This is a genomic window from Candidatus Eisenbacteria bacterium (assembly GCA_016867715.1).
Classification (GTDB): Bacteria; Orphanbacterota; Orphanbacteria; order Orphanbacterales; family Orphanbacteraceae; genus VGIW01.
Genome location: VGIW01000008.1, coordinates 1 through 57,671 on the forward strand (window position 1 = coordinate 1; position 57,671 = coordinate 57,671).

Annotated in this window: 47 protein-coding genes and 1 pseudogene (1 of these 48 running past the window's edge); 23 read left to right on the top strand and 25 right to left on the bottom strand. The window is 64.8% G+C overall.

Going from position 1 to position 57,671, the window contains the following annotated elements; all coding sequences use genetic code 11:
* Positions 1-179 precede the first annotated feature (179 nt).
* Positions 180-1,289, bottom strand: a complete 1,110-nt coding sequence (locus FJY73_02865; GenBank protein MBM3319599.1) for an aminopeptidase — start codon at positions 1,287-1,289, stop codon at positions 180-182.
* Positions 1,290-1,498: 209 nt separating this feature from the next.
* The gene (locus FJY73_02870) at positions 1,499-3,142 is read right to left on the bottom strand and encodes a phosphoenolpyruvate carboxykinase (ATP) (protein MBM3319600.1); all 1,644 of its coding nucleotides are present in this window, start codon (positions 3,140-3,142) and stop codon (positions 1,499-1,501) included.
* Positions 3,143-3,574: 432 nt separating this feature from the next.
* Here FJY73_02870 and FJY73_02875 point away from each other — a divergent pair, with 432 nt between their 5' ends.
* From FJY73_02875 to FJY73_02895, 5 genes are all read left to right on the top strand, one after another.
* Positions 3,575-3,745 carry a 4Fe-4S binding protein gene (locus FJY73_02875; protein MBM3319601.1) on the top strand — a complete coding sequence of 57 codons (171 nt, stop codon included), beginning with the start codon at positions 3,575-3,577 and terminating at the stop codon, positions 3,743-3,745.
* A gap of 8 nt (positions 3,746-3,753) precedes the next feature.
* A complete protein-coding gene (locus FJY73_02880; GenBank protein ID MBM3319602.1) occupies positions 3,754-4,923 on the top strand; it encodes a 2-oxoacid:acceptor oxidoreductase subunit alpha in 1,170 nt (389 codons plus the stop codon).
* 83 nt (positions 4,924-5,006) lie between these two features.
* Positions 5,007-5,804, top strand: coding sequence for a 2-oxoacid:ferredoxin oxidoreductase subunit beta (locus tag FJY73_02885; protein ID MBM3319603.1), 798 nt, complete (start codon positions 5,007-5,009; stop codon positions 5,802-5,804).
* A complete protein-coding gene (locus FJY73_02890; protein ID MBM3319604.1) occupies positions 5,801-6,376 on the top strand; it encodes a 2-oxoacid:acceptor oxidoreductase family protein in 576 nt (191 codons plus the stop codon). The genes FJY73_02885 and FJY73_02890 overlap by 4 nt, the downstream gene beginning before the upstream one ends.
* A 103-nt stretch (positions 6,377-6,479) precedes the next feature.
* Positions 6,480-9,497, top strand: a complete 3,018-nt coding sequence (locus tag FJY73_02895) for a hypothetical protein (protein MBM3319605.1) — start codon at positions 6,480-6,482, stop codon at positions 9,495-9,497.
* Here the strand turns inward: FJY73_02895 and FJY73_02900 are convergent.
* From FJY73_02900 to amrS, 4 genes are all read right to left on the bottom strand, one after another.
* Positions 9,439-10,374, bottom strand: a complete 936-nt coding sequence (locus tag FJY73_02900; GenBank protein MBM3319606.1) for a Ppx/GppA family phosphatase — start codon at positions 10,372-10,374, stop codon at positions 9,439-9,441. The genes FJY73_02895 and FJY73_02900 overlap by 59 nt on opposite strands.
* Positions 10,375-10,407: 33 nt before the next feature.
* A complete protein-coding gene (locus FJY73_02905) occupies positions 10,408-12,513 on the bottom strand; it encodes a hypothetical protein (GenBank protein MBM3319607.1) in 2,106 nt (701 codons plus the stop codon).
* 69 nt (positions 12,514-12,582) lie between these two features.
* Positions 12,583-14,076 carry an AmmeMemoRadiSam system protein B gene (gene amrB, locus FJY73_02910; GenBank protein MBM3319608.1) on the bottom strand — a complete coding sequence of 498 codons (1,494 nt, stop codon included), beginning with the start codon at positions 14,074-14,076 and terminating at the stop codon, positions 12,583-12,585.
* Positions 14,077-14,359: 283 nt separating this feature from the next.
* Positions 14,360-15,595: an AmmeMemoRadiSam system radical SAM enzyme gene (amrS, locus tag FJY73_02915; protein MBM3319609.1), complete on the bottom strand. Its 1,236-nt coding sequence runs from the start codon at positions 15,593-15,595 to the stop codon at positions 14,360-14,362.
* Between the two features lie 175 nt (positions 15,596-15,770).
* On the opposite strand from amrS, the gene FJY73_02920 reads away from it, so the two are divergent.
* From FJY73_02920 to FJY73_02930, 3 genes are all read left to right on the top strand, one after another.
* Positions 15,771-16,175: a PaaI family thioesterase gene (locus tag FJY73_02920; protein ID MBM3319610.1), complete on the top strand. Its 405-nt coding sequence runs from the start codon at positions 15,771-15,773 to the stop codon at positions 16,173-16,175.
* A gap of 238 nt (positions 16,176-16,413) precedes the next feature.
* Positions 16,414-16,827, top strand: coding sequence for a hypothetical protein (locus tag FJY73_02925; protein ID MBM3319611.1), 414 nt, complete (start codon positions 16,414-16,416; stop codon positions 16,825-16,827).
* Between the two features lie 189 nt (positions 16,828-17,016).
* On the top strand, positions 17,017-19,272 hold the full coding sequence (locus FJY73_02930) for a homoserine O-acetyltransferase (protein MBM3319612.1): 2,256 nt from the start codon (positions 17,017-17,019) through the stop codon (positions 19,270-19,272).
* A gap of 97 nt (positions 19,273-19,369) precedes the next feature.
* On the opposite strand, the gene FJY73_02935 is transcribed toward FJY73_02930, so the two are convergent.
* From FJY73_02935 to FJY73_02955, 5 genes are all read right to left on the bottom strand, one after another.
* Entirely contained in the window at positions 19,370-22,453 is a 3,084-nt protein-coding gene (locus FJY73_02935) for an efflux RND transporter permease subunit (protein ID MBM3319613.1), read from the bottom strand.
* Positions 22,450-23,541 (bottom strand): efflux RND transporter periplasmic adaptor subunit, encoded by a 1,092-nt coding sequence (locus tag FJY73_02940; protein MBM3319614.1) that lies wholly within the window; start codon positions 23,539-23,541, stop codon positions 22,450-22,452. The genes FJY73_02935 and FJY73_02940 overlap by 4 nt, the downstream gene beginning before the upstream one ends.
* A 113-nt stretch (positions 23,542-23,654) precedes the next feature.
* The gene (locus FJY73_02945) at positions 23,655-25,148 is read right to left on the bottom strand and encodes a TolC family protein (GenBank protein ID MBM3319615.1); all 1,494 of its coding nucleotides are present in this window, start codon (positions 25,146-25,148) and stop codon (positions 23,655-23,657) included.
* A 130-nt stretch (positions 25,149-25,278) separates the two neighbouring features.
* Entirely contained in the window at positions 25,279-26,280 is a 1,002-nt protein-coding gene (locus tag FJY73_02950; GenBank protein ID MBM3319616.1) for a DUF1722 domain-containing protein, read from the bottom strand.
* Between the two features lie 39 nt (positions 26,281-26,319).
* A complete protein-coding gene (locus FJY73_02955) occupies positions 26,320-27,843 on the bottom strand; it encodes a deoxyribodipyrimidine photo-lyase (GenBank protein MBM3319617.1) in 1,524 nt (507 codons plus the stop codon).
* A gap of 54 nt (positions 27,844-27,897) precedes the next feature.
* Between FJY73_02955 and FJY73_02960 the strand changes: the two genes are divergently transcribed.
* The 13 genes from FJY73_02960 (at position 27,898) to FJY73_03020 (ending at position 38,902) form a co-directional block, all read left to right on the top strand.
* A complete protein-coding gene (locus FJY73_02960; GenBank protein MBM3319618.1) occupies positions 27,898-28,089 on the top strand; it encodes a DUF1049 domain-containing protein in 192 nt (63 codons plus the stop codon).
* Positions 28,089-29,159, top strand: a complete 1,071-nt coding sequence (gene corA, locus FJY73_02965; protein ID MBM3319619.1) for a magnesium/cobalt transporter CorA — start codon at positions 28,089-28,091, stop codon at positions 29,157-29,159. The genes FJY73_02960 and corA overlap by 1 nt, the downstream gene beginning before the upstream one ends.
* Positions 29,160-29,301: 142 nt before the next feature.
* A complete protein-coding gene (locus tag FJY73_02970; GenBank protein MBM3319620.1) occupies positions 29,302-30,018 on the top strand; it encodes a DUF4198 domain-containing protein in 717 nt (238 codons plus the stop codon).
* The gene (locus tag FJY73_02975; GenBank protein MBM3319621.1) at positions 30,015-30,446 is read left to right on the top strand and encodes an ABC transporter permease; all 432 of its coding nucleotides are present in this window, start codon (positions 30,015-30,017) and stop codon (positions 30,444-30,446) included. Before FJY73_02970 ends, FJY73_02975 begins: the two co-directional genes overlap by 4 nt.
* Positions 30,443-31,426: a transporter gene (locus FJY73_02980; GenBank protein MBM3319622.1), complete on the top strand. Its 984-nt coding sequence runs from the start codon at positions 30,443-30,445 to the stop codon at positions 31,424-31,426. The genes FJY73_02975 and FJY73_02980 overlap by 4 nt, the downstream gene beginning before the upstream one ends.
* An 8-nt stretch (positions 31,427-31,434) precedes the next feature.
* Positions 31,435-32,082, top strand: a complete 648-nt coding sequence (locus tag FJY73_02985) for an energy-coupling factor ABC transporter permease (protein ID MBM3319623.1) — start codon at positions 31,435-31,437, stop codon at positions 32,080-32,082.
* Positions 32,079-32,636, top strand: a complete 558-nt coding sequence (locus FJY73_02990; GenBank protein MBM3319624.1) for an ABC transporter permease — start codon at positions 32,079-32,081, stop codon at positions 32,634-32,636. The genes FJY73_02985 and FJY73_02990 overlap by 4 nt, the downstream gene beginning before the upstream one ends.
* The gene (locus FJY73_02995; GenBank protein MBM3319625.1) at positions 32,623-33,399 is read left to right on the top strand and encodes an ABC transporter ATP-binding protein; all 777 of its coding nucleotides are present in this window, start codon (positions 32,623-32,625) and stop codon (positions 33,397-33,399) included. Before FJY73_02990 ends, FJY73_02995 begins: the two co-directional genes overlap by 14 nt.
* Positions 33,400-33,404: 5 nt before the next feature.
* Positions 33,405-33,827 carry a nickel-responsive transcriptional regulator NikR gene (gene nikR, locus FJY73_03000; protein ID MBM3319626.1) on the top strand — a complete coding sequence of 141 codons (423 nt, stop codon included), beginning with the start codon at positions 33,405-33,407 and terminating at the stop codon, positions 33,825-33,827.
* Between the two features lie 14 nt (positions 33,828-33,841).
* Positions 33,842-34,516, top strand: a complete 675-nt coding sequence (locus tag FJY73_03005) for a chromophore lyase CpcT/CpeT (protein ID MBM3319627.1) — start codon at positions 33,842-33,844, stop codon at positions 34,514-34,516.
* Positions 34,517-34,648: 132 nt separating this feature from the next.
* A complete protein-coding gene (locus tag FJY73_03010; GenBank protein ID MBM3319628.1) occupies positions 34,649-35,995 on the top strand; it encodes a hypothetical protein in 1,347 nt (448 codons plus the stop codon).
* A 21-nt stretch (positions 35,996-36,016) separates the two neighbouring features.
* Complete coding sequence (locus tag FJY73_03015) at positions 36,017-37,225, top strand: hypothetical protein (GenBank protein MBM3319629.1); 1,209 nt, start codon at positions 36,017-36,019, stop codon at positions 37,223-37,225.
* Between the two features lie 366 nt (positions 37,226-37,591).
* Positions 37,592-38,902 (top strand): DUF4397 domain-containing protein, encoded by a 1,311-nt coding sequence (locus FJY73_03020; protein ID MBM3319630.1) that lies wholly within the window; start codon positions 37,592-37,594, stop codon positions 38,900-38,902.
* 89 nt (positions 38,903-38,991) lie between these two features.
* Here FJY73_03020 and FJY73_03025 read toward each other — a convergent pair whose 3' ends face one another.
* Both FJY73_03025 and FJY73_03030 read right to left on the bottom strand, forming a co-directional pair.
* Entirely contained in the window at positions 38,992-39,651 is a 660-nt protein-coding gene (locus FJY73_03025; GenBank protein MBM3319631.1) for a redoxin family protein, read from the bottom strand.
* Positions 39,652-39,670: 19 nt separating this feature from the next.
* On the bottom strand, positions 39,671-40,522 hold the full coding sequence (locus FJY73_03030; GenBank protein MBM3319632.1) for a hypothetical protein: 852 nt from the start codon (positions 40,520-40,522) through the stop codon (positions 39,671-39,673).
* Positions 40,523-40,892: 370 nt separating this feature from the next.
* On the opposite strand from FJY73_03030, the gene FJY73_03035 reads away from it, so the two are divergent.
* Both FJY73_03035 and pulA read left to right on the top strand, forming a co-directional pair.
* Positions 40,893-41,561: an OmpA family protein gene (locus FJY73_03035; GenBank protein MBM3319633.1), complete on the top strand. Its 669-nt coding sequence runs from the start codon at positions 40,893-40,895 to the stop codon at positions 41,559-41,561.
* A gap of 104 nt (positions 41,562-41,665) precedes the next feature.
* On the top strand, positions 41,666-44,995 hold the full coding sequence (gene pulA / locus FJY73_03040) for a pullulanase-type alpha-1,6-glucosidase (protein ID MBM3319634.1): 3,330 nt from the start codon (positions 41,666-41,668) through the stop codon (positions 44,993-44,995).
* 60 nt (positions 44,996-45,055) lie between these two features.
* On the opposite strand, the gene FJY73_03045 is transcribed toward pulA, so the two are convergent.
* The 12 genes and pseudogenes from FJY73_03045 to FJY73_03100 form a co-directional block, all read right to left on the bottom strand.
* A complete protein-coding gene (locus tag FJY73_03045) occupies positions 45,056-46,099 on the bottom strand; it encodes a substrate-binding domain-containing protein (protein ID MBM3319635.1) in 1,044 nt (347 codons plus the stop codon).
* A 139-nt stretch (positions 46,100-46,238) separates the two neighbouring features.
* Entirely contained in the window at positions 46,239-48,200 is a 1,962-nt protein-coding gene (locus tag FJY73_03050) for a M48 family metallopeptidase (GenBank protein ID MBM3319636.1), read from the bottom strand.
* A gap of 48 nt (positions 48,201-48,248) precedes the next feature.
* A complete protein-coding gene (locus FJY73_03055; protein ID MBM3319637.1) occupies positions 48,249-48,839 on the bottom strand; it encodes a LemA family protein in 591 nt (196 codons plus the stop codon).
* A 195-nt stretch (positions 48,840-49,034) separates the two neighbouring features.
* The gene (locus FJY73_03060) at positions 49,035-49,262 is read right to left on the bottom strand and encodes an amidohydrolase family protein (protein ID MBM3319638.1); all 228 of its coding nucleotides are present in this window, start codon (positions 49,260-49,262) and stop codon (positions 49,035-49,037) included.
* 306 nt (positions 49,263-49,568) lie between these two features.
* On the bottom strand, positions 49,569-50,975 hold the full coding sequence (locus tag FJY73_03065; protein ID MBM3319639.1) for an MFS transporter: 1,407 nt from the start codon (positions 50,973-50,975) through the stop codon (positions 49,569-49,571).
* Between the two features lie 141 nt (positions 50,976-51,116).
* Positions 51,117-51,730, bottom strand: a pseudogene (locus tag FJY73_03070) (nitroreductase family protein).
* A gap of 291 nt (positions 51,731-52,021) precedes the next feature.
* Entirely contained in the window at positions 52,022-52,171 is a 150-nt protein-coding gene (locus tag FJY73_03075; GenBank protein MBM3319640.1) for an SUMF1/EgtB/PvdO family nonheme iron enzyme, read from the bottom strand.
* A 33-nt stretch (positions 52,172-52,204) separates the two neighbouring features.
* Entirely contained in the window at positions 52,205-53,296 is a 1,092-nt protein-coding gene (locus FJY73_03080) for a group II intron reverse transcriptase domain-containing protein (protein ID MBM3319641.1), read from the bottom strand.
* A 38-nt stretch (positions 53,297-53,334) separates the two neighbouring features.
* Entirely contained in the window at positions 53,335-53,655 is a 321-nt protein-coding gene (locus FJY73_03085; protein ID MBM3319642.1) for a four helix bundle protein, read from the bottom strand.
* Positions 53,648-54,190 (bottom strand): HRDC domain-containing protein, encoded by a 543-nt coding sequence (locus tag FJY73_03090; protein ID MBM3319643.1) that lies wholly within the window; start codon positions 54,188-54,190, stop codon positions 53,648-53,650. The genes FJY73_03085 and FJY73_03090 overlap by 8 nt, the downstream gene beginning before the upstream one ends.
* A 133-nt stretch (positions 54,191-54,323) precedes the next feature.
* Entirely contained in the window at positions 54,324-56,711 is a 2,388-nt protein-coding gene (locus tag FJY73_03095; protein ID MBM3319644.1) for an SUMF1/EgtB/PvdO family nonheme iron enzyme, read from the bottom strand.
* Positions 56,712-56,724: 13 nt separating this feature from the next.
* Positions 56,725-57,671, bottom strand: the 3' portion of a protein-coding gene (locus FJY73_03100; protein MBM3319645.1) for a protein phosphatase 2C domain-containing protein. The gene runs 649 nt beyond the window's last position; only the last 947 of its 1,596 coding nucleotides appear in the window; the start codon falls outside the window, past its right edge — the gene reads right to left on this strand; it ends in the stop codon at positions 56,725-56,727.

Below are 57,671 nucleotides of genomic sequence, written 5' to 3' on the forward strand. Positions count from 1 at the left end.
CCGTACGGCGCACCTCGGCGAGGTGACGGTCACCGTCTGGCCGAAGCAGCTCAAGAAGATCTGCGCGAAGCGGAACATCCACGTTCTCGAATAGCGAAAGACTCCCGTAGCGTACCAAAGAAACGCGCGCGCCTCCCGGCACGCGCGTTTCGCTTTTGGAAGCCGCCCGGAGCTTCGGATCAAACCTCAGCTAAGAACTTCCCGTTCCTGAAGACGACCTTGCCGTCCGCATGGATCTCTCCGCCCTTCCGCATGTCCTTGATCATGTCCCAATGAAGGGTCGATTGGTTCATGCCTCCGGATTCGGGGATCGAGCGCCCGACCGCCATGTGGATCGAGCCTCCGATCTTCTCGTCGAAGAGAATGCTCCGAGTGAAGCGCGTGATTCCGTAGTTCGTGCCGACGGCCACTTCTCCGACGCGGCGCGCTCCTTCGTCCATGTCGAGGAGGCTCTTCAAGAGATCCTCCCCTTTCGCCGCCTCCGCTTTCACGACCTTCCCCTTCCTGAAGGCGAGCCGGACATCGGTCACCTCGCGCCCCTGATAGATGGCGGGGTACGTGTAGCGGATCGTTCCTTCGACGGAGTCCTCGACCGGACCGGTGAAGATCTCGCCGTCGGGAAGGTTGTGGTGGCCGTCACAATTGATCCACTTGCGTCCTTTCACGGACATGCGGATGTCCGTGTCCTCGCCGACGATCCGAAGATCGCGGATATGGTTGAATCTGCGGACCAGCGCCGCTTGCCGCGCGGAGATCTTCTTCCACTCGGCGATCGGGTCCTTGCGGTCGACGAAGAGCGCGCGATAGACGAAGTCCTCGTACTCCGAGAGCGCCATGTCCGCTTCCTGAGCCTCGGCTTCGACCGGGAACGGCGCGATCATGAAGGTCCATTCCTTCTTCGCCATTCGGGAGAAATAGGTCTCCACGATTCGGCGACGCGCTCTTTGCGCGCGAGCGACCTTCTTCGGGTCAACGCCGCTGTTCCTTCTCGTGTTGCTCTTCGCCCACACGAGAATCCTCGCGCGCGTCATTTCCGCCTCGTGAAGCTCGGAAGGAGAGGTTTGATCGAGCTGGTGCGGGGCCGCCTCCCGAAAAAAGATCTCCTCGGCCCAACCGGGTTGGATTCGCAGGATCGGATGACCGCCCGCCGAGAGAGTCTCCCGATAGAGCTCCTCCGCGAGAGGTTCCCCGACCGGCTCGTACGCGATCACGATCGCGTCTCCCTTCTTCACGCCGATCGAGTAGCGGCAGATGAGGCGGGCGAGGCGCTCCACGCGCGGGTCTTTCATTTCCTTCGTCTCCTTTCGTCGTACGCCCCCGGCTCCGGTCGCTCGGGGGCCGGCGGTTCCTCATCGGAGGGGAACAAGGCCGAGGTTGCGCGAGCCGGGACGGCTCCCGCGAAGAGAAAGCGCGCGCGGCCGGCCGCGAAGAGCGAATGCGAGAGAGCCCCGGAAAGAACTCCGGGGCTCCCATCGCTCTCTCCTCTCGAATCGACCCTCTACTTCCCCGGGCACTGGGAAACGACGCGAGGGTCGATCCCCTTGTTGCCGTACGCCTTGTCGAAGGCCGCGCTGAACTCCTGGGCGAGCTTCCGCGCGCGCGCGTCGTAGGCGTCCTTGTCCTTCCATGTGTTCTTCGCGATGAGCAGCTCCTTCGGAACGCCGGGGACCTCCACCGGTACTTCGATGTGGAAAAGCGGATCGCGTTCGCAGGAAACCTTCGCGAGCTTCCCGGAAAGGGCCGCGTCGACCAGCGCTCGGGTCAGCTTGATGTCCATGCGGGAGCCGACGCCGTACGGACCGCCGCTCCACCCGGTATTGACCAAGTAGACCTGCGTGCCGTGGCGCGCGAGCCTCTCTCCCAGAAGGCGCGCGTAGACATCCGGGTTGCGCGGCATGAAGGGAGCCCCGAAGAAGCGGGAGAAGGTCGAGACCGGATCCTTCACCCCCGTCTCCGTCCCCGCGAGCTTGCTCGTGTATCCCATGAGGAACCAGAGCATCGCTTGGTCCTGGTCGAGTTTCGCGACCGGCGGCAGCACGCCGTTCGCGTCGGCCGCGAGAAAGAGAATCGTCTTCGGATGTCCGCTCACCGGGTTCTTCTTGTAGTTCGTGAGGAAGGTCCGCGGGTAGGAGACCCGGGAATTCGGCGTCAGCCGCTCATCGTCGACGTCGAAGACCCCGCCCGGGTACATCATGCAATTCTCGATCAGCGCTCCGTGCTTGAGCGGGTTCGCCTTGTGGAAAGTAGCCTTCCAGATCTCGGGCTCCTTCTCCTCGCGGAGGTTGATCAGCTTCGCGTAGCAGCCGTTCTCGAAGTTCGCGATTCCGCTGTCGCACCAACCGTGCTCGTCGTCGCCGAGAAGCGCGCGCCTCGGGTCCGCCGAGAGGGTCGTCTTCCCCGTGCCGGACAGACCGAGAAGGAGCGCCGAGTTCCCCTTCTTGTCTTCGTTCGCCGAACAATGCAAGGGAAGAACTTCGATACCCGGAAGCAGATAGTTCATCACGGTGAAGATGAGCTTCTTGCAGCTTCCGCCGTACGCCGATCCGTAGACGAGCCCCACCCTCTTCTCGAAATCCATCGCGACGATCAGGTCCGAGGTCTTGCCGTCCGGGAGCTTGCGGAGCCGGCCCTCGTACTTCTTCGTCTGGATCTTGTCGTACGGAAGCACGAAGAGGAGGAACGGCGTCTTGGCGAACGGGCTCGAGCTCATCTCTTTGTGGAGGGGAAGGAACATGTTGTCCGTGAAGAGCACCGTGGATGCGAAATACGAAACGGTGCGGATGGGAAGCGCGTAGGAAGGATCCGCGCCGACCACGCGGTCGGTGATGTAGATCTGTTTCTTCGCCGCCAGGACCTTGAGACCGTCCTTCCAGAGCATGTCGAAGGTTTCCGGATCGAGGGGAATGCAGTTCGGAGAATCCCAGTCGATATCCGCCTCGATGCCCGGCCGCCTCACGATCACCGTGTCCTTCGGCGCGCGCCCCGTCGACTCGGGCGGAGTCCACGTCGCTAGGGCGCCGTTGGCGGAGACGAGAGCCTCTTTGTTGTCGATGACATGCTGGATGATCTCGCTTCGCTTGAGGTTGCGGCGCACCTTCCTGTGCTTCGCGATTACCTGATTGAGCGTCTTCGCATGATCCATAATCCGAGTCTCCTCTCCCGTCGTCGATGCCTCACGCCCGTGCGGATGAGCCGGTGAACGGTTTGTGCCCGCCTCGATCGAATCGGAGACATTATTCTAGAAGAGCGGGGCCCCGATGGCAACGAAACCGAAAGGAGGTCCGCCCGGCCCCGAGGCCCTGAGACTCCCGCCCGCCGCGGGGGCGCTAACCGGTTGTGCTATCATTCATTAGGAGGTACGATCCGCACGGATTCGAAGGGGGCGGGGTAGGACGCGGCGGTGCCTCTCGGCTCCTCTTGCGTTCCGCCGCGTTCTGTGACATTGCTTTCACGTTCCGCGCGATTCTCCCCGCCGCTTCGTGTATGATTGAGCGACGGCGAGGTTGGGCGCAGCAAGGAGTGATGATGGAAGAAGTCCGCCGAGCCCGATGCCCCCAAGAAAACTCCCGCAACGATCGCGATCCGGGAAGAGTGGTGCAAAGGGTGCGAGTTCTGCGTGAAGTACTGCCCTCGGGATGTGCTCGAGATGAACGGCGTTCTCGCCGTCGCGATTCATCCCGAGCAGTGCACGCGCTGCCAGATCTGCGTATGGGTGTGTCCGGATTTCGCGATCAAGGTGACCTAGGGGAGAACATGACAATCGTGTCGAAAGCGAATGCTGGACCCGCCAAGAGCGCGGTCCGAGTGATGACCGGTAACGAGGCGTGCGCCGAGGCGGCGATCGCGGCCGGCTGTCTGTTCTTCGGCGGCTACCCGATCACGCCTTCCTCAGAGATCGCCGAAGTCCTCTCGAAACTGCTCCCGCGCGTCGGCGGGAAGTTCATCCAGATGGAAGACGAAATCGGCGCGATGGGCGCCGTGATTGGAGCGTCGCTCGCGGGCGCCAAGGCGCTGACGGCGACCAGCGGACCCGGGTTCTCGCTCAAGCAGGAGAACATCGGCTACGCCTGCATGGCCGAGGTCCCATGCGTGATCGTGAACGTCATGCGCGGAGGACCGAGCACGGGACTCCCCACGCTTCCGGCGCAATCGGACGTGATGCAGGCCCGCTGGGGAACGCATGGAGATCACCCGATCATCGCGCTCTGTCCCCGGGGCGTACGCGAGACGTACGATTTCACCGTTCGCTCGTTCAACCTCGCGGAGACGTACCGCACGCCGGTGATCCTCCTCCTCGACGAAATCATCGGCCACGTCAACGAGAAGGTGACTCTCCCCGATCGAATCCGCGTGGTGGAGCGCGTGAAGCCCGGGGCCGACGTGACGGAGTACTTGCCGTATCCGGACACCGATACGGACGTACCGCCGATGGCGAGCTTCGGAGAGGGGCATCGTTTCCACGTGACGGGTCTCGTGCACGACGAAACCGGTTTTCCGACGAACAACCCGGAGAAGATCGAGCACATGCTCCGGCGCCTGAACCGGAAGATCGACCGTCATGCGGACCGGATCATCCAAGTGGAAGAAGATGCGAACGAGAACGCGCGGATCGGCGTCGTCGCTTACGGCTCGACGGCTCGCTCCGCTTCCTACGCGGTCCGCCTCGCTCGCGAGGAGGGCATTCCCGTCTCCATCCTCTCGCTCCTCACGATCTGGCCGTTCCCGGAGAAGCCGATCCGCGAGATGGCGAACCGCGTTTCGGACATCGTGGTTCCCGAGATGAACCTCGGCCAGCTCGCCCATGAAGTGGAATGGGCGGCCTGCGGGAAAGCCCGTGTTCACAGAGTCAACCGCATCGACGGAGAACCGATCCATCCGCAGCACGTTCTTGACGCGATCCGCGCGGCAGCGAGGGGAAAGTGATCGACTTCGAAAAATACCTGCGCATCAAGAAGTTCCCGCTGATCTGGTGCACCGGGTGCGGGAACGGAATCGTTCTCAAGGGAATGCTCGGCGCGATCGACCGGATCGGCCTCGACAAGAACAAGATCACGGTCGTCTCGGGCATCGGCTGCTCGAGCCGAGCGACCGGGTATGTCGACTTCAACACGCTGCACACCACGCACGGCCGCGCGATCGCGTTCGCCACCGGGGTCAAGTTCGCGAACCCGGAGCTCACGGTGCTCGTCGTCACAGGCGACGGCGACGCGACCGCAATCGGCGGGAATCACTTCATCCACGCTGCGCGGCGCAACATCGACATCACGGTGATTCTCTACAACAACTGGATCTACGGAATGACCGGAGGACAGGTCTCGCCCACGACCCCGCACGGCATGCGGGCGACGACTGCCCCGTTCGGCAACCCGGAGGGCTCGTTCGACATCTCCCGCCTGGCGATCGCCGCCGGCGCCTCGTTCGTCGCACGCGGCTCGGTGACGAGTCCCGTCAAGCTGAGCCAGTACATCGAAAAGGGGATCCGGAAGAAGGGATTCGCGCTGATCGAGGCGTTCACTCCGTGCCCCACAGCGTTCGGCCGGCAGAACAAGATGGGGAAGGCGATCGACAATCTTGAATGGATCGAGGAAAGAACGGTCGACGTGAAGAAGGCGGCTGCGCTCAGCCCGGAAGAACTCGAGGACAAGCTGGTAACAGGCATTCTCGTCGACGTGGAAAAAGCGGAATACACGGAGCTCTACGACAAGTTGGTCGAAAACGTGCGGGACAAACCAGTCGACCTGCACGTTCCCGAGCGTGAAGTCGTGCTCGCGAGCATCGCCGTCGCGGGAGGAGAGGAACTATGAGCTTTCGCTGCGAGATGCGTCTGAGCGGCGAGGGGGGCCAAGGTCTCGTGCTCGCTGGGAAGATCCTCGCGGAGGCTGCCGCGATCTACCAGGGTATCAACGCCACCCAGAGCCAGTCGTACGGTCCCGAGGCGCGCGGCGGGGCCAGCCGCTCCGAGATCATCCTGTCCGACGAGGACATCGACTACCCGAAAGCGGTACGGCTCGATCTTCTGCTCGCTCTCACGCAAGAGGCGTGCGACCGATACGTCGTGGACCTCAAACCGTCCGGCGTCCTTCTCGTCGATTCGGACGCGGTGAAGAAGGTGCCCGAAGGTCCGTTCAGGACGTACCGCGCGCCCGTCATCCGGGGGGCGCGGGAGACGATCGGGCGCGAAATAGTCGCGAACATCGTCGCGCTCGGCATCATCACGCGCATCGCCGACGTGATCGATGAAGAATCGGTTCGAGAGGCGATCCTCACGCGAGTGCCGAAGGGGACGGAGGAGATCAACCTGAAGGCGTTCGAGCTGGGGCTTTCCATGGCCGACCGGCTCATCGCCGAGGAAGCCGGAAAGCCCGGCGCGAACTAGCCGCCCGGAACGCGCGCTCTCCCTCCCAGACGACGCGGAGAGTGCGGCACACGCGCGGCTCACCCCAACACGCGGGCGTATCCCGCAGCCCGGACAAGCGGATATGCTGCGCTACTTCCGGCGGCTCGAGGAACGGTCCCAAGAGCTTGGGAACCACCGTCGCAAGCACGTCCACGCCGTCGACAAGCACGGCAGGCTTCTCATCGACCGTTTGGAGGAATCGGGCCTCTTCGATCGCGTTCACCTTCGCCAGCTCGCGCAGGATCCCATCGCCGAAATGGACGCGGTTCTCGAGGCGGGCCGCGACGCCGAGGAGAAGCTCGTCCTCCTCGGAACCTACTACTCGATTCAGTTTCTCCAGATGAACATCCGCTCGATCGACCTCCTGCGATTGGACGCGAGCGGGTCCGATGACCGCACAGGCGTTTGCCGCGACTTCATCCGCGGGGTCGGAGACGACTTCCTCAAGCTGATCAGCGGATACATGACGCGCGTTCTCGACCTCTCGTTCGGAGACGAGCCCCGCCCCGAGTTCATCGTTTGTTCGGTAGGAACGCGCATGCACCAGGACGATGTCGATCTGGGCATCATCGATGACGGAAGCAGGGCGCGCGTCAACCTGAACCGCGCGATCGCGAGGACGGCCCGGGAGATGATGCGCTACGCGAGCGTGCCCGATTTCTATCTCTCCGAGCACGTCGGGGTAGAGAACTACACGGCCTCGATCGACGAGTACCGCCGGCGCCTCGATAAGAAGATACTCGACTTCGTGAGCGTGACGGAGATCCTCTCCGTCTACCCGCTCGTCGGCAGCCAGGAGCTGTTCAACCGCTTCCGGAGACGGATCATCGGCCGGTACTACTACCGGCCTCGCGGCGAGAACCGAGAGCACGAGGGGTATCTCCGCGGGCTGCTGGGGGAGATCGAATCGCTCTTACTCTGGCCGCACGAGCCCGAGCGGATTCACCCCAAGGAAGACCTCCTCCGCTTGGTCGGGGCGATCGTGAGCGCCTACCGATGCGTCTATCGGATCGAGGAGTCGGATCGATGGGAGGCGATGCGGCTTCTCGGGAAGAAGGTGCGCCGCCATCGGGAGGATCTTGCCGAGCTCGAAAAGAACTACACCCACGTCGAGACCTTTCGCCATCTCTACCAGCTGTTCTCCGCGCAGGAGGAGGAGATCGATCTTACCAATCCGGTCGAGCAGAACACCCTCCAGCAGGTCGCTCTCACGATGGGATACGAAGACGTTGGGGTCATCCGCGCGCGCGAGCAGCTTCTCGTTCGGTATTTCCAGCATGTTCGGCGCGGCCGCCAGACCGTTCGATCGCTCGTGCCGCTCTTGTCCGAGCACATCCGGAAGACCTCCGTCTTTTCCACATGGATGCGACCGGACGCCCAGGATGAGGGGGCGGTTCCCAAGAGGAATCTTCCCGTCGGCTTTCTTCGCCACGTGCGCTACTTCCAGGGCATCAAGTATTGGAACGATCTCCTCGAGGCGCTTGAGAATGAACGAGGCGACCTGCTCGATCGGTTCCTTACCGACATGTTCGCTCTCGATGAGTCCCATCGCACGCAAGTCCTGAAGTACTACGCCTCCTGGGGATACGAGACGTTCTATACGCTCGAGCGCCTGCTGGTCGTGTTCGGACGAAATACGCGAAAGCGAGGCGCTCGCGAGGTGTTCGAGGGCTTGAACCGGGCCTTTCTGGACACAATCCAGGGAACGCCGGACGATATTCGGCGCCTCGCGACCGTCTTCGTTCATTACCCCTTCATGACCTACCGCTATCTGACCCTCATGGACGACCGTTCCCTGGCGGAGTTTCACTCCAAGCTCGGAGGGGAAGTCTGGGACGCGCAGGCGGGGCGTTGGCGAGATTGGCTCGTGCGTCTCTGCGAGATCCTCCGCCGATCGAGCCGGTTCTTCCGGAGATCGATCGACCGCGTGTGCGAGAATCATCCTGAGTATCTTCTCTACTTCGGCGACCTCAAGAAGCTCGACCGGATCACGAAGGGGATTCTCGCGGATCTTCTCCGCCTGCCTTCCCACGACCAGCAGAAGAAGGAACTCGGCGCCTACTACGACCTGCAGTTCCTTCGGATCGGTCTCGCCACGCTTCAAGGAATGCCTCTCTCCCAGCTTGACGCGGAATTCACCGAGTTCGCCGACTACTTCCTCGAAATCCTCTTCGATATTTGCAAGGCGGAAGTGGACGCCGAACAGGGGCGGCGTCTTCACACACACGATTTGCTCGCTCTCTTCGTCGCCGGGGGTCATGCGCGCGAGCGGGCACACCAAGACGACTACGATCTCATTGTCCTCCTTAACTCCGATTCGGAAGACGTCCATGAGTACACGAACCAGATCATCACGCGTCTCAACCGGGAGATCAGCCGGAGAGGCATCATGCCGCAATACCACCTGGCCGATCGATTCGGGAGTTTCGTGACGCGTTTCTCTGAACTCGAGAGCTTCCTGCGCGGCGAGGGGAAGACGTCTTACGTCGACATGTCCCAGCTTCTCGGCGCCCGCCAAATCGTCGGGAGCAGCCGCCTGGAAGCGGAATTCAACCGCCGGATCGTCGAAGGCTGCATCTACGAGAACAAAGACATCTACACGATCTCGGTGATCGGTGAGATCGAGTCCCGGAGAAGCTTCATGGGCGAACAATGCGAGGGAACGGAGTTCGACATCAAGGAGTGCCGGGGCGGTCTCAGGGACCTGGAAATGGGAATGCTCCTCTGGAAGGTGATGTACCGGATCCGGGAACCGATCGGAGGGCGCTTCTGGGACGTGCTCGCCGAGAAGTGCCCCGGACAGCGCTGGGAGTTCAAGGAGTTGAAGGAATCGTATCAGTTCCTGAATCGCCTTCGGGACGTCTACCGACTCTCGGTCGCCCCGGTCAACGTGCTGAACCCCGCCTTCATGGGGCGCCCGGCCGAGCTGCTCGGCTATCGTTCCTCCGACGGCCTCACCGCCGGCGAGAAGCTCCTCCGCGACCATGCGAAGCACTCCTCCCGGGTCGCCGAGAGCCTCGATCGGCTCATCCGGGACGCCGTCAAGTTCGAGGGAGGAACCTCTCCTCCAGAAGGCCGTGCCGAAGCCCTCGATCGCTGACGACGAACTTCGGCGCCCCCAGCTTCAGGAGCGCCGCGCGCGCCACCGCCGCTCCCGCGAGAATCACGTCGGCGCGTTCGGGCGGAAGACCCTTGATCTTCTTGCGTTCCTCGACCGAAAGGGGCCGCAAGAGATCGATCTGGCGTTCGAGCTCGACGAGAGCGACCTCGGCCCCTCTCGTACCCGCCGGATCGAAGGGCTCCGTCCGTCTCATGACCGCCGCGATCGTCGCAGCGGTTCCCCCGACGCCGATCGGCGCTTCCGCACAGAGAGGAAGACCAGAAAGAGCGCTTGTCACATGAAGCAAAAGCTCCTCGAGTTCCCGCGCGGCGACCGGATCCGAGCGGAGAAACCGATCGGTCAGAAACCGGACGCCGATCGGAAGGCTGACCGTTCTCTCGATCCGATCGCCGCTGCCGCTCGCGAACTCGACGCTCCCGCCTCCTATGTCGAACACACATGTCTCCCCTTCGGCGCGGCCCAGGATCGAACGGGCTCCGCGGTAGGAGAGCCTCGCCTCTTCTTCGCCGGAGAGGATCTCGATCGAGACGCCGAGAGCGCGCGACCGAGCGAGAAACTCGTCCGCGTTCCCGGCCGTCCTCAGCCCCATCGTTCCGACGACCACGACGCCTCGCGCGCCCCGCTCTCGAGCGGCCTCGAGGAACTCCGCAAGGACACCGAGGGTTCTCTCCGCAGCTTCCTCCCCGATCCGGCCTCGCGCGTGAAGGTCCTTCCCGAGACGCGTGACGGCGACCCGTTCCTCGACGACCTCGATGCCGGCAAGAGAGACACTCGCGATGAGCAGCTTCACCGAGTTCGTCCCGATGTCGATCGCCGCCCGTGTTTCCGATCCGCGTCTCTTGCGGGATTCCTGCATCCCTTCGTTCCCTCCGTTCCGCCCAAAGCGCGGTCAATCCGCAATCAACAAACCGATCAAGGCGGCCGCCGCCACCCAGAGAACTGCATAGTCCATCCCGAGCACCGGAAGGAAGAGAACGCTTCCGGCGAGCGCGCCGGCGCTCCCCCCGATGAGGTCCGCCGCGTAGAGCGTCTCGCCGGACGCACCTCTCCTTTCCGCTGCGCGGCAGAAGATCGCCCCCACGAGAAGAGCCCCGAGAAGAAGCCACGCAAAGAAGACCGGAACCGAACCCGCGACGCCCCATCGGAAGAAGGCGATCGTGAGGAGCGAGTGCGCGGCCAGCAAGAGAAGCAAGATTCGGCCGCCGCCCGGCGCGCGCGCGGCGAGCCTCCCCGCCCAAGGCGAGAGCGCCAGACCTCCCATGAACCCGGCGAGAAGAAGACCGACATCGCGATACAAGACCCCGCTCGCAGTCTGAAACCGAAGAAGGACCGCGAACTCGATCACAACCCCCGCGAAACCGGCAAGCGCGACGAGAAGCGCATCGGCTCGGGGAGACCCGCCGCGCATCCGAAAGAAGACGGCGAAGAGCAAGACGAGAAACGCCCAGATCCAGGCTCCCCCGGGAAGATCGAGATCGGCGAAGGGCCTATGAAAGCGAGAGAGCCAGAGGAGAATCGTGAAGGAGTAGCAGATCGGCCGTCTGTCCGAGTTGACCGGCACGAGAAGCCCGCGCATCTTCTCGTCGATCGAAGCGAAGCGGTCATTCGTATAGAGATAGCGAACGTATGTATCGTTCACGAGTCGAGTTTCGATCGCTCGTTCTCGGAGACGGCGGCCGAGCGCGCCGTGGTCCCGATCGAGGGGCTCGTCGGAGGCGAGAAAGATGTTCGAGGCGCCGGGCAGAACGACGACATCCGAGAACGTCTCTCGCAGGGCTCGGTGGATGCTGGCGTTTCTTCGCGCGAGAAGCGGCGTCCAGAGTTGCTCCGCGGAGGCGAGCCGAAAGGCGAGCACACCCCCGGGCCGAAGGGCGCGCGCGGAATCGCGGAAGAACTCGCGTGTGAAGAACCGGTTCGAAGCGCCTGCACCCGGATCAGGCCCGTCGATAAGAACGGCGTCGTAGCGGCTCGCGGCCCGCCGCACTTCCCGCCTCGGATCGCCGACAAGAAGCCGAACGTCCGGCGCTCCTTCCGAAACTCGCCGATCCTCCGGCAGATGCTTCCGGCCGAGCTCCAATAGGGCGCGGTCCGTTTCCACTACGTCGATCCGATCGGGGCGATGCTTCCGAGCCTCGACCGCCGCGCCGGTCATCGAGCCCCCAACGAGAAGAACTTCTCTCGGAGATTCCCTCTGGATCAGCGCGAGATGGACGAGCTCCTCAGGATTCGTGCTCTCCGTGTCGAACGAGAGCGCGCCGTTTTCGAAGACCGCGATCTGTCCCCCCCTCTCCGTCAGCGTGATCCGGCCGTAGGGGGAGTCGCGGCTCGCGAGAAGCGATGGGAGTTGCCACCGCTGGGTCTTTCGGTCGACGTCGTCGCCCGCGAGAAGAAGCACTCCGAGGAGCGCGCTCCCGCCAACGCGGAAGAGAAGACGAGACGACGCGCCGAGGCGCGGGAAGAACGACGCGACGAAGAGAGCCGAAGACCCGAGGAGAAGCGCGACCGCCGAGGCGGGAGCTCCTGCGGCGAGAAGAAGAACGGACGCGATGCCCCCCGCCACCCCGCCGAGCGACTCGAGCCCATACGCGACCCCGAAGCCTCCGCCGAGAGCGCGCGAGCGCCGCGCGGCTTGAACGAACGATAGCCCGAGGATGAATCCGGCGGGCGCGAGCACGATCGCCAGCACGACGACCTGCTGTTCCAGGGGGAGATAGGCTCCCGGCGTCGCGCGAAGGAGAAGACGCGCGCCCCTGGCGAGCGCGACGGTTGCGGGCAACGCGAGGCCGGCCAGCGCGAGGCACGGCGCCGGCTCCGCGCCGGTCCCGCCCCATCCCCTCCGTCCGGCGAAAGCCCCCGCGCCGGTGCCGATCATCCAGAAAGCGATGGATAGAAGAACGACGAGCTCGCTCCCGAAGAACGCGACCGCCGATTCCCGAATGAGAACGACCTGGGCGAGAATCGAGAAGAACCCGATGAAGATCAGGACGAACTGCATCTCTAGTTATGATCCGGCAGAAACTCGACCGGTGTTTCTCGGCCGGTCGGTCCGGGCGCGGCGGATCGTTTATCGCACGACTTCTTCTTCGTGAAAGACATCCGCTTGAAACACGAAGAGTCGCGCTTCCTTCTTCCAACAGCCGCCCGGAAGACCCGCTTTCGCGCAGAGATGATCGAGCATCTCCTCGCGGCTCCATCCTTGTTCGGGCGCCACCTGCGGGAGAAAGATGGCGGACCTTCCGTCCTTTTCGATCACGACGCCGTCCCGGCCGACCACGATGTCTCCCGGCTTTGCGACTCTCCGCCTCGGCGTGAGAACCGAGATCTCGATTGCGATCTCGCCCCACTCCTCGAGCGTCAGGGGAGCGAAGCGGCGATCGCTGAAGGCCGACTTGAGAGCCGTCTCCGACACGACACGATAGAGAGGCCGATCCTCTCCCATGTGTCCGATGCACCCCCTCAGCTCTCCGTTCTTCTTCAGCGTGACGAAGGCGCCCCTCGCGACGAGGAGCTCCGGATCGTCGGCGCGCGGAAGAGGCGCGGTGCGCGTCCGAAGGTACTGATCGATTGTGCACCGCGCGTGGCGAAGAAGAGCACGCTTCTGATCCGCGCGGAGCGGCGAGCCGTCCCCCTTCGCGCTCGGCCGGTCGAGGCCGGAGAAGTCGGGGGAGGTCACGCCGGTCCCAAACACGACCGCGCCGTACCCGACGACTCGCCCCGGATCTCCGATTGCGGCATCTCCGGAGTTCGCGTAGCTCACGGCGACCCCGTACGGCGCGCCTAGTCTTCTTGCCGCGCGCATGACCACGAGTATCGGCGCTTCGCCGCACGCGGCCGTGGAGAGCCCCGGGATGCCCCGGTTCATCTCGCGGCGGATCGTCGCCCGCACCGAGTCCGGATCGCCCGCGGCGATCGCCCGAAGAACCCTCCCGTCGGTCGTCGCCGCGTCGTCTTGCGCCGGATAGTGGGAGAGATCCGTGCTCGCGACGATCAGCGCTCCCCGATCCGCGGCCGCGTCGGCGAGCGCGTCGCCGAGAGCATCGCAGAGATCCGGATCGGCGCTCCCGACGACGACAGGCACGATCTTCGCCCTCGGGAAGAGCACCTGGATGAACGGAACCTGAACCTCGACCGAGTGCTCCCTCTCGTGCGCGTCCTTTCGCGAGACGAAGCGCCCGTCCGACCTCAGCAGCTTCTTCGCGAACTCCGCGTCGACGGGGACTTCTCCGAGCGGCGTGCGGAAGGAGCCTTCCGCCCAAACAGCGGCGCCCCGAAAGGCCGGGACCGTATGGTTCGTTCCAATAATGATCACGGTCGAAGGATTGAGGTCCGCGGCTTGTTTGTAGGCGTCTGCCGCGATCTGCGCGGAATAGATGTAGCCGGCGTGCGGCGCGATGAGAGCCATCGGACCGGGGACCGGCCGGTCGACCGCGTCCTCGAGGTAGCAGTCGATCGCCCGGCGAAGCTCGGATGGATCCGCAGGATAGAAACTCCCCGCAACCGCCTCGGGACGGGTTTCTCCGAGCGCCTCGCCCGGACCGGCGATGATGAGGGCAGTCAATATGAGAAAGACGAGCCCACCAAGCGGGACGGGTGAGCCGCTGTTGCCAGCCCGAGATCCCCGCCCGCAGTAGAAAACGCGGAGGGGAGGAAGGGAGATCCGTGTAGCCTGGGCTCCGCGCGCGTTTTCGTCGCGAGGGCGGGAAGCGCGCGGCGAGAGGCCGACCTGGACGAGCCGCTTCCGGAAGCGTAGCCCCGGCGCTACACTGAGGAAGCGGCGACGGAAGGGAGGCCTCGCAGCCCGAGATCCCCGCCCGCAGTAGAAAACGCGCGCGGAGCCCAGGCTACCAGAGGCCCGCGATCGCGGTGCCGCAAGCCTCACACGCCCCTCCCTTCAGGCGCGCCGCGCGGACGGAGAAGCCCCTCCGTTCCACGACGATCTCCCCGCACCCAGGGCAGAAGGTATGGTTCCCCGGATGCCCGGGAACGTTGCCGACGTATGGATAGCGAAGACCCGCGGCGAGAGCGATCTCCCGCGCGCGTTCCAGCGTCGAGATTGGGGTCGGCGGAAGGTTCATCAATTGATAATCCGGATGAAAACGAGTGAAGTGCACAGGGACGTCCGGCCCCGCCTCGCCGACTACCCATTCACAAAGACCCTTCAGGTCTTCTTCCGAATCATTGAGAGTGGGAACGACGAGGTTGACGATCTCCAGATGGACTCCTTTCGCCGCGATCGTCCGGATCGTGCGGAGAACGGGCGCGAGGTCCGCCCCGCATACGTTCCGATAGAAGTCCTCGCTATATCCCTTGAGATCGATCTTGATCGCGTCGAGTATCGTGCAGAACTCGGCGAGCGGCTCGGAATTCATGAAACCGCAACTGACGAGGACATGACGGATTCCGCGAGGTTTCCCCTCGTTCACGATATCCCGTATGTACTCGAAGAAGACGGTCGGCTCGTTGTAGGTGAACGCGATCACGGGCGCCCCGTTGCGCTCCGCGCCCCGCACGATCGCAGCCGGAGTGATCTCGGGCGCGTTCAGATCCTCCGGGCTCGCCTGCGAAAGCTCCCAGTTCTGGCAGAACCTGCATCGAAGCGGACAGCCCGCCGTTCCGATCGAGTAGGCGAGAGACCCGGGGAGGAAATGATAGAAGGGCTTCTTCTCGATCGGATCGGTGTGGACTGCCGCCGGACGGCCGTAGGAGAGCGTCCTGAGCGTACCGCCGACGTTCTCGCGCACGCGACACCGGCCGCGTTCGCCGCCCTGGATCGCACACTCGTGCGCGCAGAGAAAGCACTTCACAAGCCGGGGGTCGTGCTCGAAGGCGGGGTCGAGCGCATCGGCGTCCGCGTGGCAGCGCGCGCAGTTCCCGGCTGCTCCCGCGACGGAGGACCAATAAGAGGCCTCCGGGGCACCTTGCGCGAGGGGACTCGCTCCGCGGGCCGCCGCCTCGACGGACCGGCCGAAAAGCGCCTCCAGCCAGGGTGGGGCCGCCAAGAGGAGCGCCCCCCCGACCGCACCGGCGCGCCCGGTGCACGCGAGGAATCGGCGTCTCGTCAGTCCGCGTTCGGCCATCTCTTCCGCTCGCACGCTCGCCGCGTGCATCGGGGATTCGTTCTTATCTTCTCACATTTGTCGCGACGCGGCAATCCCCGAGCGGAGATGCGGCCCGACCGACCGAGGCGGTCGACTCAGGAGCTCGAACTCCTTACAATGAACCGAGAGCGAGGACGGGGAGGTGGACGAGCCGATGCGTTTCGAAGACGACCGCTACTGCTACCTTTGCGGACCGGCGAACCCGATCGGTCTTCGCGTCGAGCCGAACAAAGCGGACGGTCGATGCGAGATCCGGTGGATGCCGGAAAGGGAGTACCAAGGCTTCCGGAATATTCTTCATGGTGGAATCATTTCGGCCCTTCTCGACGAGGCGATGGCGCACGCGGTTCTCACGGTCGCCCCCGGCGCGGCGACCGCGGAGCTTTCGGTGACCTTTCGAAAACCCGCGCGGACCGATCGCGAGGTTCATGTCCGGGCGCGCGTCGAGGATCGGAGAGGACGCCTCGTGCGCGCGTCGGCGGTCCTCGTTCAGGAAGGGGAGGAACGAGCGTCGGCCGAGGCGAGGTTCGTCGTGCTCGCGAAGCCCGCCGCGGAATGACGCCCCGCAATCCGTTGTTTTCCAATCGGTTGAACCGCTCGCTCGTAGGAGCAGCCTCGCGCGGCCCGCAAAGCGAGCCCGTGTTTCGCGTGGACTCGCCGCGCCGGCTCTTGGTAGAATCGACGCGGGTTCGTTCGTCGATCCTCGGGATCCCGAAGCCCTCCGCGAGGTCCGCTCGCCGGTGCGGATGCGTGAGAGTCGGGCCCGGAGATCGTCTTCTTCGGCGGGAGGAACATGCATGGAAACCAGGGTTCGCCGGATCGACTACTTCCACGCCACGGTCAAGGACCGACCGGGCGAGGCGTTCGAGATTCTGAGTCGCCTGCGCGCATCGGGAGTCAACCTCCTCGCGTTCAGCGCCGTTCCGTGCGGCCTCGGCAACACGCAGCTCGTCCTCTTCCCAGAAGACGTACAAAGCCTCGCGCGGGCGGCGGCCGACTCGGACATGGTTCTCATCGGACCGCACCGCGCGTTCCTCGTTCAGGGCGACGACAGGTTGGGAGCGATCTCGGAGATCCACCGGAAGCTCTTCGAGGCCAGCGTCAACGTCTACGCATCGAACGGGGTGACCGACGGCAAGGGCGGCTACGGCTACATCTTCTACGTGAAGCCGGAGGAGTTCGAGCGAGCCGCCCGCGCGCTCGGCGTCTAGCCGCTCTCGGCGCCTGATCCCTTCGTGGATAAAGGATCGGGCACTGAGCCTCCCCCCGAACACGTATCGGGCAAGCCGGAGACTCTCGCTCCATTCCTTTGGAGACGGGACGGACGCCCGCTGCCTGCCGCGTGAATCAGGCGACCCTCGTCGGCGACCATCTCGCGCGACCGGCCGCCGCGGTGAAGAATGGACGAACACCGAGAACTCTGGTGGAAATCGCCGACGGTCGAACTCGCGAAAGTCGAGCACCTCCGTCTTCCCGACGGTTTCACGACCGCTCGCGGCGCGTGCATCCCCTCGATCCAGGTGAGCTTCGAATCGTGGGGCGTTCTGAACGAGCGCAAGAACAACGCGGTCCTCATCGCGCATCCCCTGACGGCCGATTGTCACGCGACCGGATCGTTCGCGGGCGAGCCTCCCGGATGGTGGGAAGGGGTGATCGGTCCCGGAAACTCGATCGACACGAACCGGTACTTCGTCGTCTGCCCGAACCTCCTCGGCGGATGCTACGGCACGACCGGTCCGCGCTTCCCGGCGCCGGACGGCGGCCCTTACCTCGATCGTTTCCCGCTTCTGTCTCCGAGCGACATGATGCGGGTCCAAAGTCTCTTCGTGAAGCAGCTCGGGATCGAGCGGCTCCGCATGGTCGTTGGACCGAGCATGGGCGGAATGATCGCGTGGGAATGGGCGATCGAGGCGGGAGAGGATCTGGACCTCGCGGTGATCGTCGCCGCGCCGCTCCGCACGACCGCGTACCAGATCGGATTGAACTGGCTGCAGAGACGCGGGATCGAGCTCGATCTTCGAGAAGACCCGGCGATGGCGGATTGGGGGCGGATGGTGGCGCGCGGCGTCGGAATGCTGAGCTATCGCTCTCCGGTCGGACTCGAGGAGAAGTTCGGCCGCGTGTGGTTCCGCGAGCCCGGCTCCGTGCTCGGGGAGCGCGGGATGTTCAACATCGAGTCGTGGCTCCGTCATCACGGAAAGCGGATCGTCCGCCGCTTCGATCCGTATACGTATCTTCTCTTCAGCCGCGCGATGGACCTCCACGATATCGGCGAGGGGCGGGGCGGGCTCATCGCGGCGCTCGACCGCGTGCGATGCCGCGTGCTCGTCGTCGGTGTGAGCAGCGACAACCTCTACCCGCCGGCCGAGGTCCATCAGGGGGCGGACGTTCTCCGTCATCTCGGGAAGCCGGTCGAGTACGCGGAGATCCGCTCGCCGCACGGGCACGACGCCGTGTTCATCGAAACACGGCCGATCGGAGCGTGCATCCGCGGGCTCCTCGAACGGGAACCGAGGATCGTGCCGACGCCGGCGGAGCGGGAAATCCGCGTCGTGCGAATCGGGATTCTCGGGGCGGGGCGCGTGGCTTCCTTGTTCGCGCGACTCCTCGCGGATCGGCACGAGGTAACCCGTCGCGAGTACGGGCTCGAGTTCGTCGTCGCCGCCGTCGCGGACACCGACCCGGAGAAGAGACCCGGGCCCGAGTTCGAGGGGGCTGATTTCGGACGCGACCCGGAGGCGCTCGTCCGAAGAAAGGACATCGACGCGCTCGTCGAGGCGACGAGCGGAACGGACGCCCATAGGATCATCGAACAGGCGATCGAGCGGCGGCTTCCGGTCGTCACACCGAACAAGTCCCTTGTTCACGAGCACGGCGCGCGACTCGAATCGCTCGCCCTCGAACGCGGCGTGCGGCTCGCCTATCAGAACGCGATCTCCGCCGGTTGGCCGCTCCTCTACGCGATCGAGCGCCCGCTCGGCGGCATCGTTGTTTCGTCGATCGAGGCGATTCTTTCCTCCGCGGCCGGCGCCGCCCTCGAGCGGATCGAATCGGGAGCGACGTTCGACGAGGCGACCCGCTTTCTCCGCGAGGAAGGCTTCTCGGAGTTCGACCCGGAGCTCGACACGTCCGGCTGGGACTCCGCGCAGAAGCTCGCCGTTCTCCTCTCGCGCGCCGAGGAAGCGCGCATCACCGCTTCCGATCTGTTCGTGAAGGGAATCGAGACGATCGACCCGGTGCTCGCGCGGGCGGCAATCCCGCTCGGTCTTCGCGTGCGGCTCGTCGCGATCTATCGCTCTCTTGCGGAAGGACTCGAGGCCGGCGTTCTCCCGGCGGCAGTCCCCGCGGAAGGGCACCTCGGTTCGGTTCGAGCCGAAGATAACGTGGTGATCCTGCGGAGCGGCGAGGGGGGCGAAATGGTTTACATCGGAAAAGGACGCGGGAGTCTTCCCGTCGCAACGGCCGTCTTCAACGACCTCGTCGGCCTCTTTCACCCGAGCCGGAGCTGGACCGGGCAATTCCCCCGCCCGCCGAGAAAGCCGGCCCCGCCGCGCTTCGAACGGCATCTCGCCATGCGGGACGGAACAGCGTTCTTTTCGGATGCTCCCGCGCCGGGTTCCGTCCCCGTTCTCGATTCGTTCTTGGCGAGCGGATGAGTTTCCGCATCGCGGAAACGCGAGTCGGACTCGCGAGCATGAAGAAACGGTTCCGCTCGATCGCGCGAGCATCCGCCAAGGAAGAACCGGCCCCGTCTCACCTCGGGCGAAAGCCGCGGCGAACCTTCCGCTGGAAACCCTCCATGTACAAATAAAAGACGGGCGTGACGAAGAGCGTCAGGAACTGCGAGAAGAGAAGCCCTCCCACGACCGCGAGGCCGAGGGGCTGTCTCGACTCCGCTCCCGCTCCGTATCCGACGGCGATCGGCAGAGTGCCCATCAGCGCGGACATGGTGGTCATCATGATCGGACGAAAACGGATGAGACACGCCTGGAAGATCGCTTCCTCGGGGTTCTTCCCTTCCGTTCGCTCCGCCTCCAGCGCGAAGTCGATCATCATGATTCCGTTCTTCTTCACGAGGCCCACGAGCATGATGACGCCCACGAACGCATAGATGCTGAGCTCCACACGGAAAGCAAGGAGCGTGAGAAGGGCGCCGAAGCCCGCGAACGGGAGAGCCGAGAGGATCGTGATCGGATGGATGAAGCTTTCGTAGAGGATTCCGAGCACGAGGTAGATGACAAGAACTGCGACGAGAAGGAGAATCCCGAGGCCTCGCACGGAGGATTGAAAGGCCTGGGCGGTCCCCTGAAAGCTCGTCACGATCGTCGGCGGAAGGACGTCGCGCGCAAGCTCCTGCACGCGCCCCACCGCCTCTCCGAGGGCGACGCCCGGTTCGAGATTGAACGAGATCGTCACGGCGGGGAGCTGGCCGAGATGGTTCACCGATGAAGGTCCGACCGACTCGGTGATGTCCGCCAGCGCGCCGAGCGGGACCAGACGCCCTTTCGAGGAACGAACGTACAGCGTCGAGAAGGTCGCCGGATCCAGGCGATATTCGGGAAGCAGCTCGAGAATCACCGCATATTGGTTGTTCGGCGCGTAGATCGTCGAGATCTGGCCCGAAGCGAAAGCATTCCGGAGCGTCTCCTCCACCTGGCGGGCCGAAACCCCGAGGGCCGAGGCTCGATCTCGATCGATATCGATGTTCACCTGCGGGTTCCGGATTCTGAGATCGCTCGTGACGTCCGTGAGGCCCGGCAGATCGCGCATGCGCCTCTCGAGATCGCCGGCGCTCGCGTACAACTCGTCGGTATCCGCCCCTTGAAGTGTGAATTGATATTGGCTCTTCGTGAGCTGTCCACCGATCCGAAGCGGCGGCGGATTCTGAAGGAACACTCGGATTCCCGGAATTCGGCCGAGCTTCGGCCGGAGCTTCTCGATGATCTCTTCCGGCGAAAGCGATCTCTCCGCGCGCGGCTTCAGGCGAACGAAGAAAACTCCCTGCGTGCTCGATCCGGTCGCTCTCCCTCCTCCCCCGACGTTCGACATGAACGCCTCGACGTTCGGGTCTTCGGCGAGGATGGCCGCCGCCGTCTTCTGGTACCGCACCATCGTCTCGAACGAGGTTCCTTCCTGAGATTCCGTAGCGCCGAAGAGCTGACCCGTATCCGCGTTCGGCATGAAGCCCTTCGGGATCGCCTGGAAGAGGAAGATGCTGAGAACGAGAACGAGCGCGGAGTAGGCGAGCGTGATCCGGCGATGACGAAGAGACCAGGCAAGTCCCCTTTCGTAGACGGCGAGCATCGCTTGGAAGGCGCGCTCGGAGGCGGCATAGAGCCGTCCGTGTCGGCTCTCTCCGGACGCCTTCAAGAAGCGGCTCGCCATCATCGGCGTCAGCGTGAGCGACACGAAGCCGGAGATCAGGATCGCGACCGCGATCGTCACGGAGAACTCCTGGAACAGACGCCCGAGGATGCCGCCCATGAAGAGGACCGGGATGAAGACGGCGACGAGGGAGAAGGTCATCGAGAGAATCGTGAACCCGACCTCGCGGGAACCGTTTCGAGCGGCCTCGAAAGGGGTTTCGCCCTTCTCCATGTGACGCACGATGTTTTCGAGCATGACGATCGCGTCGTCCACGACGAAACCGAGCGAAAGAGTGAGCGCCATCAGCGAGAGGTTGTCCAAACTGAAACCGAGCAGCCGCATCGCCGCGAAGGAACCGGCGATCGAGAGCGGAAGAGCCAGAGATGGGATGAGGGTGGCAGAAAGATTCCGAAGAAAGAGGAAGATCACGACGACGACGAGCACGAGCGTGAGGAGCAGTGTGAACTTCACGTCCCGCACCGATTCCTGGATCGACTCGGACCGGTCGAAGAGCACGTGCATCGAAACTGCGCCGGGGAGCTTCTCGCGGAAGCTCGGAAGGAGATCGCGCACGGCCCTCGTCACCTGCATGGTGTTCGTTCCCGGCTGGCGCTGCACGGCGAGAACGATCGCGCGCTGATCGACATACCACGCGGCGATCTTGTCGTTCTGCACTCCGTCCAAGACGCGCCCGACATCCTCGAGGCGCACCGGACTGCCGTTCCGATAAGCCACGATGACCGGCCGGTAGGCTTCCGCTTCCATCAGGCGCCCGCTCGACTGGATCGTAAAGGCGGTCGCCCGCCCGTCGAGAAAGCCGGTGGGGAGGTTCACGTTTGCGGCGCGGATCGCGTTTTCCACCTCGTCGATTCCGATCCCCCGGCTCGCTAGCGCCGCCGGATCGAGCTGCACACGAACCGCGTATTTCTGCGATCCGAAGACGAGAACTTGCGCCACCCCGTTCACCATCGAGATCCGCTCGGCGAGCATCGTCTCTCCGAACTCGTTGAGGGCGTAGAGCGGAAGGGTCGCGGACGTGAGCGAGATGTAAAGGATCGGTTGATCCGCCGGGTTCACCTTGCGGTACGACGGCGGTGCGGGCATGTCGGGCGGGAGTTGGCGCAGCGCGGCGGCGATCGCGGCCTGCACGTCCTGCGCCGCCGCGTCGAGATCTCGCCCAAGATCGAACTGGAGCGTGATCTGCGAGACGCCGAGCGAGTTGGTCGAGTTCATCGACTCGAGGCCGGCGATCGTGGAGAACTGCCGCTCGAGCGGGGTGGCGACCGAGGAGGCCATCGTCTCGGGGGAAGCGCCCGGAAGGGACGCTGAAACTTGAAGCGTTGGGAAATCGACGTTGGGAAGATCGCTCACCGGAAGCGATCGATATCCGACCGCGCCGAAGGCGAGGATGCCGAGCATGACGAGAGTCGTCATCACCGGCCTTCGGATGAAGAGCTCGGAGAAGTTCATCGAACCGCCGCTCCGGCCGGTTCCGCTTCGGACTTCACGGCGACCTTCGCTCCGGGAAAGAGCCGGATCTGGCCTTCGGTGACGACCTTTTCGCCCGCGCGCACGCCCTCCTCGATGACGACTCCTCCGTTCCAGCGCGCCCCCGTCCGGACCGGGCGAAGCTCGGCCGTGTCGCCCGGCCCGACGATGAACACATAGCTCCCCTGTTGACCGGTCTGGATCGCTTCCTCGGGAAGGAGGACCGCGCCCTTCTCCGTCGCGAGCGTGAGCTTCACGTCGACGAACTGCCCCGGCCAGAGAGTGCGCTTCTCGTTCGGAAACGTCGCCTTGAGAAGGATCGTGCCGGTCGCCTCATCGGCGGCGTTGTCGAGAAACGTCAGCTCCCCCTCGCCCGCGGACGCAGTCTCGCCGGGGAGCGAAGCCTCCACGCGCAGCGTTCCCTCGTCCGCGTGCCGGCGGATCGCGGAGAGCCTTCGCTCGGGAACGGAGAAGCCCACGTAAACGGGCGTGATCTGATGGATCACGACGAGAGGGCTCTCGTCGTTCGCTCGGACCAAGTTGCCCGGGTGAACGAGGATGTCCCCCGCGCGGCCTCCGATCGGCGCGCGAATCGAGCAGAAGTCCAGATTGAGGCGCGCGGTTTCGAGGGCCGCCTCGTCCGCGCGCACGGCCGCCCTCCACGCTTCGGCGTCGGCGAGAGCCTCGTCGTATTGCTTCCTCGTGACGTAGCCTTTCTCGACGAGGTCCGCATAGCGCTGAGCGGTCGCCTCCGCGCTCGCCGCGCGCGCCGCGTCTCTCGCGGAATCGGCCTCCGCCTGCCGAAGCGCCGCCTCGAAAGGACGCCGATCGACTACGAAGAGAAGATCTCCGCGCCGCACTTCCGCGCCCGGTTCGAAGACCGCGCGCTCGATCTCTCCCGCGATCCGCGGGCGAACCGAGACCGCGCGGTACGCCTCCACAGTCCCGATCGTTTTCACTTCAAGGGGAACGTCCGCACGCACCGCCTCGCGGACGACGACCGGAGCCGCCGGGCGCTCGTGCGGCGTCCCGGCTTCCCGGCCTTCTCCGCCTCCACACCCTTGAAACACGAATGAACAGACGATGAGCAACGGAAACAGCGCGTCGCCGCCGTGCCCGCGTTCGGATCGACGACCGCGGTTTTGCAGATCTTGCGGACGCGCGAATGGGAATCGACTCATTTCTATTCGTCCTTCCCGGCGCCGGTTTCCTTCTCCATCCGCGCTCCCGCGGACGAGGAGATCGGCTCGCCGACGGCGCGTGTGAGCCGCGCGAGCGAGAGGAACCAGTCCGACCGCGCGCGGACACGCTCCGCGCGGGCGTTCTCGAGCGCGCTCTGGGCGGCCATAAGATCGAGCACGCTCCCCACTCCGGATCGATAGCGACCGAGAGCGACGTCGTGCGACTCCGAGGCGCTCTTCACGAGATCCTCGCTCGCCCGTACCCGCGTTCCGGCGGTCCTAAAGTCGTAGTAGCTCGTCCACACATCGAGAACGACGGCTTGCTCCGCCTCGCGGAGCCGCGCCTCCGCGGCCGCCGCGTCCGCCTCCGCCTCGAAGCGGGCGTACCGGTGCGAGAAGCCCGTGAAAAGCGGGAAACGAACCGAGAGAAGACCGCGGTAGATGTCGTCGTATTCGTCCGGATCTCCCGCGTAGCTTCGTTCCGCGCCGGCGGAGAGAGTCAATCTCGGGAGACCATCGGCTCGGACTTTGCGCGAATGAGCGCGCGCTTGGAGCGCACGGGCGCGCGCCGCCGCAAGGTCCGGCCGCGCGGCGAGCGCCTTCTCCAAGTAGCGATCGATCCCCTCGAGCACAGGATCGGACGGAAGCTCCTCGGGCGGGAGAGCGGCATCGAAATCGGTGTTCGCGGAGAGGCCCATCGCCGTCGCGAGCACGCCGCGCGTCGTCAAGGTTTCTCCCCGAAGCTCCTCGACGGCGAGCGCCGCCTGCGAGAGAGCGGTTCGCGCCTGGAGAACGTCGGCGATCGTCGCGAGTCCCGAGCGATGGCGCTCCTCAGCGGCCTCGAAGCCGACGCGCGCCTCCTCGAGCGTGGAGAGCTTCGCTTCGAGCAGCGCCTTCGCGGCCACGTAGCCGTAGTACGCTTGCTGCACGCGAAGCGCCGCGTCCTGAATCGCCGCGTTGTGCATCCACCCCGCCGCCAAGAGCGCCTGCCGCGATTCGTCGATCGATGCCCCTCGCCCGCCGAAATCGTAAAGGAGATACGCGAGATCAGCCGATGCGCCGTACGTCTCTCGATCGTTCTCGGATCCGTCCGAGGAGAAGGTTCTCGCGCGGGCGGCCTCCGCTCCAAGATGAACCGAAGGGTATCGATCGGCGAGCGAGCCGCCGTACGCCGCCGCCGCCGAGCGCGCGTCTTCCCACGCCTCGCGCGTTTCGGCGCTGTTTCGAAGGGCGATGTCGACGATGTCGGCGAGCGTCCACTCCCGCGCGAGAGAGAGAAGCTCGGGCGGGATCTCCGGCGCTCGGGCGGCGAGGGAAGGCGCGGAAGCGCGCGGGGGCGTCCACGGAATCTGAGGAGCGGGGGACGCGCCCGGAACCCCGCGAACCGACGGGGGGTGATGCGCGCACCCGAGAACGAAGGCGAAGAAGAGAAGAAGAGAAACGGCGAGAGCCGTTCGGTTCTCTCTTCCCCTCGCGTCGCTCGTCGTCTTTCTCATGATTCCCCGGGCCGCGCCGATCTTCGCGACGTTCCCCGGCTTCCGCCCGCTCCTTGCGGACAATGGCATCATGCTATGCCTCGACGGCGAGTCGCGCAACCGGGCTCGCACGTCCCGCGGCCGGCCGCGGCTACACCGCGCTTCGCAACGCGAGCTCCCGGGGATAAGGCGCGAGATACGCCTGCGCTTCCACCCATGCGTGCCCGAGCCGCCGGAGATGATGATTGAGCAGCGTGAGAGCCGTGATGAGGGGAACGTGTCCCGCCCGATACTCCCCGATGATATCGTGAAGCTCCGCCTTGTCCGCCGCGTCGAGCTCATCCTTGAGAAAGCCGGCCAGATGTTGAAGAACGTTCGTGTGGCGCCCGGGAGAGGCAACCCGTTTGAGTCCGGCCATGAGGTCCGTTTCGTAGCGCGCGAGAAGCTCGTCGATCGGGAGGAGACCTGCCTCCGCGACAAGCTTCCCGAGGACACGGTAGTGCTCCGGACTATGCGCGAGAAGAAGGAGCTTGTGCGCGGTGTGAAACGCGATCACGTCGCGCGCCTTCGGCCCAGATGCTTTAAGATTCAACCAGCGATCGTAGGCGTAGATTCGCGCGATGAAGTTCTCGCGGAGTCTTGGATCGCGAAGGCGTCCCTCCTCCTCGACCGGGAGAAGCGGATTCCGCTCGAGCAGCGCTTCGGCGAACATCCCGACGCCGTCCTTCGACGGCACGTTGTTTGCGTCGTAGATCCGCACGCGCTCCATTCCGCACGACGGCGAGTCCTTCTTGAGCACGTACCCGCGAAGGTCCCAGCCGGTGATTTCAGCCGACTTGTCTCGCGCGTACTCTCTCATCTTTTCCGTATGGTCGGCTCCGGAGCGCACCCCCACGAGACGGATCTCGCCGGCTCGTCTCTCCAATTGAATCGATTCCCTCGGCGTGCCGAGCCCGATGTCGACTTCCGGGCAGACCCGGATCCACTCGACGTAATCCCCGAGGACGCGGACGAGAAAGTCGTCCTTCTTGTGTCCGCCGTCGAAGCGAACGAGGTCTCCGAGAAGACAGGAGCTGATTCCGAGACGGAGCTTCTGTTTCAACGGCGCGGCGTCGGAGCCGTCGGCGGCGGTTCGGTTCGCTGGTTGCGGCATCGTTTTCCCCCGAGGATTTCGGAAGGAGCGTTCTCGGCTTCAGCGCTTCTTCGCGCTCGATTTCTTGATCGACCCGTACGCGGCGAGCGTTCGCTCCCGCGCCTCGCGGTGGTCCACGATCGGGCGCGGGTACGTCTTCCCGAGCCGCACGCCGGCCGCGCGAAGGACCTCCTCAGGCGCCTTCCAAGGTTCATGGATGAAGCGATAGGGAAGCGCCGAGATTTCCCGAACCCAGCGCCGGACGTACGCGCCCTCGGGATCGTAGCGGGCGCCCTGCGCGCTCGGATGAAAGACGCGGAAGTAGGGCGCCGCGTCGGCGCCGCAGCCCGCGGTCCACTGCCAGCCGAGCGTGTTGTTTGCGAGATCGGCGTCGACGAGCGTGTCCCAGAACCAGCGCGCCCCCTCTTGCCACGGGAGGAGCAGATCCTTCGTCAAGAAGGACGCGGCCACCATGCGGACCCGGTTGTGCATCCACCCGGTCGTCCAAAGCTCGCGCATGCCGGCATCCACGAATGGATAGCCGGTGAGGCCGCGCTGCCAAGCGACGAGCTCCTTGCGGCTCCGCCTCCACGGGAAACGGGCGAAGAGGTTCCGAAGCGGCTCCTCCGGCGTGCGCGGAAAGTGATGGAGAAGATGATAAGCGAACTCGCGCCAAGCAAGCTGGCGGAGAAAAGGGAGCGCGGCTCCGCTTTCACGCGTTCCCCTCTCCGCCGCCTCCTGCTTCCTCGCCTCGATCCAGATCCGCTTTGGCCCGATCTCCCCGAAGTGGAGGTGGGGGGAAAGGCGCGACGTACCGATCCGATCGGGACGGTCGCGGTCTTCTTCATACTCGCTGAACGCGTTTCGCAAGAAGCGCTCGAGCGCGCGGCGCGCTCCCTCCTCCCCCGGCGTCCACGCGTCGCGAAGCCCGTCCGCCCAATCGACGGAGGGTAGAAGACCGAGATCGGCCACGCGCTTGGATCTCGGTCGGCGCGAAGGAGCGGCGAGCCGCTTCGGCGCCGGATCGGAGAAGTCCGGTTCCCGCGAGGCGAGGATCTTCCTCCAATAGGGAGTGAAGACTTGATACGGCTTTCCCTCCCCCGTCGCGATCTCCCAAGGCTCGAAGAGAAGAGAAGCGGCGAACGTCTCGACGAGAAGACCTTCGCGGCGGAGCGCCTGCTCGACCGCGAGGTCCCTTTCGCGCGAAGCCGGTTCGTACGCGCGGTTCCAGACCACCGATCGCGCGCCGGTCTCCTTCACTAGCACCTTCAGGACGGCGAGCGAACCGCCTTTCCGAACGACGAGCGGCGACCCGAGCCGCGCAAGCGCGCCTTCGAGCGAGAGGAGAGAGAAATGAAGCCACCAGCGCGCCGCCGCTCCCGGCGCCCACTTCCCTTCTTCCTCCGGAGCCCATACGAAGAGCGGAACAACCTCGCCGCGCGAGGCTCCCGCCCGAATCGCCGGGTTCTCCGCGATCCGCAAATCCCGCCGAAACCAAACGATCGTGGTGGAACTCACCTTGGGCGACGCCTCCTTCGAAGCAGTACCAAACGCCGTATGTTCATGATAACGTATCTTGGGCATTGTGAAACCCGGGACTGCGAAGAAGCTTCCCGGACTCTGGAATGGAGGCCATCGATGCGCATGGTTCTCGTTGTCGCGCTTCTCATCCTCGCGGCAGTTCTTCTCATTCAAAACACGGGGATCGCCACGATCCATCTCCTCTTCTGGAAGCTCTCGATGTCGCAAGCCGTTCTCGCCTTGATCCTCCTTCTCATCGGGTTTCTTGCCGGGCTTCTCGCGTCGAAGCTTCGGGGAAGATTGTTCTGATGTTGGTGCGCGGGCCATCTACAAGACGACGAAAGGAAGCGGGCCTCCCGCCGGGAACCGTCGAGTTCGCCGGGGAGAGGAGAGCGGAAAAGGTCCGCGTCTCGGTTCTCTCCTACGACGCGGAAGGGATCGAGGAGAAGGACCTCGAAGCCGCGACTGACTCATATCCCTATTTCGACTCCGGCCGCACGGTTTGGGTCAACGTCTCCGGTCTTCACGAACCGTCGGTTCTTCGAGCCTTCGGCGATAAGCCGGGTCTTCATCCTCTCGTGCTCGAGGATATCCTTCACACCCGGCAGAGGCCGAAGCTCGAGCACTACCCCGACCACCTGTTCATCGTACTTCGCATGATCGGCTACGACGAGGAGAACAGGCGGGTCTCAAACGAGCAGGTCAGCCTGGTCCTCGGAGCGAACTACGTTCTCTCGTTTCAGGAAATGGAGGGGGACGTGTTCGACCGGATCCGCGAGAGGATTCGGCAGGGCAGCGGCCGCATTCGGAAGGCGGGGGCCGACTACCTCGCCTACGCCCTGCTCGACGCGGTCGTGGACCATTACTTCGTCGCGCTCGAAAAGCTCGGGGACGACATCGAAGAGCTGGAAGATGAGCTGACCGAACACCCCACGCCGAACACTCTGACCGTGATCCACACGCTGAAGCGGGAAATGATCGACGTTCGGAAGTCGGTCTTTCCGGTCCGCGAGGTCGTCGCGGGCCTCATGCGGGCCGAATCAACTCTCGTTCGCAAGGGGACGGAGATCTTTCTCCGCGATGTCTACGACCATACGATCCAGGTGATCGATTCCCTGGAGTCCTATCGGGACATCCTGTCCGGGCTTCAAGATCTTTATCTTTCGAGTATCGGCAACAAGATGAACGAGGTGATGAAGGTCCTCACGATCGCCGCCACGATCTTCGTTCCGCTCACCTTTCTCGCGGGGGTCTACGGCATGAACTTCGAGCACATGCCGGAGCTCTCCTGGAAGTGGTCCTACCCGCTCTTCTGGACGGCGGCGGTCCTTCTCGCGCTCGGGATGCTCTTCTTCTTTCGAAGAAAGAAGTGGCTCTGATTAGCTTTGGAAGGCACCCCGGCTCATTATTCGCTCGCCCCCGAGCCGCCTCCGGCCCAGTGAAAAGACACGTTGACCGGCCGGCCGCCTCCCGCTAGAGTAGTATTACGGGTTGCAGATTCGTAATAACAGGAGGCGCCCGATGGTTGTTGTCGCGGTTTTCTCTGCCTGCCTGGTCTTCCTCCTAGGTGCCCCCGCTCCCGCCGAGGGACATCTCCTCTGGCTGCAGATGGAGGGATCGGGACTGACGATCTATCACGGCCATCCCCCGGGCCTCGGCCTCGACTCTTCCTCGCCCAAGGAAGTCCCGATCGAGAACGTTCTCCGCGCGTCCTGCTTCGAGGAGAGCGGGAACGGCGCCGCACTTGATTCGGTGGGCGCCTACCCGATCGATTTCGGCGGCCCTTGCGCCGCAGCCTCGGCGCTCGTCTCCTCCGGCTACTGGACGAAGACGCCCTACGGAACGAAGAACGTTCCGAAGAACGAGGCGGAGAGCCCGATCTCGAGCTGGCTCTCCTACGAGAGCGTGAAGCATCTCGCGACATGGAGCGATGCGTTCGCCGCGCCGCTCACCGGAGATCTCGAGATCGTTCCACTTCACGATCCCTTTTCGCTCGACGAGGGGGACAAGCTCCGTCTTCTCGTCACGATCGAGGGGAAGCCGGCGGCGGGAGCCATCGTCGTGTACGACGGGAAACCCCGAGGGGAGACCGACTCCGAGGGGCATGTGAACGTGAAGATCCGCCGGTCGGGACTCCAGATGATCCTCGCGAGCCATCGGACGCCGCTTCAATCGGAGAAGGCGGACGAGATCGTGCGCACGGCGGTTCTCTCCTTCGCGCTCGAGGAGAAGCCGTGACCCGCGCCCTCTACTCACTCGTGCTGATCGCGCTAGTCTTCTCCGGCGCGGCGGCGCACGATCTCGACCATACGCTCGGACACGGGGAAGCCGTTGTCGTCCGCTTCCACTACGCGGACGGCCCGGTCTTCTCGTACGAAACTTACGAGGTCTACCGCCCCGGCGAGACGACGCCGTTCCAGGTCGGGCGCACCGACGCGCTTGGAAGGGTCGCGTTCGTTCCGGACGCCGGAGGCGAATGGAGGGTGCGCGCGTTTTCCGAGGACGGACACGGCGCCGACATTCGCGTCGACGCAGAGGCTTCCCTCGCCTCGGCCGCCGTCCCGCGCGCGGCATCGGAGCGCGGCGTCCGCGTCCTTCTCGGGATCGCGATCATTCTCGGAATCTTCGGCGCATGGAGTCTCCATCGATCCAGGAGGAAAGGATGATTCGAAAGGCTCTCTCGGCGATCGTTCTTCTCGCGCTTCCTTTCACCGCCGCCGCCCATCACGGCGTCGCCTCGCTCGGCGTCGCGGGTCTCGAAGGCCCGGGGGCTCCGATCGAGACGTCGAGCTCCGCCACGTTGCCGCAAGGGAAGTTCCTCGGCTACATGAAGCTGGATTACCCTCGATTCGAGAAGTACACCGAGGAGAGGGACGATGAGGGGGACTTCAACGCCTTCTGGATGTACGGACTCGGCTACGGGGTCACGCCTTCGCTTTCGCTCTATCTCTTCGCGCCGTTCTACACGAAAAAGACCGAGGACAACTCGTTCAACACGTCCGGATTCGCCGATCTCTCCGCGATGGGTGTTTTCGGTTTCAAGTACGACGGCGGTCTTCGCCTCATCCCGCCGAAGGAGAGCCTCGACGACATGGAGGACTGGCATTTCACGCTCTACGGCGGGCTCACGCTCCCGACCGGCGACGCGAACATCCGGAACCAGGACGGCGCGATCGATCCCGGCATGTCGCTCGGCTTCGGGAAGCCTTCCTACTCGGGCGGCTTCACCGCGACCAATCAGTTCCTGAGCCGATGGACTTGGGTCTTCGACGCCTCCTTCATCCGATTTTCCGAGTACAAGTACGACGACGGCCAGCGAGTGCGTTTCGGCGACGAGGCGCGCGCGAACACCGCGCTCGCGGTGCGCCTTCTCACCGCGGAGAAGAGCGAGCTCCGCATTGACGCGAACCTCGAGGCGAACTACCTCAAGCTCGGCCGCGACGAGGCGGAAGGCGTCGGGGAAGAGGCGACCGGCGGCTCGATGCTCCATGCCGTCCCCGGATTTCGTTTGTACATGAAGAACACGAGCGTCGGTCTCGGCGTGAAGCTCCCCGCTTGGACCGACCTCAACGAAGAAGACGACCAACAGGGCGCGGAAGGGAAAGAGAGTGTCCGCGCCCTCTTCACGTTCTCCGTTCTTCTGTAGGAGACGCCGTGCACATACCGGACGGCTTCATCAGCCCGAAGGCTTACGTGCCCGCCTACGTCGCCGCGGCGGGTCTCTGGTCGTACGCCCTCGGCCGCGTTCGGAGGAATCTCGACGACGAGGCGATTCCGCGCGTCGCGGTCCTCACCGCGTTCAGCTTCGTCCTCATGATGATCCTCCTCCCGCTCCCCGGGGGGACGTCCGTTCACGCGGCGGGCATCGGCGTCCTCGCCGTCCTCTTCGGCGTCTGGACCGCCTTTCTTTGCGTCTCCCTCGTTCTTCTCCTTCAGGCTCTTCTCTTCGGGAGCGGCGGCATCACGTCGCTCCCGGTGAACGCCCTCGCGATGGGCCTCATCGGGGGGACTGCGGCGGCCGCCTCGTACCGACTCCTTCGCCCGCTGCACGAGCGGGCCGCGCTCTTCGCCGCCGGATGGCTCTCGATCAACTTCGCCGCCCTCGTTCTCGCGATCGCGCTCGGCGTGCAACCTTCCCTCGCGCGCTCCCCCGATGGAACGCCTCTCTTCTTCCCCTTCGGGCTCTCTGTTACGATTCCCGCCGTGATGATTCCCCACGCGGTCATCGGCGTGGGCGAGGGGGCGCTTACCGTGATCGTGTGCGGGCTCTTCGCGAAGCTCGCGAAAGAACGTGGCTCATGAGGGACAAGGCGGCGCTCTTTCTCTATGCCGCCACGGTGTTGTGCGTCACGCTCGTGCACGACATCCGTCTTCTCGCGGCGACGCTAGCGGTCGTTCTTCTCTTCTCGGGGAGGTCCGCCCCACGCCTCGCCGCGCGGGCGGGACGAGCGATTCTCGTCTTCAACGCGGCCGTTTCCGTCTCCTACGCCGCGCTCGCGCTTCTGCGCGGGACATTCCAGCCGGAGTTTCTTCTTCGCATGAACCTTCGCGTCTTCCTTCTCACCTATCTCGCGTTCCTCCTCGTCTCCCGGATCAACCCGTTTCGCGCGCTCTCTTTCTCGCCGGCCCTCCTCCATCTCTTCACGCTGGCCTACGGGCAGATCATCGTCTTTCGAAGACTCTTCGACGACTTCCGGCTCGCCCTCAAGAGCCGCTCCCCCGCGAGGATCGGAACACGCGATCTCTACCGCAACGCCGGAGCCGCCGGGTCGTTTTTTCTTGAGAAAGCACTTCACAGCTCAACCGAAATCACCGAGGCGATGCGTTCCCGGGGGTTCTTCCGTGATCCGCGTTGAGGGGGTCGCCCACGCGTACCGCGCCGACCGTCCTGTTCTCGAGGGCGTGACGTTCAAGATCTCGGGCGGCGAGAAGGTCGTCCTCCTCGGGTGCAACGGAAGCGGAAAGACGACGCTTCTCAGGATCCTCAACGGGCTCCTCTTCCCGGATGCCGGACACTACTTCTTCCGAGGGAAGAAGGTCGATCGGCGGACTCTGGCCGACGCGGAGTTTCATCGCGATTTCCGGCGGCGCGTCGCGTTTCTCTTCCAGAATCCGGACGCGATGATCTTCAACCCGACCGTGCGCGACGAGATCGCGTTCGGGCCGAGGCGGCTCGGGCTGGGCGGCGCGGACGATCGCGCCGAAACCTGGGCAAGGAATCTCGGGATCGCGCCTCTTCTCGACCGGCCGCCCTTTCAGCTCTCGACCGGCGAGAAACAGAAGGTTTGCCTCGCCGCGCTCCTCGCGCTCGAGCCGGAAGTCCTTCTTCTCGACGAGCCGACGGGGAGCCTCGACCCGCGAACGACCGGATGGCTCGTCGACTTCCTCCAGGATCTCTCGGTGACCACGGTGACGACCACGCACAACCTGAGCCTCGGAGCGGAGCTCGGAGAGCGCGCGCTCGTCCTCTCCGAGAAGCACACGCTTCTCTACGACGGACCGATCGAGGGGATTCTCGGGGACGAACGAAAGCTCCTCGAGGCGAACTTGGTCCATATTCATCGGCATCGACACGCCGGCGTGGAGCACAGGCATTTTCACGCGCACGATTGGGAGTGAGAACGATGACGAAGGAGCACGACACCGTCCGCTTCACCGTTTCCCTTCCGGAGGACCTCCTCGCGGAGCTCGACCGGCGCATGGTCGGCCAAGGATACGCGTCCCGGTCCGAGTTCGTCCGCGATCTCATCCGCGAGCGGATGGTGGCGGAGAAATGGGCGGACCGGCGGCGCGAGGTGGTCGGCGTCCTCACGATCGCGTACGATCATCATCAGAGGGATCTTGCGGAGAAGCTCATCGAGATCCAACATCGGAAGTACGTGAACATCCTCTGCGCGACGCACGTCCACCTCGACCACGACAACTGCCTCGAGGTGATCATCATCCGGGGCCGGCCGCCGGAGATCGAGAAGCTGAGCATCGAGATCGGAGGGCTTCGCGGCGTCCGCTTCTCCAAGCTGACGGGCGCGTCCTCCGTCGAGAAATGATCCAGGAGGGACGAATGCGGGAGAGAAGACGAACGGCGAGCGTTCTTGCCCGGTGCACGGCTGCGCTGGCCCTCGCGGCGCTCCTTTCGGGGTGTTCGACTCTCGGGCGCTCGCCGAAGAGCACGTTTCCGATCCGAGACGATGGCGACCTCCACACGCTCGCCTCATGGATGACCGGCTCGTTCGGAAGTGCCGAACAGGCAGCCGGCGATTCATCCTTCTTCGACGTCCGGCTTCGTATGGAGAGGATCTGGCCGGCGCGCGAGGACGGCTTCTGGCTCTACGTGGAGCAAGCGCTCGCCGCTCAGGAACACCGCCCGTATCGGCAACGAGTGTATCGCCTGCATCGGCTTTCCGCCGATACGCTCGCGAGCGAAGTCTACACGCTTCCGAACGAGGAGCGATTCGTCGGCGCGTGGCGCGTTCCGGCCGCCTTCGACGCGCTCGCGCCCGACTCGCTCTCGATCCGCGAGGGGTGCGCGCTCTACCTGAGGCGCGAGGAACCGACGGTCTTTCGCGGGTCGACGCGAGGAACAGGATGCGTGAGCACGCTTCGCGGCGCGGCATACGCGACCTCCGAGGCGACGATCTCACCGGACGGGCTCATCACGTGGGACCGCGGCTTCGATGCGGGCGGCGACCAAGTGTGGGGCTCGACCCGCGGCGGATACGTGTTCAAGCGTCTCTGATCCGGGCCGAATCGCCGGCTTCACTTGTCTCTGCTCCTCGCGGATGGCACCTTGGAGTCGATTTCCTCCTCGGCGCGCAGGCCATCGCGCAGGATCGAGGGCGCTCGGTACGTTGAAACAGGAGGATCCGCCATGAGAAGAATCGTCCTTGCGTGCATCTTCACTCCGATTCTCTTGTCGGTCGCCCAGCAGGCGAGCGCCGCTTCGGGAGGGGCCGCGCTCGGGGCGCATCCTTACGACAGCTACGAGACGCCGGAAGCGTGCGGGAGCTGCCACACCGATTTCTACGAACAGTGGAGGCAGGCGATGATGTCCCAGTGCTACACGCATCACTGGGACGAGATCGAGTACTTCCGTCTCGCCGTGCCGCACGCCGAGAAGGACGAGAAGGTCGCCGAGGTCAAGGCGGGGTGCAACGGCTGCCACGCGCCGCTCTCGTTCGTCGCCGGAGACGTCCCTCCTCCGCGCCCCGAGAGAAACTCGCGCGCCAACGAATCGGTCTCCTGCGATTTCTGCCACACGATTTCGGGATTCGAGGGAGAGATTCCTTACAACTTCAACTGGATCACGAGTCCGGGACCCAAGAAGTTCGGACCGAAGCCGGGCCTCGAATCGCCGTACCACGGAACCGAAGAGAACGCGTTCATGCGCTCGGCGGAGTTCTGCGGAACCTGCCACAACGAGATGAGCCCCTACGGCGCGTGGGTCAAGGCGACCCAGATCGAGTGGAAGGAAGGGCCGTACTCCGAGGAAGGCGTTCTTTGCCGGCACTGCCACATGCCGGCCGCCCGCGGCAAGAGCGCCGTGATGGCCGAGGAGGGGACGGTCGCGCAGCACCTCTTCCACGGGGCGCACGATCCGGGAAAGCTCGCGGGCGCTGTCGAGATCCGGATGCATCCCGAAACGCGCGAGGTCGACGTGCGCGACGCGGTCGTTCTCAAGGTGCAGCTCTTCAACGCGAAGGCCGGGCACAAGATCCCGACCGGATCGGTCGAGGACCGGATCGTTTGGCTCCATGTCGAGGCGATCGATTCGAAGGGCAAGGTCTACCACCTTCCGGTCGATCCGAAGAGCTTCGCCGGAGAGGAGTACACGATCGCTTCGGAGGTTCTCGCCTATCAAGACATGGGGATCGCGCTTGACATCCCGAATTTCAAGGGGGTCCCCCGAGACGGAATCCCCGTGGGCGACCGCATCTTTCGAATGCCGTACTTCGATCCTAAGGGCCGTATGACCATCCAGCAGTGGAACACCAAGTCGTTCGGCGTCGATTATCGGATCGGGCCGCGCGAAACGAAGATCGAAACCTTCACCTGGGAACCGCCCGAAGAGGTCGCGGTCGGTAAGGTGACCTTCCGCGCGGTCCTGAACTACCAGAAGCTCGTCGGGCCGGTCGCCGAGTTCCTCGGCGTTCCGCCCGAAGAGAGCGAGATCGTCCTCATCAACCAAGCGTCGACCTGGGTCGAGCTCTACGACTGACCCGGTCGAAGGGAGATCCTCATGAACACGCCGGCGCGCATCGCGCATATCCCGCTTCTCTTCTTCGCCGCCCTCCTCGTCCTTCCCGATCCCGCCGCGGCGATCCCCGCCTTCGCGCGCCGCTACAAGATCTCGTGCAGCACATGCCACGCGCCGGCCCCGCGGCTTAACGACTACGGCGAGGAGTTCGCCGGAAACGGCTTCGTGATTCCGGAGGAAGAGAAGGCCCGCGACTACGTCTCGGAAGGGGACGAGTTGCTTTGGCTGAACCGCGACTTTCCGCTCGCCGTCCGCTTCGATGCGTACGCGCTCTTCGACGAGGACCAACCGACCGAGAACGACCTCCAGATCCCTTGGGGCCTCAAGCTTCTTTCGGGGGGAGCGCTCTACAAGAACATCGGGTACTACTTCTACTTCTACATGTCGGAGCGAGGAGAGGTGGCCGGCATCGAGGACGCGTACGTCCACTTCAACGACATCGGCGGGAGCGCGCTCGATCTCATGGTCGGCCAGTTCCAAACCTCCGACCCTCTCATGAAGAGGGAGCTTCGGCTCACGTTCGAGGATTACGAGATCTACCGGACGCGGATCGGCTTCTCGCGGATCAACCTTACTTACGACCGCGGGATCCTGGCGACATACGGAATCGAGCGGACCGGAACCGACCTCGCGGCGATGATCGTGAACGGAAACGGCAGAGGCGAAGCGGACGAGAACAGGAAGTTCGATAACGACAAGCACAAGAACTTCGGGTTCCGCGCGCTTCAGAGCATCGGCGACCTCTTTTCGATCGGCCTCTTCGGGTACTACGGCAAGGAGGAGTTCGCCGGCGATCGAACCGAAGGGACGGAATACGACGCGAACGAGGTCACGTACTGGGGACCCGACATCGGCATCGCCGCGGGACCGCTCGCTCTCACCGGCCAATACCTCTTCCGCCGCGACACGAACCCATCGTTCGACGCTGCCTCTCCCGACGCTCTCCGCGATCTCGAGACCGAGGGGATCGTCGCCGAGCTTGTCCTCGCCCCGTTCGGCGAGCGTTCGCGGACGCACTACACGGCGCTCTACAACCGGGTCGCCACCGATTGCTGTCACGGCGACTACGAAACGGTCACCGGCGGCGCGACCTACCTTCTCGCCCGCAACCTCCGGCTCCTCGGCGAGTACGCGTACGATTTCGAGGAGGAGCGAAGCCGCACGGTCGTGGGGATCGTCTCGGCGTTCTGACCCCGGCCAACGGTCCGAGACCGTGCTGTCTGATCGCTTTGAACGTTATAGCCTCGGCTCAGCTCCAGGCCCTGCATCTCGTCAAGCATTGCAACCTATTTAATTCAACCTAGTTACACGCTACGCGCCCCCTGCCGTTTTCCCCTTGCGCGATTCTCCCTTCTTGAGTAGTATGAACGATATGCACGTTAATGCACTGCCCGCTTCGGTAAGAGGATCGAGCTCCCGAGAAGGAACCTCGGGAAGAGGAAAGGAAGGGTGAGATGAGAAATCAGTGGATGGGAAGGATGGCGGTTTTCTTCTTGATGCCGGCAATCGCGCTTTTCGCGGCGGGTTGCGGGGATAACGACGACAACGGGACCGGACATGGGCGAGGGCGCCCTCCTCCGGGTCGTGCACGCCTCGCCCGACGCGCCGGGGGTGGATGTGTACGCCGAGGGGGTGGCGACACCCCTAGTGAGCGGGCTGACGTACGGAGAAGCGAGCACCTATCTCGCGATCGATCCGGGGACCTACAACATTCAGCTTCGGCCGGCCGGCGCGCCGTCCGGTTCGGCCTCCGTGTATCAAACCGGAAACCTGACCCTCTCCGATGGGGACACGATCACGGCGGTCGCCGTCGGGCTTCTCGCCCCCGGAAGCGCCGGCCAGGCGTTCCGCGTTCTCGCTCTCGGCGAGGGGTTCGCGAACCCGGGCTCGGGGAACGCCGCGGTGCGGATCGTCCACGGCTCCCCGGACGCCCCGACGGTCCCGATCGACGTCGGCGCCGACGGCACTCCGGAGATCGCCGCGCTCGATCGGTTCGCCGACACGGGCGCGGCCGGGATCGCTCTTCCCGTCGGCCAGGCGATCCGCATCACCATCTGGGCGGGGAGCCCTCTTGCGCGGGTCACGTCGTTCACGACTCCGGCGCTTCCGGAGGGAGCAGAGCTCTTCGTGATCGCTACCGGTCTCTTGGCCGACCTGCCGCGCGAGGAGAACGCCTTCAGCCTGCTCGCGATCGGGCCGAGCGGCGCCATCGGCTTCATTCCCCAGGACCCGACGGTCTTCGCTTTGCACGCCTCGCCGGACGCGCCGACGGTCGACATCTACGCGGGCGGCGCTCTTCTCATCGACGACCTCTCGTTCGGGGACCTCTCCGGAGCCGTCCAGGTCCCGCCGGGAAGCTACAACCTCGAGTTCCGCGTCGCAACGAGCGGCCAGACGGCCGCCACCCTTTCCACCCCGGCCCTCGAGGCGGGGGAGCGGTATCTCGCGGTCGCGACCGGATTCGCGGGTCAGGGGAGCCTCACGCTTCTTCCGGCGCGGGACGACCTCCTGGAGACCGCTGGGGGAGCCCGCGTGGCCGTCGTTCACGCCTCGCCCGACGCGCCGGCCGTCGATGTCGGTGTCGTTTCCGGGTCGGCGTTCACCCCGATCGCCGACTTCACGGGGCTCGCGTACGGAGATGTTTCGCCGTCCCAGGGGACGTCGGTCCCGGCGGCGTCGCTCACGCTCGGCGTGGCCGCGACCGGTCAGCCCTCTCCGGTCGCTACGTTCGGTGTGACGACCTCCGCCGGCCTTCGGGCGTTTGCGGTCGCGGCCGGATCACTCGCGGGGTCCGGAGAATCCTTCCACCTCGTTCTCGTCGTCGCGAGCGTTTTCCCCTGGACGAGCGCGGAAGTCCTTCCGAACTAAATCTTCATGTGTCTATCAATGAACACGGGCCGGCGTCTTTCGGGGCGCCGGCCCGTTTCGACAAGAAGACGCGGAGCATGCCCGGGCCGTTACTTGTGTTCTCCTGCCGCGTACTTGACGCTGCATCCGTACGGCTTCGTTTCGCGCACCGAGATCGTCCGATTTCCCATGCATTGCTCGAGGGCGACCCGGACATAGTTGATCGATCCGAGGGTTCCTACGCTCGGATCGTCGTCCAGGGCGCCCCGATAGATCAGCGTGCCGTCCAAACAGATCACGAACACATGGGGCGTCGTCTTTGCCTTGTAGAGCCGACCCACCTCGCCCGATTCGTCGATGAGGATCGGATACGGAAGCCCGAACTCCTCTTTCGCGCGGCGGTTCTTCTCGAGACCGTGCCCCTGCATCCCCGGCGCGCTCGAGTTGATCGCGAAGAAGAAGACATCGTCCTTCATCGCGTCGTACAGATCGTTCATCGTCTTGTTCGCCTGATGATGCTTCTTGATGAACGGGCATTCCGGATTGAACCACTCGAGCACGACCATCTTCTTGCCGATGGAATCGCTCAGGCGATGCTCGATGCCGTCCGTGTCCTTCAGGGTGAAGCCGGGCACCTTCGCGCCGAGCGCGATCGGCGCGGGCGGTTCCTTCACCTCCTTCTCCTTCGGCGAGCAGGCGAGGATCAAGACCGCCGCGAGCGCGGTCGCGAGCGTGAGCGATCCCGAGCGGGGCCATCTCCACCGGGACATGAAAGCCGCCTCCCTTGCGTCAGTCTGAAGCCCCGTCTTCCGTGAGCGCGGAGTTCACTTCATAGAACGCCGCGGGGCTTCGAGCGTTGGTGCGAATCTCGATGACACCGCTTGCGGGACCGACTCCGCTCTCCGTTCGGCGAAAACGGAGCGCGAGCAGCCCTCGATCGGAAACAGCATCCGCGATCGGATCGGCGAGCTCGCCGCAATCCGCCGCGGGAAAGAACGCCACCCGGTCGTCCTCCCCGGCCCGAACGATGAACCGATCGTCCTCCCAGCGCGCGCGCACTCCGGGATGCGTGTCCGGGAGCGGAACGGGAATCGAGAGCCGCACTCGGCGGAAGAGACCCGCGTCCAAGGAGAGCGAAGCCTGCTCCCCGGCTCTCGACACGGGGAGAATGAGCGCGGCGGTATCCGTCCCGGCGACGCACGCCTCGCGGCAGGCAACCCACCTCGCCGTGCAGCGGAACTCCGCGAGATCTCTGGAAGAGAAGTCCTCGCGAACCCGGAACGGAACGATCACGAGAGCATCCTCGCGGTACACGTGATCGAGAATCCCCCCGGGGGAGACGAGGCGCTCGGGAGCGGGCCAGAGCATCTCTCCGGCCTCGCACCCGTCGGGCGCATCCACGCGGATCTCGAGCGGGGCGCCCGAGTCGCTTCTCCCCTTCCAGTACACATGCCAACCCTCCGCCAAGTCGACGACGATCCCAAGGTGGAGCGTCCCTCCGGAAACGACGGACGACTCATTCGCGACGAGGCGGATCCGGACGGGCGTCTCCTCGCCGTCGCGGACCCCCTCCCGACAAGAGGCGAAGGCAAGAATCGCGGCGACGAGAACGGCGCGGAGCATGCGGTACCGGACACCCATGGGAACCCCCCGCTCCCACCATTGTAATTGATTCTTCAAACTCGGTCCACCGAACTGCCCGGGGGGCTCTCGTCGGGCACGGAGGAGGGGCCCCGCGAGGAGAGAAGCCCCCCGAGCGAGCGGAAGCGTTCTCGAAGCCGGCTTCTTCCCGCCTCGCGTTCCTCGTTTCCGCGCGCCGGGGCGAATGGTGGATCGGAAGCCGAGCGCCCTTGCATGGGGCGATACTGCAACTTATTGATCATCAACGTGTTGTACTGGAAAACCCCCAGCGGAGAGAGGATCAATTGCGCCGCGGCGCTCCATGCGGTACATTCGGGAACCGAGCGGGAGGCCGAATGAGTCCCCCGTCCCCAACGAAGGAGGTTGAACTATGAAGAAAGCGATCGTCGTGCTTCTGGCGGGAAGCCTGATCGTCGGCGCGTTCGGCTGCACGATGTCGAGAGCTCAGAAGGGCGCCGCGCTCGGCGGCACGACCGGCGCGGTGATCGGCGGGATCATCGGCAAGAGGGCCGGAAACACCGCGGCCGGCGCGATCGTCGGCGCCGCGGTCGGCGGCACGACCGGCGCCATCATCGGCAAGTACATGGACGAACAGGCGGCCGAGATGGAGAAGAACCTCGATGGCGTCAACGTCGAGCGGGTCGGCGAGGGGATTCTCCTCACCTTCGAATCGGGCATTCTTTTCGACGTCAACAAAGCGGAACTCCGGCCGCTGGCGCAAGAGAACCTGAAGAAGATGGCGGGGATCCTGAACGAGTACGAGGACACGAACATCCGGATCGAGGGGCACACGGACTCGGACGGAAGCGAGGAACACAACCAGAAGCTTTCCGAGCGGCGCGCGCAGTCGGTGGCGAATTACCTCACGGAACTCGGCGTCGCGCGCTCCCGGATGACGATCGTCGGCTACGGCGAGATGCGTCCCGTGTACGACAACTCGACCCCAGAGGGGAAGCAGGCGAACCGCCGCGTCGAGGTCGCGATCACCGCGAACGAGGAGCTGAAGCAAAGCGCAGAGTCGGAAGCCGGAAAGAGCTGATCGCCGCGCCGCAGCAGCGATCGAACCCGCATGCTTCCTTTCGGCCCGCCGTGCGGATCGCCGGCGGGCCGTTTCTCACCGAACCACAGAAAGGACCCGATGCCGTGTATCGTTTCCCCTTCCTCCAGGCGGCTCTTCTCGTGACCGCGCTCTTCGGAGCCGCGGGCGCGGAAGAGGTGACGTTTCGCTACGTTCCGTTCGATGGAGAGCAAGTGACGAGCGTTTCCTTGAGAGGTTCGATGAATAACTGGGGGGAGACTCCCCTCGCCCGCGGGGCGGACGGAACCTGGTCCGTCACGATCGAGCTCGCGCCCGGAGAGCATGCGTACAAGTTCTTCATCAACGGTCAATGGCCGAAGAATATGGAAACGGATCACGACGGAGAGCCGATCGACGCGGAAGCGGCGAGTTACGTCGACGACAGCTATGGGGGACAGAACGCCGTGCGAGTCGTCGGGCGAGCTCCTGCGCCTGAGGCGCGCGCGCTTCCGTCCGCTCCGCCTCTCGAAGAGGGGAAGGCTCGAATCCGCTACCACCGCCCGGACCGATCGTACGGCGGATGGGGTCTTCACGTCTGGGAGGACGCGAGGGAGAGCGTGACCTGGGACTCCCCTCTCCCTCCGACCGGCGAGGATTCGTTCGGGCCCTACTGGGATGTTCGTCTTCAGCCGAACGCCGCGAAGGTCGGCTTCATCGTCCACAAGGGGGACCAGAAGGATCCGGGGCCGGACATGTTCCTCGTTCTTGCCGATCACGGGCGCGAGATCTGGCTCGTCTCCGGAAGCCCCATCCTTCACACGACCCCGCCGGATGTCGCCGGCCTCGCCTTCGGCGATCTCGGACGATCCCAAGCGCATTGGGTCTCGGCCCGCACGATCGTGTGGAAGGGATCCGGCAAGAGCGGCGAGAGCTACCGTCTTCACTACGCGGCGGACGGGAAGCTCGAGGTGACCGCCGGAGGAGTTCTCGGAGGCGAGTCGATCGCGCTCGTTCCCGATCCGGACGATCTCGCGCCCGAGATCCGCGAACGCTTCCCTCATCTCGGGAGGCGCGGAGGGCTTCGGATCGCGGACACGGATCTTCCGAAGGTTCCGGAGATCTTGAAGTGCCGCGTCGCGATCTCGGTTTCCGGAACGGATGGGAAGCTCCGCGACGCGACCGGCATCCAGATCCCCGGCGTCCTCGACGACCTCTTCCGCACCGACCGCCCCCTCGGCGTGATCTGGGAAGACGGCACCCCTTCGCTCGCGCTCTGGGCCCCGACGGCGCGCTCCGTGACGCTTCACCTGTACTCCTCGCCTCGAGGACCCCACGGAGAACGGACAATCCCGATGACAGCCGAGGGGGGCGTGTGGACCGCGGCCGGCGCGCCCGATTGGAAAGGCCTATACTATTTATATGAAGTGGACGTCTACGCGCCGGCGACGGGAAGAATCGAACGCAATCTCGTCACCGACCCGTATTCGCGCAGCCTCTCGATGAACAGCACGCGCTCGCAGATCGTCGACATGAACGACCCGGCGCTCAAGCCCGAAGGATGGGGAGAGCTCGCGAAGCCGCATCTCGCGGGTCCCGAGGAGATCGTCCTCTATGAGCTCCACGTGCGGGACTTCAGCGCGAGCGATCCGGCGGTCCTCGACGAACACCGCGGGACGTTCCTCGCGTTCGCGGACGAATCGAACGGCACGAGGCATCTCCGCCTCCTCGCCGAGGCGGGGGTGACCCACGTCCACCTTCTCCCCGTCTTCGATCTCGCGACGATCAACGAAAACAAGAGCGAGTGGAAAAGCCCGGGCGATCTCTCCCTGTTCCCGCCCGACTCGGAGAAGCAGCAGGAGGCGATCTCCGCGATCAAGGACGCGGACGGCTACAACTGGGGCTACGATCCGCTCCATTTCGGCGTTCCCGAGGGGAGCTACTCGACCGACCCGGACGGACCCGCGCGCATCCTTGAGTTCCGCCGCATGGTGCAGGCCCTCGCGGGGATGGGGCTCCGCGTCGTGATGGACGTCGTGTACAACCACACGCACGCGAGCGGACAGGACCCGCGCTCGGTCTTCGATCGGATCGTTCCCGGCTACTACCACAGGCTGAACGCCGACGGGCGCGTCGAGACGAGCACCTGCTGCGCGAACACCGCGAGCGAGCATTACATGATGGAGCGCTTCCTGATCGACGACCTCGTCCACTGGACGACGAACTATAAGATCGACGGGTTTCGTTTCGACCTCATGGGCCATCACATGAGAAGCAACCTCGTGAAGGCGAACGAGCGCCTCGCGTCGCTCACGCCGGAGAAGGACGGCGTGGACGGATCGAAGATCTACATCTACGGCGAGGGATGGAACTTCGGCGAGGTCGCCGACGGAAAGCGGGGCGTGAACGCGACGCAAATGAACATGTACGGGACCGGCGTCGGGACGTTCAACGACCGAATGCGCGACGCGGTCCGAGGCGGGAGTCCGTTCGGGGACGCGCGCGACCAGGGATTCGCCACCGGGCTCTTCCTCGATCCGAACGGATGGAACGGCTCGGGGCCGGCCGAGCGGGAGAGGCTCCTCGACGCGGCGGATCGAATCCGGATCGGGCTCGCGGGGAACCTCAGGGACTATCGGTTCGCCGCGCATGACGGACGCGAGACGCGAGGCGGCGACTATGCGTCCGTCGGGTACGCGAAGAACCCGATCGAGACGATCAACTACGTCTCCGCGCACGACAACCAGACTCTCTTCGACAAGATCGTCGCGGCCGCTCCGCCGGGTGCGCCCGCCGCCGATCGCATCCGCATGCGGAACCTCGCGATCGATCTCGCCGCGCTTGGGCAGGGGATTCCCTTCTTCCACGCGGGAGTCGAGATCCTTCGCTCGAAGTCGTTCGACAACGACAGCTACAACTCGGGCGATTGGTTCAACCGTCTGGATTTCACGTATGAGACGAACAACTTCGGCGCGGGACTCCCGCCCGCCGAGAAGAACCGCGACCGCTGGAACCTTATGCGTCCGCTGCTCGGGCGCGCGGACCTTCGGCCGAATCGCGAGGAGATCGCCGCGGCCTTCGAGCATTTCCGGCGGACGCTTCGCATTCGAAAGAGCTCGCCGCTCTTCCGCCTCCGTACGGGGGAGGAAGTCGCCGAGAGGATCCGCTTCCACAACACCGGACCCCGGCAGACCCCGGGGCTCGTCGTGATGAGCCTCTCGGATACGGCGCCGGGAAAGACGATCGATCCCGCCTATCGGAGGATCGTCGTCCTCTTCAACGCATCGAAGGAGAAGGAGAAGCACGCGGACGCGGAATGGAAGGGCGCCGCGTTCGTCCTCCATCCCGTGCAGGCGGAATCGCCGGATCCGGCGGAGCGCGCATGTTCGTTCGACGCGGGGACCGGGGAGTTCACGGTGGCGCCGCGGACGGCCGCGGTCTTCGTCGAGAAGAGGTAGCCGCGCGGGCGGAAGCGGGGCGCGCCGTCGGGGAGAACTTCGGCTCGCCCCCTTCCGCCGTCATCTCTCCCCGCGCCACGGCTTGCCCAGCACCTCCGCCTCTGCCCAATCCGCGCCGCCAATCTCTTGAAGCGTGAACGAAGCTTTCGCCTCCGAGAATCTCGAGCTCGCGGCGTTCCGCGCGTCGTCGACGCTCCGGAACCCACGCTCGACAAGAATCGTCTGCGCCCTCTCGCCCCAGAAGAAAGCGATCAGCGAATCGACGACTTCCTTCTGCTCGGCCGTGACGTTCCGGCCGATCTTGACGACGACCGGCTCGCTGACAATCGTCCGCGGGGGGACCACCAACTCCTCGCGCGCGCGCTCCGGGGCGAACCTTCGCAGGATGTCCGCCTCGTAGGTGATCGTCGCGTCTCCCGCGCCCTCCTCGAACCGAGCGCGGAGAAGCCGAGCGGATGGCTCGACGGCCTCCGCGTTCCTCCAAACGCGCTGCAAGAGGTCCCTTGCCTTTTCCGGGTCGCCCGACGCGCGAAGCTCGGAACCGTGCACGGCGAGGAGCGTCCACTCGCCCGCCCCCGATGAGGCGGGATCGGCGAGCAAGAGCCGGAGGCCGTCACGCGCGAGATCCTCGAACCCGAGAATCCCGAGAGGATTCCCCTCGCGCACGCGGATCGCCATCGGTGAACGCGTGAAAACCCCCGCGTTCGGGGACATTCGCCACGTGGGGCCTGGGAGCACGCCCCTCCGGACCAACCTCATCGCGTCGATCTCCGAGGAGAGGACGGCGATCTCCGCGGGGAACTTCGCGATGATTCGATCGGTGAGCGCGGCCGAGCCCGCGAAGGTCGTGATGAACTCCACGCGCTCCCCTGTCCTCCGGCTCCACGCTTCTTGAAACGCGGGAAGGATTTCCTCCGTCATCACCTCCTCGAGGGCGCTGAAGCAGTAGACGTTGACCGTGCGGGGTCCGATCTCCCGGCGGAGCCTCCCGCCTTGCCACACGATGAAGAGAAGAAACATCACGATGAGAACCGCGAGCACGAGCCGGCTCCCGGGCAACGTTCGGCCGGTTTCTTCTCTTCTTCCCGGTTTCTGCCACGACATGTCCCGTCCTCCCGGAAGCCGCTTTCAACCGTTAAAGGATAAAACAACGGTAGAGCGTGCCCCGCCTCAGGCTACCACAGAGCCGCGGCCCGGTCGCGTGAATCGGCGGGGATGGAGACGGCCGGCGGAATTGGCGCCCTCAACGAGAGGGCGCCTCCGCGCGAAAGGACTCGGGGGAGAACGGGGGAATCGGGCAGTCCAGCGAGGAGGAGAATGCGCGAACGAGCTCCGCCTCCTCGATCGTCACCGAACGGTCCGCGAGGGCGACGTGAACGGCCGCGTCGACCGTCTTCTCGCGCACCGCGAACGATGCCTCCGCGAGGCGGTCGAGAGCTTTCTCGAGCGCGGCGAAGTCCGCCGGTTCTTCAGGCCGGAAAGGGAACGACGTCTTCGCGAGATCCTCGATCCTCGCGACCCCGCTCGCGAAGGCGGAGCGCGCGGCGTCTTCATCTCCCCCGCTCCCCGCGCGCGCGAGCGCGCCGAGAAGGACCCCGACATCCTTGAGCACCGGACCGAACGACCGGAAGCGGATTCGATCGACCGGACGTGCGGCGCGGAGGAGGCGGTGCGCGACCACTTGACGGAGCGCGAACTCGAAGAGCGTGATGCGGGCATCCGTGTTCACGAGCGCGTCGATCCTCACGAGGAGCTTCTCGCGTTCGAGCGGCAGGAGATCGCGGAGCGCCGGCGCCGCGAGATCGACGAGCGGAAGACGCGCGCGAGGATCGAGACCGCGGAGCTTTTCGTGCGTCCGAACGATCGATTCGATCTCGCCGGAGGAAAGGTCTTTCCTGAGGATCTCGATCTGCTTCTCGCGAGCGTCGTCGGTCGAGTCGAGAAGAAGCGCGAGGATCGACCGCGCGGCCCCCTCGGGAGTCGACGCTCGCGAGCGAATCTCCTCCGGGATGAGACCAAGAAGCGCCGCGCCAAGCGCCGGATCGTTCGCGTTCGGGTTCCCGACGCGATCTCGGATCTTCCCCGGTTCGACCGCAAGGCCTCCTCCGAGAATGACGGGACCGAGAAGATCCTCGAGCCCGCGCGCGCGCTTCGCCGGCCGCTCCTCGTGCTCGGTCGATGACTCCTCTTCTACGCGCGGAAACACGCCGTCGAACGAGGGCTCCAGCTTTCGGATCCGCTCGACGAGAGGCGGATGCGTGGCGAACGCCGCCGTGAGAAATCCTATTCCTCTTCCGGGCGAGAAGAAGAGATGGCTGGCCTGCTCCGCGTTGGGCGAGCGGATGCGCGAGCCCTCGGCCAAGCCCCCGATCTTCTTCAGCGCACCCGCGAGACCGGAAGGATCACGTGTAAACTGAACGGAGGAAGAATCCGCGAGATGCTCGCGCTCTCTCGAGACGGCCGCCTGAATGAGGCGGCCCGCGATCGTCCCGATGTACCCGATGAGCACGAGGAGGAGGCCCGCGATCGCCGCGACCGGCGTTCCTCTTCTTGACCCGCCTCTCCGCGCGCCGCCGCCGATGCGAAGGAGAATCCTCCCGAGAATGCTGAGGGCGAAGATGCCGAAGAGGATCCCGATGAGACGAACGTTGAGCCTCATGTCCCCGTTCAGGATGTGGCTGAACTCGTGGCCGATGACCCCCTGAAGCTCGTCCCGCTTGAGATGCCGGAGCGTTCCCCTCGTGACGGCGACGGCGGCGTCGCTCGGCGTGTGTCCCGCTGCGAAGGCGTTGATCCCCTCCTCGTTCTCGAGGACGTACACGGCCGGCACCGGAATGCCGGACGCGATCGCCATCTCCTCGACGACGTTGAGAAGACGCTTCTCCGCCGGGTCCTCCGTGAACGGCTGGACGCGCCGGCCCCCGAGCATCTCCGCCACCGCGCTCCCGCCCCCGCGAAGCGTCTGCATTTTCGTCAAGCTCGCGAGGCCGATGAAGAGAATCCCGCACACGGCGATGATCGCGAAGTCCCGCGGGTTCCACCACTCGTGCATTGTGGGGCCGGTCGAAGTTCCCGCGGCGTAGCGAAGGACGATCCGGCTCGCCGCGTAGAGCGCGACGATAATACCCGCGACGGCGAGCGAAAAGAGAAACACGAGCCGGCTCGTGTTTCTGCGCGCGCGATCCTGGTGCTCGAAGAAGTTCATGTCGCCCGGCGGTCCGCTCCCGCGCAAAGGAGAGCGGGCCTATGATTTCTACGTAAACGAAACCTTCGGCGCCTTCCGCTCTTCCGCGGACTCGGTCGCCTGGAGAAGCTCCGCCTTCGTGAACCCGAACATCCCGGCGAGGATGTTGTTCGGGAACGTCTCTCGAAGGATGTTGAACTGCATGACCATGTCGTTGAACGCCTGGCGCGCGAACGAGACCTTGTTCTCGGTCGTCGTGAGCTCCTCCATCAGTTGGCTCATCGTCTGGTTCGCCTTGAGGTCGGGGTAGGCTTCCGCGACCGCGAAGAGGCGGCCGAGCGCGCCGGAAAGCGCGCCTTCCGCTCCGGCGAGACCCTGCATCGCCTCGGGAGAGCCGGGCATCTTTGCGGCGAGCTCCGCCGCACTCGCGGCGATGTTCCTCGCCTTCACGACGTTCTCGAGAACCTCGCGCTCGTGCTTCAGGTACCCCTTCGCGGTCTCCACGAGGTTCGGGATGAGATCGTAGCGACGCTTGAGCTGCACGTCGATCTGAGCGAACGCGTTCTGATACCGGTTTCTTCCGGCGACGAGCCGGTTGTAGATCCCGATTACGATCGCCAGAAGAGCGGCGACGACGAGAAGAAGGACGATCAGCGCCATGTGAACCCTCCTTTGAGCGACGCGCGCGCCTCGCGGAAGATCCGGCGACGCCCGCGCGAATCGTTCCCGAACGAGTGGAGTTTCGCCCCGCGCCGGAGCGGCGTCAAGACGATCCTCGCCGCGCTTCCTCGCAACCGAATACGCGCGAAGACGCTCTCTTATTTCACGCGAACCAGAGAAAGATCGCCCCTCCGGCTACTCGCTTCCCGAGCTTTCCCGGAGATGGAGAACCTCGCCTCCGAGAATGGTCGCCCAGACAACCGTCCCCGGAATCTCCTCATCGGGAACGGCGAGGATGTCCCGAGAGAGAACAACGATGTCCGCCAGCTTCCCCGGCGCGATCGAGCCCTTGCTCTCTTCTTCGAAGGCGGCGTAGATCGAGAACGCGCGTCTCCTCCCCTCGAAAGTGGGCGATCTCCACATTCGTTCCGACGGCGAGAATCGTCTCGCCGCGAATCGCGACGGCTTCCGCCTCGGGCGATGTCTCGTCCGTCGTCACGACACGCCCGCCGGTAAGAAGAAGCGTCGCCGGTTCTTCGCCTCCCCCGCACGCGAGAGCGAAGAGAACGGCGAGAAGCGGGGCGAGTGTCCCTGGAAGAAGAGAGCAATGAAGACACCGAACCGCGCGTTTTGAACTTGAAATGACCATTTCGCTATTGGCCGTTCGTCCCGTGTTCGCGGCGACCGGAATCGCGTTTCGCATGTCCGAGCAACCGTCGCCGCTCTCCGCTACTTCACCTCGCCTCCCGAACGCTCCCAGTGCGCCCCCTTGGTGAACCAATCCTTGAAGACGATCGCGAGGATGGGGCCGCCGAGCGCGAACGCTCCGAGGATGAGCCAGAGCGCGCTCGGCGAGTCCATAAAAGCGACCGTCCCGGCGCGGAGCTGCTCCCCGATGTCGAGAGGCACCCATCGCGTGAGCATGTGCCCGGAGAGAAGGCTCACGACCGTCTTCGCGAGGAAGTACGGCACCATCGAGAGGCCCAGGTAGGTTCCCTCCTGCCCCTTCGGAGCGATCGCCGCGGTGTACTCGTAGAGGCGCGGCGACCAGATCACCTCGCCGACGGTGAGAACGACGAGCGCGATGATCGACGTGACGTAGGTCGCGTTCCCGAATGTCGGGATCGCGAGAACGAAGAGAGAGAGGGCGGAGATCATCCCGCCGTAGGTAAGCATCTTGTATACACTATATCGATGAAGAATCGGGATGAGCAGGATGAGGCCGATGATGACGAGAACCGGGTTCACCGCTTGGAGCGTCCCGATGGCCGCGTCCGGCCCGATCACGCGAAGCCAATACTTCGGCCAAAGGAGGTGCAGATAGAGAAAACACGCGCGGACGAAGATGATGAGCGAGGCGAGCACGAGAAATCGCCAGAAGATCGACTCGCGAAGGACCGCGACGGCGACCTCCCACGGTTTCTTCCGTTCCTTGACCTCCGGCTCGATCACCTCGTCCTCGTCGTGCGCCTGGTCCTCTCGGCGGATCCAGACGAGGGCGAGGACGAAGCAGACGACGTGCGCGAAAACAGCGAACGTGAAGATGTGTCCGTTCCCGACACCGAGCGCGAGGCGGACGATGTCGATGAGAAAGCCGGCCGCTGCCGCGCCGATGTTCATGAAGAGATACCAGAGGTTGAACCCGGCCCCGCGCGAGCTCTTGGTCGTGAAACGCTTGTTCGCCGCCTGGAAGAACGTTTGCACCATCGCGACGAAGGGGGCCATCAGGAAGAAGGCAACCACCACGAGAACGCCGCGATACTCGGGCAAGAGGTTCGGGTTCAGCGCAAGCACCATGATCGTCCCGCGCGTCAGGAACTGCCCGATCATCGCGACGAGAAACGATTTTCGGATGCCGAGCCAGTCGGTGATCATCCCCGAGAAGAAGAGGCAGATCGTCGTCGTGCTCCCGTAGAGCGTGACCGCGTAGCCGGCGTTTTCATCGCTGAAGCCGAAGTCGTCCGAGAGAAGAACGACCGCGATCGTGAGGATCGAGAAGAAGGTCGTCGAGTCGAGAAGGTTGATGATCTGGATGCCCCAGTACTCCGACCGGGTCCGCTTGAGGACGCCGAAATCGCGGAAGTACTTGGCGACGGCGCCGAGAGGACCTTTCGAGTCGGGCGCTTCTCTGCTCATCGATCCTCCTTAACCTAGAAGATATGCTTGGAACAAGACATTACTGACGACGACGCAAGAAATGCAACGGCGCCCACCGACAGGAGCCGCGGCCACAGCCGCCGGAACGGGGTCCGGCCCATTGCATTCTTTGGATCGGGCTCAATAGACGCCGAAAAGCCGCGATGGCTTTCCCCACTCTCCCTCGAAGACCGTATCCCGCGCGGGCCGTCGTTTCCGCGCGGCGAGATCGCGCGCGCGGAGCTTCTCGGGAAGATCGTCCGGATTTCCGAGAGATCCGATCGCGAGCGCCGTGACGACCTGCCAACCGTCGGGAATGCGGTAGATCTCCCGCGCACGTTCGGGGAGAATCCCCCCCATCTGATGCACGAAGAGACCGCGCGCGGTCGCTTCGATCGTGAGCGTCGCCGACGCGAGCTCGAGATCGTGAAGAGCGGTCGGGTTCGGAGATCCGTTCCGCGCGAACGAGAGACTGGTAACGCCGAGCGCGAGAACCGGCGCGTGCTTCGCCCACTCCCGGTTCGCTCCACGAGACACGAGAGAAGCCGCTCGAACTCCTCGGGATCGCTCTTCCGCGCGACGATGAAGCGCCACGGCTGCTCATTCATGGAGGACGCGGCCCACCGCGCCGCCTCGAAGATCGAGCGGAGATCGTCGTCGGGGACCGCCTTTCCGTCGAACGCGCACGGGCTCCATCTCCTCGCGATGAGATCGTGAATCGGACGATCCGCCGCTGCCCGCTTGTCGATCGGCATTCGGTTCTCCTAGTCGCCGGTTTTCATGCACACCGATCCTACCATCGAGCGAGACTCGACGGAAGAGCCTATCGCGAAGAGAAGCTGCGAGAAGGAGAACAGAAAAGGACCGCGGCGCTCGCCCGACGACTCGGGCTACGAGCCGCGTGCCTGATGTTCTCTTCGCCCGAGGATTTAGCTCGATGAACCGCGACATACGCGCGGCTCCACCCGTGCTCGTCCGCGGAGCCGGACGGGAACGTGGACGGCTCATGCCCGCACGGGCGATCCGTGGACCGCCCGCCACTCGCTTCAAGCCGTGCTCGCGAGACGAAAACCGAGGTTGTTGTTGCGGTTGTCCGGCGTGTTGTTGTTCCGATTCGCGGAGCGGCAGTTCTGGGCGTTGTTGTTCCAGCTGCCACCCCGTTTCACGCGGTTGGAGCCGGAGCCGGGACCGCGCATGCGGCCGGTTCGCGAGCACGTCCCGCGCGCAACTCACCCTCGATCTTCTTTCGTTCCCGCCCGAAAGGAAGCCAGGACCCGCCTTCGAAAGCCGGGCGGACTCCAAGCCTCCACATGCGCGACCAAGGCACCGAGGCTGCTTTGCAGGCGCAGTTCTTCCACCTGCCCGTCGTGCGATTCCTTCAGACGTCGCCGGAGCATTCGGCTGAATCGCTGAGCCTTCCGCCTCCGCACCCGCACGAGCCGCGGAAAGGTCCGAAGGCCGAGAAAAGGAATACCGACGACGGTTCGGGTAAGCAGCGTCGCGGCTTGATTCAGATCGAGAGAAAGCTCGCCCGCGAGATGGCGCCGAACGTCTCCCAGCATTCCCTTCAGGCGCCCACGATCGTCGTCGAACAGAATGAAGTCGTCCATGTACCGGAGGTAACCCCCGGGGCGCAGCTGCTCGAGCACGAAATGGTCGAAGCCGCATAGATAGAAGTTCGCAAAATGTTGGCTTGTGAGGTTTCCGATCGGAAGACCGCACGCCCGTTGCCTGCTCGTCGGCGGCCCGAGCGCCGCCGGCTCGACGAAAAGACAACCGCCGTGCGAGATCTGGTCCGACCCCGCGCCGGCGTCGACGATTGTGTCGCAAAGGCCCAGCACATGGCGGTCTTTGAGGACTCGCCGCAACCGCGTCTTCAACACGCCGTGATCCACGGTTGCGAAGAAGCGGTGGATGTCGCTCTTCAGAAAGAACGACCAGCGCCCTGCAAGACGCCGGCATTGTTCGACCGCCGCATGCGTCCCTTTCCCGACCCGGCACGCATACGAGTGATCGATCGCCCCGCGCTCCAATACAGGACCGATCGCCGCGCAAAGAGCGTGATGGACAACACGGTCCCGAAACGGCGCGGCAGTGATGACGCGTTCCTTGGGATCGCGGATCAGGAAGCGGTGGGGTTGCCCGGGCTTCCATGCTCCGGCGCGCAGTTCACTCTCCAGCGTGAACAGCTCTTCTTCGAGGTTCCAAAGGAAACGCGCCACCGAGAGACTTCGTTTCTTTCCGCGCGCGGCCAAACGGGCGGCCGCGTGGAGAGCCGGGAAGGAACAGACGGATTCGAAGAGCCCGCCTACCCGCCGCACGAAGCCGGCTCCTTGAGGTCGCGGTCGAGCGAGCGGAGTCATCCGCCGACCATCCGACCAGTTTCGGTGAGCTGCCGGAAACCGTGCTCGTAGCCATCGTGTGGAAGGAAGCCTCGCTGGTGACAGAGGCGAAGGAGAACACGCATCTTCTCCAGCCGGAGGTTCATCCGTTCGAGGACCGGCCGGCGCGCGCGTGTGTAGCGAGCTTCGACGATGTCCTCGAGCATGTCCAGCGCGAGGGACTCGAGACGGTTCGAGATGGAGAGGCGCACGCGCCGCGGGAACTTCTCCGTGCGGCCGAGGAGCCAGTCCAGGAACTCGGTCCACTGAAGGTAAAGAGGAAGCTCCTCTTCAGACATGCTCGGCTCCGGCGACGGATACGGGGTCTCCGAATCGACTCACGAGGTCGAGGACGGCCTGTCCGTGTTTTTCGAGGCGCCTTCTTCCCACGCCCGGGACAGACCCGAGTGATGCGATCGATGCCGGGCGGAGACGAGCGATCTCCGCGAGCTGCCGGTTCGTGAAGATGAGATAAACCGGGACGCCGAGCGAGTCGGCGACTTCGGAACGCCATGCACGAAGAGCCTGATAGAGCCCGGCATCCTGTTCGGAAACCGGCTCCCTCCAGCCGTAGCGCCCCCGGCGACGGGTCTCCCGGAACTCCTCGGGAGATGCTTCCCCTTCCGTCGCGCCCTCCGCGCCCTGTTCCCCCGGCGCTCGGCGCAACCGATGCGTGACGGCCAACGTCCAATAGGGCCGGCCGCCGTGCTCGAAGAACGCGGGGACCACATCGAGGATTTCGCAGCGTCTCTCGAGCGCTTCGATCGGATCCGCGTCGAAACCCTGCGCGGAAGGCAAGAAGGGGAGCGTGAGGATGGTAACGGAAACGCTCACGCCGAGATCTCCTCAAGCCTGTGGACAACCGCCCGGCCACGCGGCCTCGGCCGTCTCTCGGGCTTCGCCCTTCTCGCCGGCCTCGGCCTCGGAAAGAACCCCGCAAATCGTAAAATGGTAAAAGCGCAAAGCGTCATGAACCGTTCCTCGCGAGACGAAAACCGAGGTAGTAGTCGCGGTTGCCCGGCGCGTGGACGATCCGACTCGCGGAGCGGCAGAACTGGGCGCAGTTGAACCAGCTGCCACCCCGTAACACGCGGTAGGAGCCGGAGCCGGGACCCGTCGGGTCGGTCGCCGTACCCCCATACGATCCGTACCAATCCCAACACCACTCCCACACGTTCCCGTGCATGTCGTACAGCCCCCAAGCGTTCGGGCTCTTCCCGCCGACTGCATGCGTCTGGCTCCCGGAATTCTGATCGTACCAACCGACCAAGTCCAGTTTGGAGTCGAAACCGGTCGCGCTCGTGATCGTCCCGTTGCAGAACGCGCTCCCGCTCCCCGCGCGACACGCGTGCTCCCACTCCGCCTCGGTCAAGAGACGATAGCCGTACGCATCCTTGTTCCACATCACCGTCGCCGACGTGATGTGATTCCCGGAATAAGCCGGCTGCAAGATCGTATACGCCGGTGTCAACCCCTCTCTCTCCGATCGCTTGTTGCAGTACATCACCGCATCGAACCAGGTCACGTTCTCCACTGGACGACTCGAACCCCGAAAACCCGACTCGTTCCAACCCATCACCGACTCCCACTCCGACTGCGTCACCTCGTACTTCGAGACGTAGAACGATCGCGTCAGCGTCACTTGATGCTGATCCTCGTTCGAGTCCCGGCCGAGCTCCCCCGACGGACTCCCCATCGTGAACGTGCCGGCGCGAACGAGGACCATGTCGCGTGGGGCCGTGACCACGGCGGGTTGCGGGGGTGGAGGAGGTGGAGGAGGCGGGGGCGCGGGCTCCTTGCCGCTCCCCGCGCAGGTCACGTTGCTGCACGATGCGCCGGTCGAGATCGTCACGCTCTTCGCTCCGGGACCGGAGGGGGAGAAACGGACCGCGACCGAGTGGACGGCGCCCGCGGCGAGATCGTACGCGCCGCCCCCCGCCGTGATCTTGAAGTCCGTCCCGGCCGGAACGCTCACCGAGCCGGTCAGTCTTCCCCCACCCGCGTTCTGGATCGTAAAACGCTTCTCCGCCTGCGAGCCGACCTCCAGCGCGCCGAAATCGAGAGAGGAAGCGGAAAGGCGGCAGGAGGGGGGAGGATCCACGGGCGGCGGAGTCGACGGCGGGGGAGTGACAACCGTCTGTGGAGCAGGCGGAGGCGTAGACCTCTCCTGCCTGGGCGCCGGCGTCTCGCGTGGGGGAGAGAGCGGCTTCGGTGTCTCCCTTGTCGCGCTCTCGCGCGGTTGAATGACCGCGATGCGCTCCTCTCTTTCTTTCTTTTCGGCAAGCTGGGGAATCGCGATCCAGACGAGCGCGACCGCCAAGGCGGCCGCTCCGGCCGCGAGAGCAGCGATTCTCCAGCCTCGCCGCGCTCGCCGTGCGGGCGCCCCCGCCGCCGGAACGCCCGTCCGATACCCCTCCACTCGCGAAGCCTCGGGACCGAGACCGCGAAGAACATCCTCCACGCTTGGGCGGCGAGAGGGATCCCGCTCCAGCATCGCCGCGAGCCGCGCGCGAAGCTCGGCCGGAGCGTGCGCGCGCACGCGCTCCCCTGCGAGACCCTCCCGATGCTGCTGCATCACGAGGAGAGGATTCTCGTCCTCGTACACGCGCCGCCCCGTCGCCATCTCGTACCAGAGCGCGCCGAGCGCATACACATCCGTCGCCGCGGTGATCGCCTCCCCCGCCCCGCACTGCTCCGGAGACATGTACGCCGCCGTCCCGTACCCGCCCACCGTCACGCTCCGCGCGTCGATCTTTTTCGCCACGCCGAAGTCGATCACGACCAGGCGGTCGAGACGCCCGTCGGCGAGAAGGAGATTCCCCGGTTTCAGATCCCGGTGTACCACGCCCAATCGGTGCGCCACGCGAAGCGCCCGACCGATCTGCGCCACCACGATCTCGCACTCCGCGATCGTGAGCTTCCCCTTCTCCCGAAGCCAATCCCCGAGATGCGTGTGCCCGGGAATCCGCTCCATCTCGATGAAGGGAAGCTCCGCGAACCCGGTCGAGACGCTCCCCGTCCCATAAACAGTAGGAACCGGACACAACGGATCCGCCTTCTTGAGCTGCTCCAGAATCTCCGCCTCGCGCCGAAACTTCCGCACCACGTCCGCGTCGCCGAGAAGCTCCTGCCGCAAGACCTTCAACACGCAGGGCCGGTTCGACGCGCTGTTGTGGCCGGAGTAGATCCGGGCCATGCCGCCCTTGTCGGAGAGAAGAACGAGACGGCGATAGGGGCCGAGCGTCATCCCGCCGCTCGTCGAGGACGCCCCCCGATTCCTCCCGAGAAGGTAGAGAAGCGCGCCGAGACCGACGACGAGAAGGGTGGCGAGAACGCTGACGAGTGCGGTCTGCATGACGATCGATGCCTCAAGGACCGGCCGAAACCCGCACGCGAAGCAAGTCTGATCGGACCGTATCGGAGTCGGTGACCAGAAGGATCTGGATCTCGTAGTCGCCGGAATCGAGTGCCGCGATCTGTTTCACGACCCAGGGTTCTTGTTCCTTGGAGCAGACAAGCTTCCTCTGCTCGCTCCACGGCTTGTTCCGAGCGCGGTATCGAGCGACCCACTCCGTCCGCGCCGGCACCCGGCCGGCGACCTCGAAGGCGAGACTCTGATAGCGCCTGAGCCGGACGATCTCGCCGGGCCGCGCCGGTGTTCCTTTGACGTCCCCGCCCGGCTCGACCGGCCCCAGCCAACGGATCTCGATCGGTTCCGGAGACGGAGAGGGGACCGCGACCTCGCTCGGCGACACGGGCGTTTCCGGAGCAGGTGGCTCGACGGCGACCACTCGCTCCGGAGGGCGTTCGTCCCGAGTCCTCTCGGGCCGAACGTCGCGCGCCTCCCGATCGGCGTGCGCTTCCCGCTCCGCGCGGGGCGCCGTTGCGGACACGGGGGCCTGCGGCGGGTCGCCGCCGCGCTGGGTTCTCGGCGGAGAAAACGCCGTCGAATCCTCCACCGTCTCGGTCTCCGTCGTCTCGACCACGTCGTCGGGTACACGATCCGGCGGCCGCCTGAAGAGAAGCCATCCGATCCCGCCGATCCCCGCGACGAGGAAGAGAGAGAGGAGCGTCACCAAGACCCTCCGGCCGCGGCTCAAGCCTCGACCCGCGTTCCCCTCTCCCGCCACGCCTTCCTCCTTTCTCAACGCCTCCACGTCGGGGAGCCGTCCAACCGACGGCTTCGCCCTCGGGAGCCGTCCGGCCTCCACGACGCCGACCGTGATGTTGTCCGTGCTCCCTTTCGTGTAGGCGAGGCTAAGAAGATTGCGGAGCGCATCGGAGAGATCGCGGGTCCCCCGGAGATGCTGCACCA

Bases quoted from the DNA above. Each gene is read 5' to 3' on its own strand.
- FJY73_02900 (MBM3319606.1), bottom strand. From the start codon at position 10,374: ATGCAGGAATCCCGCAAGAGACGCGGATCGGAAACACGGGCGGCGATC.
- FJY73_03020 (MBM3319630.1), top strand. From the start codon at position 37,592: ATGGGCGAGGGCGCCCTCCTCCGGGTCGTGCACGCCTCGCCCGACGCG.
- FJY73_03050 (MBM3319636.1), bottom strand. From the start codon at position 48,200: ATGAACTTCTTCGAGCACCAGGATCGCGCGCGCAGAAACACGAGCCGG.
- FJY73_02885 (MBM3319603.1), top strand. From the start codon at position 5,007: ATGCTCGGCGCGATCGACCGGATCGGCCTCGACAAGAACAAGATCACG.
- corA (MBM3319619.1), top strand. From the start codon at position 28,089: ATGTTGGTGCGCGGGCCATCTACAAGACGACGAAAGGAAGCGGGCCTC.
- FJY73_02930 (MBM3319612.1), top strand. From the start codon at position 17,017: ATGGACGAACACCGAGAACTCTGGTGGAAATCGCCGACGGTCGAACTC.
- amrS (MBM3319609.1), bottom strand. From the start codon at position 15,595: ATGGCCGAACGCGGACTGACGAGACGCCGATTCCTCGCGTGCACCGGG.
- FJY73_03060 (MBM3319638.1), bottom strand. From the start codon at position 49,262: ATGTGGAGATCGCCCACTTTCGAGGGGAGGAGACGCGCGTTCTCGATC.
- FJY73_02935 (MBM3319613.1), bottom strand. From the start codon at position 22,453: ATGAACTTCTCCGAGCTCTTCATCCGAAGGCCGGTGATGACGACTCTC.
- FJY73_03015 (MBM3319629.1), top strand. From the start codon at position 36,017: ATGAACACGCCGGCGCGCATCGCGCATATCCCGCTTCTCTTCTTCGCC.
- nikR (MBM3319626.1), top strand. From the start codon at position 33,405: ATGACGAAGGAGCACGACACCGTCCGCTTCACCGTTTCCCTTCCGGAG.
- FJY73_03095 (MBM3319644.1), bottom strand. From the start codon at position 56,711: ATGCAGACCGCACTCGTCAGCGTTCTCGCCACCCTTCTCGTCGTCGGT.
- FJY73_03035 (MBM3319633.1), top strand. From the start codon at position 40,893: ATGAAGAAAGCGATCGTCGTGCTTCTGGCGGGAAGCCTGATCGTCGGC.
- FJY73_03030 (MBM3319632.1), bottom strand. From the start codon at position 40,522: ATGGGTGTCCGGTACCGCATGCTCCGCGCCGTTCTCGTCGCCGCGATT.
- FJY73_02905 (MBM3319607.1), bottom strand. From the start codon at position 12,513: ATGCAGTTCGTCCTGATCTTCATCGGGTTCTTCTCGATTCTCGCCCAG.
- FJY73_02990 (MBM3319624.1), top strand. From the start codon at position 32,079: ATGAGGGACAAGGCGGCGCTCTTTCTCTATGCCGCCACGGTGTTGTGC.
- FJY73_03010 (MBM3319628.1), top strand. From the start codon at position 34,649: ATGAGAAGAATCGTCCTTGCGTGCATCTTCACTCCGATTCTCTTGTCG.
- FJY73_03065 (MBM3319639.1), bottom strand. From the start codon at position 50,975: ATGAGCAGAGAAGCGCCCGACTCGAAAGGTCCTCTCGGCGCCGTCGCC.
- FJY73_03005 (MBM3319627.1), top strand. From the start codon at position 33,842: ATGCGGGAGAGAAGACGAACGGCGAGCGTTCTTGCCCGGTGCACGGCT.
- FJY73_02865 (MBM3319599.1), bottom strand. From the start codon at position 1,289: ATGAAAGACCCGCGCGTGGAGCGCCTCGCCCGCCTCATCTGCCGCTAC.
- FJY73_03075 (MBM3319640.1), bottom strand. From the start codon at position 52,171: ATGCGCGGTCCCGGCTCCGGCTCCAACCGCGTGAAACGGGGTGGCAGC.
- FJY73_02960 (MBM3319618.1), top strand. From the start codon at position 27,898: ATGCGCATGGTTCTCGTTGTCGCGCTTCTCATCCTCGCGGCAGTTCTT.
- FJY73_02970 (MBM3319620.1), top strand. From the start codon at position 29,302: ATGGTTGTTGTCGCGGTTTTCTCTGCCTGCCTGGTCTTCCTCCTAGGT.
- FJY73_03085 (MBM3319642.1), bottom strand. From the start codon at position 53,655: ATGTCTGAAGAGGAGCTTCCTCTTTACCTTCAGTGGACCGAGTTCCTG.
- FJY73_02895 (MBM3319605.1), top strand. From the start codon at position 6,480: ATGCTGCGCTACTTCCGGCGGCTCGAGGAACGGTCCCAAGAGCTTGGG.
- FJY73_03055 (MBM3319637.1), bottom strand. From the start codon at position 48,839: ATGGCGCTGATCGTCCTTCTTCTCGTCGTCGCCGCTCTTCTGGCGATC.
- FJY73_02950 (MBM3319616.1), bottom strand. From the start codon at position 26,280: ATGCCGCAACCAGCGAACCGAACCGCCGCCGACGGCTCCGACGCCGCG.
- FJY73_02980 (MBM3319622.1), top strand. From the start codon at position 30,443: ATGATTCGAAAGGCTCTCTCGGCGATCGTTCTTCTCGCGCTTCCTTTC.
- FJY73_02890 (MBM3319604.1), top strand. From the start codon at position 5,801: ATGAGCTTTCGCTGCGAGATGCGTCTGAGCGGCGAGGGGGGCCAAGGT.
- FJY73_03025 (MBM3319631.1), bottom strand. From the start codon at position 39,651: ATGTCCCGGTGGAGATGGCCCCGCTCGGGATCGCTCACGCTCGCGACC.
- FJY73_02920 (MBM3319610.1), top strand. From the start codon at position 15,771: ATGCGTTTCGAAGACGACCGCTACTGCTACCTTTGCGGACCGGCGAAC.
- FJY73_02880 (MBM3319602.1), top strand. From the start codon at position 3,754: ATGACAATCGTGTCGAAAGCGAATGCTGGACCCGCCAAGAGCGCGGTC.
- FJY73_02955 (MBM3319617.1), bottom strand. From the start codon at position 27,843: ATGCCCAAGATACGTTATCATGAACATACGGCGTTTGGTACTGCTTCG.
- FJY73_02945 (MBM3319615.1), bottom strand. From the start codon at position 25,148: ATGAGAAAGACGACGAGCGACGCGAGGGGAAGAGAGAACCGAACGGCT.
- FJY73_03045 (MBM3319635.1), bottom strand. From the start codon at position 46,099: ATGTCGTGGCAGAAACCGGGAAGAAGAGAAGAAACCGGCCGAACGTTG.
- FJY73_02925 (MBM3319611.1), top strand. From the start codon at position 16,414: ATGGAAACCAGGGTTCGCCGGATCGACTACTTCCACGCCACGGTCAAG.
- FJY73_02870 (MBM3319600.1), bottom strand. From the start codon at position 3,142: ATGGATCATGCGAAGACGCTCAATCAGGTAATCGCGAAGCACAGGAAG.